Below are 56066 nucleotides of genomic sequence, written 5' to 3'. Positions count from 1 at the left end.
ACTGGTCGCAGCTGGATGCCGGCATAACGTGGTGCTTATGGATCGGCGCCAATGTGCAGCTTCATGGGAAAGCCAGGCGACCCGACCTCGTCTGGCTGGTCATGCCTACACGCTGCTACCGATCGGCGTGAGCGGCGCGTTTCACCCGAAGGTCTGTCTGTTGCTGGGGGCGAAGAAGGCATCGATTCTGGTCGGCAGCCACAATCTCACGCTATCGGGGCTCGGTTTCAACCGCGAAATCACTAACTGGATCGAAGTTGGCGGTGCCAAGGATGGTGAGGGTGCCGCCGTTCTCAAGGCTGTCTGGCTGATGCTCCGTGAGTGGATCGAGCTGGAACGCGGCAAGGCTCCTGAGCCTCTGTTGGAGTCGGCGCTGGCAATTGGTCGTTTCATCAGCCCTTTGATTGCCACGGCTGGAGACATGGGCTCGCCTGCCGTGCTGGCGCAAGGTCCGAGAGGGCAGGCGCTGATCGATCAACTTGCTGAGCGGATTACAGCCCCTGTCAGGAGGATTGCGGTGCTAGGGGCGTTCTTCGATCGGCAGCTGGCTCTGCTCAAGGAGCTGAAGGCCCGCTGGCCCGCCGCAGATATCGTGGTGGGTATCGATCCCGACTCGGTCCAGCACCCCGGCAGCTATGACGGTGAAATCGTTCGGTATGTGGATGCGCGTGAGGCTACTGATCGGACCGGCTATCTCCATGCCAAGGTTCTCTATTTTGAGACGCATGACCCAGCTGCCGATGTGTTTGTCAGTGGTAGTGCGAACCCCAGCCGTCCTGCATGGATAGATGGAGCGAATGGCAATGTTGAGGCCGTAGTGCTTCAGACAGGCAGTGCCGCCCGGCGTGCTGCAGAGGCTACTTCGATGCTCAGCCTGTTTGAGTTGCCCGAGCTGGAGCCAGATGCGTTCACTGCGATCCAGGCGCGCAACGAGGCCACCGAGATCGAACAGACGACTTCGTTGCCACTGCTTTCGGGCTTTTCAAATGGGGATAGTGGCCTGATACGCATCAGCTATCGGGGCGAACAGATGTCGGTAACTGCAGCCGTAGTGCTTGGCCCGAACCAGGAGAAGTTGGAGACGCTTGCACCACTGGACCTGCGTGACGACGAGGTCGTGTTCAGAGCCAAGGTTGAGGCGACAGAGATTCGCTCCTGTCTGTTGGAGCAGGACGGCAGGCCGATCGCCCGGGCGATGATTCTGCACCCTTCGATCATTGAGTCGAGCTCCCGGTCCTCTAAGCAGTACCAGATTCGTTCGGCACTCAGTGAGCTGGGCTCGAGTGATGCAGATATCTCCAAGGTAATTGCCAGTGTTGAGCGGGTGATCTTCGCAGAGCAGTCCGATCACGAAATCCAGATGGCGATCCGTGAGTGCCGAGATAAAAAGCATGCGCTTTCAGCTGAGGATGGACCGACATCGTTGGTGATCAGCGTAAGCGACATGGCTCGGATGAAGCGCAAGCAGCGCGTGTTGAAATCCGGTGATCTGGCCTACCTGATCGATGTGCTTATGCGTCGCCTGAGCGATGGTCTCGAGGTGCAGAGCATCGAGGTTGATCGGTCTGGCCGGAGTGAAGAGGAACAGGTTGGCCAGGAGGACGATGGCAGCGAACAGACGAGCGAGCCAGTCGAGAAGCCTCAGTTCTCCGACGCTGAAATTGCTCTGGCCGTTGCTAGGAAAGCTAGGGCATTGAGCAGAAAAATGGTCGAGCAGCTGAAGCTGGCTAGCCAGGACGAGTCAAGGAAAGTCAGTGCGTCGATCCAGCTGATTGCGGTGCTGGCTCTGATTCGTGAGCTGCGCCATCTGGACAAGCAGAAGCGCTGGCGAGCCACCGGGCAGGATCTCGTGGAAGAGCGGGATCGTCGCTATCTACTCGATGAAAGCATCAGGTATTTGCTCGGTTCGGAGTCGCGGCTGCTAGAAGTGATCGACAAGACGATCGACGACAATGCTGATGAGACGATGCAGCTGCGTACCTTGCTGATCTGGCTGGCTTGGGACCTGGGCGATGAGCTGACGGCCAAGGTCAGCCTAATGTGGGGCGCGGACGAGAGACTCCGCAGGTTACAGACGAATGCGGTGTTCCTGCGGCTGATGCCGTCGATCGCTGCAGACCAGGGTGCCAGTGCAGAGCTGCGCGAAAGCATTCAGCGAACACTCAAGACCACGCCGAGCGCCTCCATTCAGGCCGAGCAATGGCTAGGTCTGCATCTGGCTTATGGTTCCTCTTGGTCGCAGGGACAGAAGGACATCGAAGAGTTTGAGCTTGGCGGCTACTGCAGGGTTCCGAGCTTGGATGATGAACCGAGGGTCATCGTCGAGCTTGATCAGAATAACGTCGGCTTTTGGGATTTCGATGATGTACGGAAGTTTAAGCGTGACCGGGTAGTTGCGCTGATGCCGACACAGCCAGCTAGTTACGCCCCGAATTGAGCCTTGGCGGGACAAACAGTAGAAAGCGAGACTGAATACATGAGCCACATCCACCACGAATGCGAATTAGAACGCCACATCGTCGAGCAGCTGGAGGCTGCAGGGTGGCTGGTGGGTAAGTCCGCCGACTATGACCAGGGGCGGGCGCTGTTCCCCGAGGATGTGCTGGGTTGGCTGGAGGACAGTCAGCCCGCGGCCATGGACAAGCTCCGCGCCATGAATGGTGCTGGCACGCGCGATGTGGTGCTGGATCAGTTGGTCAAGCAGCTGGAGAACAAGGTCGATGGCGGCACGGTGAATGTGCTGCGCTACGGCTTTGCCGTGGCCGGTGGCGGCACTCTCGCCATGAGCCAGGCACTGCCCGAAGATGAGCGCAACGACACTGTCATTGCCCGCTATGCGGCCAACCGCTTGCGTGTGGTGCCGCAGCTGCGCTACTCGCTGGATAAGGCTGACGAGATCGACCTGGCCTTTTTTATCAACGGCATCCCGGTGGCTACGGTGGAGCTGAAGACCGACTTCACCCAGTCGGTGCAGGCCGCCATGCAGCAGTACCGCATGGACCGCCGGCCCGAGCGCAAGAGCGGCGGTCTGGAGCCGCTGCTGAGCTTCAAGCGCGGCGCGGTGGTGCACTTCGCCATGAGCGACAGCGACATCCGAATGACCACCAAGCTGGCGGGTGACTCGACCTTCTTCCTGCCCTTCAACCGGGGCAACGATGGCGCCGCCGGCAACCCCCCGGGCGAGAACGGTCATTATCCGGTGAGCTACTTGTGGGAGCGGGTGCTGCAGAAGGACAACTGGCTGCACATCTTCCATCGCTTCGTGCTGCAGGAGCGCAAGGAAGCCCAGGACGTCAACGGCAAGACCTATTTCAAGGAAGGTCTGATCTTCCCGCGTTTCCATCAGTGGGAAGGCGTGACCAAGATGATCGACGCGGTGCGAGTCGAAGGGGCAGGGCAACCGTACCTGATCCAGCACAGCGCCGGCTCCGGCAAGACCAATACCATTGCCTGGACGGCGCACTCGCTGATCCGCGTACGCCGCCCGGATGGTGAGCCGTACTTTCACAGCGTGATTGTGGTGACCGACCGCCAGGTGCTGGACCAGCAGCTGCAGGATGCCATCCAGCAGATCGAGCACCAGGCCGGCGTGGTTTGCGCCATCGACCGCCAGCAGTCGAGCATGCCCAAGAGTCAGCAGTTGGCCAAGGCCATGCTCGATGGCGTGCCAATCATCGTCTGTACCCTGCAGACCTTCCCCTATGCGCAGAAGGCCATCCTCGGCGAGCAGAGCCTGCGCAATCGCCGCTTCGCCATCATCATCGACGAGGCGCACAGCTCCACTGGCGGCAGTACGGCCGATGACCTGCGCTATGTGCTGACCGGGCAGAGCGAGGCGGAGTGGGAGAAGCTTTCCAAGGAGGAGCGGCTGTCTGTATGGCAGAGCTCGCGTTCGCGGCCGGGCAATGCCAGCTACCTCGCCTTCACCGCCACGCCCAAGCATTCGACGCTGAGCCTGTTCGGCCGCCCGCGCAATCCGGCGCAGCCCGTCAGCACAGACAATCCGCCGGCACCGTTTCACCTCTACACCATGCAGCAGGCCATCGATGAAGGCTTCATCCTCGATGTGCTAAAGAACTACACCAGCTACGAGGTCGCGTTCAAAATCGGCAGCGAGATGGTCGATGACAAGCGCGTGGACGAGAAGAGCGCCGGGCGCAAGCTGGCCAAGTGGCTGTCGCTCAACCCGGTGAATGTAGGGCAGAAGGTCGAGCTGGTCGTCGAGCACTTCCGCAAGAACGTGGCGCACCTGCTCGGTGGCCAGGCCAAGGCCATGGTGGTAACCAGCTCGCGTGCGGCGGCGGTGAAGTACCACCTGGCGCTGGAGGATTACTGCAAGCGCAAGGGCTACGACAACGTGCAGGCGATGGTGGCCTTCTCCGGTGAGGTGCCCAACACGGATGTGGAAGAGCCCAGTCTGCCCAAGGATCACCAGTTCAGTGAAACCAACCTGAACCCCGGCCTGCATGGCCGCGATATGCGCAAGGTGTTCGACACCCCGGATTACCGGGTGATGATCGTTGCCAACAAGTACCAGACTGGCTTCGACCAGCCCAAGCTGGTGGCCATGTACCTGGACAAGAAAATATCCGGCGTGGAGGCGGTGCAGACGCTGTCGCGCCTGAACCGCACCTTCCCCGGCAAGGACAAGACCTTCGTCATCGACTTCGCCAACAAAGCCGAAGAGATCCTGGCATCGTTCAAGACCTTCTACCGCGACGCACAGGTGGCGGACATCCAGGATCCGAACATCGTCTACGACATCAAGCAGCGTCTGGATGGCATGTTCATCTACGAGCAGGCCGAAGTGGAGGCCTTCGGCGATGCCATCGTCGATCCGAAGGTGACGCACCAGAAGCTGTTCTCGCTGACCCAGGCACCCACCGACCGCTTCAACGGAAAGCTGAAGACGCTCAACGACGCCATCGACCAGTGGGAAAAGGCCTGGGAGAAGGCCCACGACGAGGGCAACGACAAGGACATGGAGTACGCCGACGTCCAGCGCTCGGAGTACTGCAAGGCCCGCGACGAGCTGATGATCTTCAGCGAGAGCCTGACCAAGTTCGTGCGCAGCTACGAGTACATCGCCCAGCTCATCGATTTCGGCGACCCGAGCCTGGAGGCCTTCGCCAGCTATGCCCGCCTGCTGCGTAAGCGTCTCAAGAGCATTACGGCGGAGCAGGTGGATCTGAGCGACCTCAAGCTCAGTCACTACAAGTTCAAGAAGGGCAGCAACCTCAGTGGCGTTGGTGTGCAGGCGGAAACGCCTGGCCTCTACGGCATGACCGACAACGGTCTGCGCGACGCCCGTGACCGCGAGAAGAAGTACCTCACCGAGCTGATCGAGAAGCTCAACAACGCCTTCGGCAAGGACATCACCAACACCGATCAGGTGGCTTTCACCGTGCACGTTTCCGAGAAGCTACGCGCCGACAGCGTGGTGATGGCCCAGGTGCAGAACAACACCATGGAGCAGGCCATGAAGGCCGACCTCCCCTCAAAAGCCATCTCTGCCATCGCCGCCGCCATGAGCAGCCACACCAGCATGGCGACCAAGCTGCTCAGCGACGAGTCGACGCGGGATGTGTTCCTGACGGTGGTCTACGAGTTGCTGAAGAAGGATGCGGGAATGGACTTGCTGGGTGCTGCGCGAGATTGATTGAATCAACATGTTTGCCCTGCTGGCTGGGCCTGCTAAGGAAAGGCTGGCTCTTCGAGCTTAGAGATCAGCTCATCCATGACATCTGTGTCCGCAAGCCTGCTGTCACGCGCTGTGTGAATCAGTCTCTCGCGGCCTGTACTCGCCCAACCCTTAGCGTTGTCATCGATAGCTAAGTAGTACTCGGGGGATCAGCAGTCCTTCATGAATGAGGTGATGTACGGCGGGATTTCATAGTGTTACGGAGATTGCCTGCCAATCATTGCCATTTAATGGCAATGATTGGCAGGTTATGGCGCAATCGTGGATCTTCAGGAAGTAATTAGATGGCAATCATTGGCAATGATTGCCATCAATTCGGCTGCCAGCAGCTGTCTTGCTCGCGCCTGAGCGCGGCTCTTCGCTTACCAGGGATGCTCTGTCGATAAATGTCTTCGAGGCTTGCCGAATTGCCGTGTTTAGGCGGCATAAATGCCGCTGTATCACAGGCTGAACGCTGTTGGTGTATCACAGGCTGAACGCTGTTGGTGTATCACACGTTGCACGCGGTCCCTGTATCACACGCTGCACGCTCAAAAATCAGTGCGAGACTATTACGGGTCGACAAATAGGGTGATACACCGAGGCCTAAAAATGGCCGCTCAGCGTAGTAATGAGATCGGGTTTACGTGTCGATCCCGGCTGTAGAGTTGTGTTGCCGGCAGTGAGGCGAAATCCGCGCATCCATCGACCCAATGCCCGGCCACACGGACTACAAAACGAACCCCTCGGCCAGCTGTGTCAGCAGTTCCTCGACGAGCCAGGCACCTGCCGTAGATGTCAGCATCTGCATTGGTGAGTTGCCGGAGAACCTGTCTTGGGGCTTCGAGAGCCAGCGCTGCGCCTTATCACGAGAGCCAAAAAGGATCTCGGCCACCACGATGGTATGCACTACGCGAAAGAGCCTGTCGCTCTCATCTGCAGACAGTCGATTATCTGTTGAGGCGTCCGGAGCGATAATTCTGTCTGTTGGGCGTTGCTTTTTCCCAAGGGCTGGCGTGATTTGCTCGCACGCATGGGCATCGATTTCACCGTTCCTGATCAGCGTAGCCAAGTGAGCTACAGGGATGCCTTTGATGATGTGCGAATGCACGTCTACATCAGTTGCGTGCTCGGGTAGGCCTAGCAGCCTCGCCCTGCGTTGGCGGTAATCATCCGCATGGATCCCTACAAACATAGAGCACCTCAGATGGCAGAAATCACGCGTCCTACGTAAGCCAGCTCGTTGCGCTGGATATTAAGAGGCTCGTGCAAATCGGGCAGTAGCGGGTGCAGTAGCTGCTGAGACTCACCCACATGCTCGACCCTGCCTACATAGGCTGTGCCAGCCTTGTGGCTAAGGTAGCAATGGATCTGATCCCGCCGCTCGTAGAAGTCGTCGACGTTCATCGCGTACACATCGGTGCTGATCAAGAACAGCATCGCCGTGTGATGTACTCGATAACCAGGCCTCAGCCAGAATCCGCGCTTGCGTACGACCTTGCCAGGCGGCACCTCCAGATATTCCGCGCAGCTCGGGAAGGCCCCTTGATCCAGATAGGGCCCAATCTGTGTCGCCATCAGCACAGGGCATCCGCTATAGGTGCGCTCTCGGTTTCGCATGAGTCCCTCACTATCGGAGTTTTCGGTGAAAGGCTAAAGCGTTGCTATTCGCTCACAGCTAGGTGTTTTGGTCGCCCCCCAAACCCCCGTGAACAGTCTTATCACTGGGGACGAGAGACGTTGCTTTCATCCAGGCAATCACGCCACCGATGATGAGGCTGGCGATTGCCGCCAAAGGAAAAGGAATCATCCTGGTGAGCAGAACGAGGGCGAGCGCGCCGGCAGTGCCGCCCCCGGCAATTGCCCCAAGCAAAGGGGTTCTGCGAAACGCAGCGATGAGGCAACAAATGCAGTCAACCAAGAGCAGCAGCGCGCCAAGATAGAGCACCTCCAGTTCGGTTTCGATCACGCTTTGCTGGCCTGTTGGCGATACTTGTAGAGGGTGCTTCGGCTGATCTTCAGCGCCTTGCATATCTCGTCGGGCGTACGATTCTGATCACCTGCCAGGGCTTGTATCGCAGCAATCGTTTCTGGCGGCACACCAGGCCGCCCGCCTTGCCGCCCCCTGGCACGTGCCGCTTCGAGGCCGGCAAATGTGCGTTCTCGAATCAGGTTTCTCTCGAACTCCGCCATCGCAGCGAAAACATGGAAAACCAGGCGGCCGGCAGCGCTGGTGGTGTCGATCTGTTCCTTCAGGCTTTCAAGGCCCACGCCAGCGGATTCGAGGTTGGCAGTGAGGCGCAGCAACTCGGACATCGAGCGGCCGAGGCGGTCAAGCCGCCAGACAACCAGAACATCGCCAGGTCTTGCAAATGCCAGCGCTTCATCAAGACCGGGGCGCGATGCTTTGGCACCACTCATCTTGTCGCTGAAGATCCGCTCGCAACCGGCAGCGGTCAGCGCGTCATGCTGAAGATCGAGCTGCTGATCATCCCGTGATACTCGCGCGTACCCAATCTTCATTGTCCGAATTCTCGTCAGCATAGAAGGTTTACGTATTTTGATTTAAAGACGAGTTTAAATCAATCGTAAGTGCTGACTATTGGGCGCCGAGAGTGTCGCTTTCAGAAGGCGAATGCACAGTAGTTCAGGAGTGGAATTCACGGGACCAGATAAGAGTGCCCGGATGGGGCGGTGATGCGCTGGACGCTCCCTCTGCAGGTGACAGTTACCGATCGAAAGCTATCGAAACCGGCCAAAAGAGGACAGCCAACAACGTTCGCATTGAGGCGACATCCGACGACCGACGCTAGGAGTGGTTTGACGAATTGTGAATCAAGTGACGCTGGAATCAGCGCAAGACATCCGACAAAGCTCCATCACGCGCTTGGGAACTGCAACGAGAACTGGCTACCGCCCGCAGGGCTCTGCTTATGCAATACCGTCCAGCCTAGGTGATTGACAACCCGTTTGACGATGGACAGCCCAAGCCCCGAGCCATTCGAGGCATCCCCGCCTGAATGAACAAAGCGGTTGAAAAGACGTGCCTTCACCGCTTCGGGCAGACCGGGGCCGTTGTCCTCGATGCTGATCGCGTTAGCGTCCAGACGAACCGTGATGACCCCTTGCTCGGTATGCAAGCAGGCGTTGCGCAACAGATTGCCGACAGCAATGGCCACCAGGTCCGGGATGGCCGGAACGGTTATCTCTTCTGGCGCGACCACCTCAATGGTCATGGGCTTGTCTCGCAGCAACGGCTGGCAACGCTCCACCTCATGCTCAATCAGCTGCCGCAGGGGTACTGGAATGAGACTCCCGCGCTCAGGAGCCCTTGCCAGTTGCAGCAACGCAGCTACCTGCTGCGCAGTATCAGATGCATTGCGCCGTATGCGCTCGGTCATGAGCAACAGTTCCGGTTGATCCTTCAGGCGCCTGGCTAGTACTTCGGCGGCGCCAAGCATGATCGTCAGGGGGGTGCGCAGCTCATGACTGACATCAGCGGTGAACCAGCGCTCTCGTTGTAGGGCCAGGCTCAACTGGTTGGTACGGTCCTCGATGGCACGTGCCAGCACCCCAATTTCGTCTCGCGCGTCGAGCCCGGGAAGGGTCCCCTCATCTTGTCTAGCCTCCACCGCGCTAGCCAGATTGGTCAGGGGCAGAATCACACGACTCGCGCTCGCACGACCGATCAGAAGTGCCAAGGCAATGCCGCCGATAAAGGCGACACTCAAGGCGAGATAGGTCAAAGACTCGATGGCTTCGAAGTCGCTCTGGTCATCGATTACCGCGTAGTGTTGACCGTCCGCTTCACGGATAAGCACATGCAATGCGCGGCCGTTCAAGCGCAGCTCATGAGCCCCAGGACCAAGCTTTTGGAGAGCGGGTGGCAGTTGCGTGCCGGCGAGAAAGCCAAGGTCTGTTGGCTGCTGAGTGGACTGATATGCGCCCGCTTCCCAGGTATCGGCAGCGTGTGCCAGGCGCTGTTCGATCAGGTGGTTTTCAATCTCTGCGATCACAAAGAACGCAGAGCTGGCGAATACGCTGCCAATGATGAAGGCCAACAGCACGTAGGCCGCCACCATGCGTCCACGTAGTGAGTTACTGGTGCGCATTGGCATCTGCCAGGCGATAGCCAATGCCAGCCACGGTGATGAGCATCGGCGGTAAGGATGGAAACGATTTGTCGACCGCTTGCCGCAATGCATGAATATGGGTGCGTAATGCATCGCTGAGCGGCGGTTCATCCTGCCAAAGCTCATGCTCCAGCTCTTCCCGCGTCACCAGGCGAGGTGCCGTCCGCAACAGCGCCGCGAGCAGCTTGTACCCGCTGGGCGTCAGTTCAAGTCGCTGGCCATTGCGGGTTGCCTCGAACGTTCCAGGGTCGAATGCCAATTCCCCATAGCGCAACACCTGATCCGGGAACTGGACCCCCGCCCGTCTAAAGAGCGCCTCCAGTCTTGCCTCCAATTCGATCAATGAGAAGGGCTTGACCAGGTAATCATCGGCACCGGCACGCAGGCCGGTGACCTTGTCGTTGATCGTGTCGCGAGCGGTCAGCATCAGAATCGGTGTATCGCATTGATGCTCTTCCCGAAGGCGCCGGCATAACTCCAGGCCGTCCAGTCCTGGGAGCATGCCATCCAGCACGATGACGTCGAAACGCTGCGAAATCGCTTGAGCCAGCCCTGCATGGCCGCTGCGCGCGTTGTCGAGCTGATGCCCCAGCGGTTCGAAGTACTCGTACAGGTTGGCAACGATATCCGGGTTGTCTTCGATGATCAGAATACGCACGTCCTGGTTTCCTCTGCGATTCATGCCGGGAACGCGCTGCGCTATCCCGGCACGATTCAGCTTTGACTGCCTGTGAGCCTGATGGGCGTCATTCGCTCCCATCGCACTTGGGCTCAGTGGTGAAGGTACGGGAAACATCCACTGCCCCCAGGTGCTCCAGCGTGCGACGGCCGATCAGCACCGGATAGAGCATCTTGCCGCGATTTTTCAGGGAGAACTCTTCGTTGTAGACCTGATCACCGATGCACATCTTCAGCTTCACCACCGGGCGTCGCTCGGCTCCACCCGCGCCCCGGACCTTGACACTCCGCTCCACTCGGCGCTCGAAGGGAATGCTCACCATTTTGCCGGTGTCGCTGTCCTTCACCTCGACATTGAAGCGTACCCATTTCTCGCCGTCCTTCTCGAAATGCTCCAGATCCTTGGCATCCATGGAGGAAGTCAGCGCGCCGGTGTCCAACTTGATCTTCACCGACACCTTTTCGGGCAGGAGAATGCCCTCTTCCACCCAGCCGAATACCTTCGCCGGGTTCTGGGCAGCCGAGAATGCGGCGGGTGTCATCATCAAAGTCGCGAGCGTTACCAGCAGACGTACGGTTGTGCGGGTCATAACAGACTCCATCAGTGAGAATGGTCCCCACCCTGAACGGCGCTACGTCAAGATCGCGTTAAGAGGCAGCAGCGCTGATGCGCGGGCAAGCCCTGGGGGTGTTAACGCGTTCTTCACGCCACGCCACGCACAGTAATTCCATGTCCCCCCCAGAGGAACGGCTTCTACTGCTGTTCGATGGCGGGCGGGCTTCTCCAGCAGCTGAACCAACCAAGACGGCTGCACCACTTTGCATGGTCCTGCCCCGGAGTACCGCTCGATGATCAGCACAGCCAACCGTCCCTTCTCACTCGGTGGCCTGTCGGCGTTGAGTTGCACCACAAAGCTATGGCTGATGGTGGCCTTGTTAGGTACCGGTACTGCGCTGGCGATTTCTGAGCACGAACACTGGGATGAGCGACTGGTATTCAATATGACAAACAGCCTGAACGCCGCAGCTGCGTCAGGAAAGAACATCTCGCTACCTGACTACAGAGTCTACATCGACGCCAAACCGGTCAAGGGCATCGAGCAGAACCTGTCTTCCGTGGTGTACGACTACGACCAGGATCGCTTGCTCGCGGTGATAAATGGTGGCCCCACGGAACTCATCGCCCTCAGCAAGTCAGGCGATGTGATCGGGCGGTATCCGCTGGAGGGGTTCGGGGACATCGAGGGCGTGGCCTATATGGGCGGCGGCCTAGTGGTGGTCAGCGATGAGCGCTCGCAGCAACTGAACTTCTTTCAGCTGCCGGCAACGCCGCGGAGTATCTCGCTCGACGAAGCGCAGTCGCTGTCCCTGGGCATCAACCTGAACGGCAACAAAGGCTTTGAAGGGGTGACTTACGATGCCGAAAAAGACCGCCTGTATGTGGTGAAGGAGAAGAACCCGCGACAGCTCTATGAAATCTCAGGAGTCGGCTCCAGCCTGGGCCACCGCATGCACATACATATCCGCGACCGGACCGACTGGATTGGCGAAAACGTCTTTGCTACCGACCTGTCTGATATCTTTTTCGATCCCCAAACCCGGCACCTGGTGATCCTCAGTGATGAGTCGAAGCTGCTCTTTGAGATGACCGAGGACGGCAAGCTTGTCAGCACCCGAAATCTGGTTGGCTGGCTGACTGAGCTGAAGCGAACTGCTCCGCAACCGGAGGGCGTCACCCTGGACAAGGATGGCAATCTCTATGTCGTCAGCGAGCCCAATCTGTTCTACGCATTTCGCAAGAACGAAGGTGCTAGCCCCGAACCGAACCGTACCAAGGACTCCCAATGAAAGGCCAGCCATCGTCATTGCTCACCCGCCTCAAACAGTGGGCCCGGACGATAAAGCGAGACGTGCTTGCTCTGTGGCTGTCGGCTCGCGACCCGCGCACTCCCTGGTACGCTAAGGTGTTGGCCCTGGTTGTCGCTGCATATGCGCTGTCGCCCATTGATCTAATCCCGGACTTCATACCCGTCCTCGGCTATCTGGACGATCTGCTGATCGTTCCCCTGGGCATCTGGCTGGTGGTTCGATTGATCCCGATGGAGTTGATGGCAGAACACCGTGCAACCGCCGCCCAGGCGACTTCACGCCCAGTGAGCCGAACAGCGGCGGGCATAGTCGTGATGATCTGGTTGGTGGCTGCGTTCTGGTTCCTGGCCTGGATGACTCGGTAACACGTCAGTTGGGACGTGGCCCATCAGGTCAGCGATAGGCGCCCGCTTTTGGTCGTTCTGAGCCACTCGTCCTCTGGCCAAGATTATGTTTGCGACAGCAACTTCGCCCCATCCGGGCGCAATTCCCCCTTGGGTGAAATGTGCCTATATAGGGTCTGCCGCGTAATGCCGAGTTCCTGGCATAGATCACCGACCTTCGTTTCCGGCTGCCCCATCGCTGCCATCGCCAGCCGCAACTTGGCGGCGGTCATCTTGAACGGTCGCCCGCCCTTTCTGCCGCGCGCCCGCGCCGAGGCCAGCCCAGCTATGGTGCGCTCGGCGATCAGCTCGCGCTCGAACTCGGCCAGGGCCGCGAAGATGCCGAAGACCAGCTTGCCAGCGGCGGTCGTGGTATCGATGGCCGCGCCGTGGCCGGTCAGTACCTTGAGGCCTATACCGCGCCCGGTCAGTTCATGGACGGTATTGATCAGGTGACGCAGGTCTCGCCCGAGCCGGTCCAACTTCCACACGACCAACGTGTCGCCAGGCCGCAGTGCCTTCAGACAGCTCACTAAACCGGGCCGGTCTTCCCGCTTGCCCGATGCCTGGTCCTCGTAGAGATGCGCTGGATCGACGCCAGCCGCAGTCAGCGCATCATGCTGTAAGTCGGTGGCCTGGGAGCCGTCCGCCTTCGATACCCGCATGTAGCCAATCAGCATGTCGCACCTGTCACATATACGTTCGATTATGTGACATCTTGCGTCAGAATGGCTCAATCGTCAAAACTTGTCACTTAACCCGTCATTCTGTCTAAGACATGCAAAGGGTCAGTCATGCTCATAATGTGACAGAAATTCCGGTGGGATGCCTTCCTTCGCGAAGGTGGCGCGCAACTGCTCCAGGGAAGCGGGGTCGCGCCGACCATAGGAAGCCAACGCGAACAGCGAGCGTGCCGTCTCGGGGCTGTGCCGCGCTTCAATGATGGCCTCGTCGATGGCCTGGACTGCACGCTGCCAGTGATTGATGGGTTCGGGCTTCGGCGCTTTCGTCGGCAGGCCACTGGTGAACCCGGTTTGGGGCTCGCACCAGAATAGTGTTGCCTGCTCGCCTGGCGGGCTTATATCCCCCACCTCAATCAAGCTGATTGCCGTTGCCGCCGCCTCCAGCATCTGCAACCGTACTGCCGGGTTCAGGGTTTCATACGGTCGCCACAGACTTTGCCCAGCACGCAGCGGATGCCCGCAGCCTTCCCAGACTTGGCGGATATCCCCCGCGCAGGTTCCGCACGCCGAAAGCGGGGTGTTCAGCTCATCGAGCAGCGTGCGTAGCAGCCGAAACCACAATCCGGCGTGGATGCGTCGGCGCGGCAGTTCCACGTGACCGGTCGTCAGTGCCTGCCAGGTGCGCTGGTCCATCGCCGCAATCGCGTCGCTGGCGGTGCGCGGTTCGGCGTCGGCGTTCTCCCAGCCGAGAAACCGCCCTGGCACACCCCAATAGGATTCCAGCCAGCAGCCATGCAGCGGGCAGCTCAGCATCAGGGGCAGCTTCCACGCGAGCAGTACGGATTGGTTATCCGGATCGTTCAGGCAGAGCGGACAGGCGCGGTGTATCGGCTGGCTGGGCAGCCAGGCACGCCAGCTCGTGATGGATCGCGTCTTACGGCGGAGTCTTGGCAGCAGCACCGAGAGCTGGAACGCATAGGTTTCCAATGCGTCTGGAATCTGATCATCAAGGCTGTCCAGTAGCCAAGGCACCCAGCCGGCGAAACTCATGCAACTCAGCCGGTCCGGCTCGATGCCGCTCCGCTGGGAGAGCATCGCCAGCAGCGACAGTGGTGGCGCGGTGTCCAGGTCATCGACCTGACCGTGGCCAAGATCGTGCTCCACCAGCTCGGACAGTTCCATGTGATAGCAAAGGGCTACGCGGTTGAGCCACGAAGACAGGGCTTCGCCTTCCCTGGGAGCCGGATGCAATGGCCAGCGCAGCGTTGGCTTCACATTAGTTCCCGCTCGAATTGCCGACGCCGCTCGCTGGGGCCGGAGTAATCGGCCATGCTGAGCGTGCGGTGGTTGATCGCTTCCTCACCGCTCTCCACGGCGACGACGGCCGCCGCCATCAACAGGTGCGCCAACTCGCCGATGGTGCCCTCGCTGCGCGTGAGCAGGTAGCGAGCCATATCCAGCGTGGCAATCGACGAGGGTCGCCGCAGAGGGAGCGAAGCCGCGAAGCTGGCCAGCAGTGAGCAGCAATCGTCGTTGGCCTCCCACACCGGCAGCATCATCGGCTCGAACCGGTTCTCCAACTGGTCATCTGAGCGGATGGCTAGGTAGGCGTCGCGCGTGCCGACCCCGACCAGCGGGATGCGCAGTTCGTTGCCGAGGAAGCGCAGCAGGTTGAGGAATTCCCGGCGGTTGACGCTGTTGCCGGCCAGCACGTTGTGCAGCTCGTCGACCACCAGCATGCGCACGCCGACCTTGCGCAGCAGTGCCAGCGCCAGTTGCTCCATTTCCGGCAGCCGAGGGCGCGGTCGCAATGGTGCCCCCATCGCCGCGAGCAGCGCGACGTAGAAGCGGATCACCGACGGCTCGGACGGCATCTGCACGACCAATACGGGGATGTGCTCCTGATCCTCGTCGGAGCTGGCCGGGTGGGTACGGCGAAACTTCTCGATGATCATCGACTTGCCGTTGTTGGTTGGCCCGACCAACAGTAGGTTGGGCATGCGTTGTTTGTTCGGCCACGCATGCAGGGCTTCCAGTCGGTTCAGCGCCTCGACTGCGCGCGGATAGCCGATCCAACGGTCGGCGCGAAGGCGATGGATGCGTTCGTCCGCCGGGAGACGGGCCATGCCCTGGGCCGTCGGCAGCAGGTGGGACAGGTCGATGATGGGATATTCGTCCACGGCTACCACTCCTCAATCTGGTCGAACGGTTTGGCCGGTGGCTGCTTGTCTGCCTGCGGGTCAGCCATCTCTGCGTCCGGCGGTGGCATCGCTTTGACCGGCGGTGCCGTTGCCTTGAAGTGCTGGCGTCGATCCGCGTCGCGCCGCGCCTTGCGCGTAGCTTTCTGCGCGGTGGTCACGATTTCGCGCATCTGGCCGATCATGCGGAACAGCGCCGACTCATCCACCTGTTCGCGCCCTTGCTGCCGTAATTTCGCCAGCGCCTGCCGTTGTTCCCAGAGGGTGACAGCCGGGTGCGACAAGGTACGGTAGGGAATTCCCAGGTAGTGCTGACCATCCGGCTCCAGCACCCAAATGCGGCTGATGTCGCGCGGGTCGCGCCGGATCAGGAACGCAGGCAAGCGGTCGCGCCGAGCCATCCACGGCTTGAGCGCATCGGCGTAGTAGTGGATGTGGTCGATGACGAAGCCGGTGCGGGTCAGCGTGCGGCGGATGATGGGCAGAAAATCGACCAGAAAAGCCGTGGGGCGGGTGATGACGGTTGGCACGCCGGTTCGTGCGATAGCTTCGTCCCAGCGCGCGGCCGGCGGTTGGAGCAAGCCGTTGTGCACGGAGCCGTGATAAGTGCCCACCGCCAATGCGAGCCAGCGCTCCAGCTCTCGCAGTGTCAGGGCGGACATCTTCTCGGAGGCGTATTCCCCGCGCTGGTCGGGGTTGGAGAAGGTCGTCCCTGGCAATTCGTCGTGGATCATTTGCATCGCCGTGCCGATGATTCGTTCCACGATGCCGCCGTAGTGCGGCTGCCCGAGCGGACGATAGTCCAACCGAATGCCATGCTGTTCGCAGCCACGGCGCAGGGCCTCGCTCTTGAACTCGGCGGCATTGTCCAAGTAAAGCAGCCTGGGCTTGCCGCTCATCGGCCAGTTCATCTCTACATCCAACCCCTCCAACCAAGGGCGCTTGTCGCAGCCGGCATGCGAAAGACACAGGCCGACCGAGACGGCGGACGGTGCTTCCAAGGTGACCACCATGCCAACCACGCAGCGGGTGAACACGTCGATGGCGAGGGTCAGGTGCGGACGGCCAATCGGTTGCCGGTCGCGTACGTCCACCACGATCAGGTCGATAAATGTGTGGTCGATCTGTACCTGCTCCAGCGGCGCGGAGACTGGCGGCGGAACGCCGCCGGCACTTTGCAGGGTGCGGGACGCATCTTGACCTTCCCGAAGGCGAGTGCTCTTTAGCGGGTCGAGACCGGCGATCCGCGAGGCCACGGTATTGCGTGCAGGCACCCGCAGCTTTTGCAGCTTGCACGCCCGCGCAACTTCGCGGTGGAACGCCGCCAGGCTGCGCTTCTGCTTGGTCAGGAAGCTCTTTTGCAGTAGCTCGCGAATGATGCGTTCGACCGATTCCGGCAAGCGGCCCTTACCTTTGCCGCCGCTCGACTGCCCAAGAGCTAGGTCAGTGACCAGCCCCGAGCCTTGCCGGGCACGGCGGATCAGGACGTAGACCTGCCGCCGGGACAGACCAAGTGCTTGGGCTGCCGCGTCGGCCGCTTCATGCCCTACCGTCTCCGACTGTGCCAGCGGCCCGATGATCTCCGCGCGACGGCGCGCACGCTCCCATGCCTGATCTGGCAGGGTGGCTACGCCATGCTCGGCAATCGGTGCGGTATCGGTCGCCATGCTCACCTCGCTTTGGTGCACACGAGTATTGGGCATAGACGAGTTTCGTGCAGAGGTGTCCTGATATCGGGCTGTCAGGAGCCGTATGCATAACAGGCTTCAAACCGCGCTGATTGGTGCAGTCGTCTTCTGAAAGTGACAAGACGGCGGCCTCACGGCAGCTGAAGTGGTCTAGTGTGGTAGAGAGGAAAAAGATGGAGGGGGCGAAGCCCCCTCCGATAGGGTTGAGGCGCTGTGAAGTGCTCGGTGTGATTAGTGGAGTTGGGGCGTGCCCGGCTCCTCAAGTTCATCGAGCTCCAGCTGAACCTCAAGGGGGCCTTGTGGTTTTGCTGGCTTCACTTCATCAACCTCAAAGCAGAAGGCAGTTTTACCTACCTCATGGGCGTACAGGCGACGACCATTGCGAAGGGTGATGAATGGCCTGCAGATCATAGTACTCATACGAAGTTCTCCATTAGAGATACCTCGGAGGCACCTTGGGTCGAATGACCGCCGGTCAAGCAGGCTTGTCAGGGATAATTGATATCCGTAGAATGTGATCCCGCGATTGAAAAAACCTGACCTCCAAGGTTGGTTTAGTTAAATGTGCTCTCTGGTTCTGCAAAACCTTTGATGCACGGCTCTTAGCTCACTTCCCTTAGAATCAAGGGTTGTGGGCTTTTTGCTGTCTAAGACGCTAGTCCAGCAAATTTCATATTCTCATACGTTATGTCTACCGTCAATAGGCGTATGAGCGGAATTTCAATTTTTTCAGGCGCTTACGGGTTGGGTGCCTTCCTTCCTGTCTCGGTTACTGCATTTAAATTTCAAAAATTGGCTGCTCTGGCTCGGTGCGCAGGCTGATGTGGTCGGCTTGCCATTTCTTGAGTAGTTGCGATTGGGCGTATGACAGGGCTTCGTCTGAAATAACCTCGATATCGACTAGCTCGATCCAGGTCCAGATGTCGTTGCCGTCTTTCTTGATTCTGCAGCGCGCCTCAAAAATCGACTGGATGGCCTCTGCTGTCTTGGTGGCTGCGATCTGGGCGGCGGCGGGGTCGGTATCTGTTGCATAAAGCAGCGTAACTACGAGTTCGTAGGGGTCGTTGGCACCGTTCCGCGCATTCTCGGTGCCGCCGTCGACATCAAAGAACACTGCGGCGATATGGTTGCCAGTGTCTTTGAATGCCTTGGCCAGCTTCTCGGCGATCTTGGTTTCTTCCTTAAGGCGCCGATCAAACTCGTCTGGGAAGGCCGCTCTCCGATACCTGGCTGCTAGCCATCTCTGAAGCACGCTGTGCTCTTTGGGTGTCATCTTGTGCGAGGCGTTGGGTAAGTGCTCGCTTAGTCCGTGCCTGGGATTGTCGGCTGCATCCTTGGGGATGAGGGCTCGCCTATTGGTGTCGATTTCGACGTAGGCCTCTTCGCCGGTTGCGGAGAATCCTACGTGAAGGCGGCGGAGGTTCTTGCAATTGGTGTAGTTGCCGTTGGGTGCTCCATCCAGAAACGTGCCGAGCACCACCTCTACAAAGGGCTCGCCATCGGGTAGCTGGGCGAGGTCGCAATCGTGAGAGGCGATGACTGCGGCAACCTTCTCCGGTGGGAGGTCTGGGGCGAGCTCCAGCTCTCTAATCGTTTCCGGTCGAAGAAGGTGCCCTTGTCGCCAGGGTGTATCTCTGCTCCAGCTACCCATTCGGCTACTTCATCCTCTATGCCTGCTCGTTAAGGTGGGGAGTGCCTGCGTCGCTCGGGTCGATGGGGGTGATGGCTGATCTCCCTCTGAGGCGGTGGGCTACTCTTGAGTGTTGTTGGTTTTCTGTTTGGAACATTGCTATGAGTGCCTTGGCGACAGATTCGCCTGGTTCCCCACCTTGCATCTGCTCAAGGAGTGTTTTTCCGCCGGGCAGCCGCCTTTTGATCAGGCTGGAGCTTCCGGTAAGGTTCTCTCGGTGCAGTAGGGTGGTGGCATCTGCGAGTTGCTGTAGTAGGGCTTCGTTATGCGCGGAAATTGGTTCTCCGGCCTGCCAGTTGTAGATGGCCTGGCGCGAAACGCCGAAGAAGGACGCCAGTTCGGTGACTGGAGGCTTAAGTGTGTTGCGCACAAAGGCAAGGTTTTCAGCGGAGGTGCGTGGCTTGGCGCGCTGGGTATCTGTGTCTTTTCGCTCGGAGTACTTGATATCAAGCAGGCGATATCCCTTGTCCTCCCTTGCGGCGACGTAATTCGGGGTGGCCACTCCGCCGGTGCCGACCAGTAGGGCAAGCGCTACGCTGCCGCAGCCTCGAATGAAGCGAGAGGCTGTTCCTTTGGTGCGCTCTTCTTGATGGGGGAGTGCTGTGGCGGTCGTTACTCCGCGCTTTTCGTGCGTTACGCGGTACTCAAGGCGCTGAGATGTCAGAAAGCTATTTGCTAGCTGGGGGGTTGCTCGGTTTGAGTGTGCGATATGCATGAATTTGAGACTCCCTTCAGGTATCCCAGGCTGTGCGTGCGAAATCGGTGGTCGTTGCGCGGAAGCACCTGCCGATGAGTTCGTGTAGCTCGTCCATCCTGGTTAGTACTTCAGCTTTGTTGTAGGGGCGCCGCTCGACAGAGAAGCCGTCGGTGTCGATGAGGGCGTGTATGCCGGAGATCGACTCGAAGCGCTCTTGTATCTTCAGGCGTTCGGGGTCGATGTCTGGGGGGAAGGCCAGTCGACCATTTTGGATAACGGTGCGGGCTACAACCTGGCCGATCCCGTCGGCAAGTAGAACGGCTTCAGAGAAGGAGTGGCTGAATGCTGACTCCTTCATTTGAGCGGGCAGTCCTAGTACCTGGGGGATGAGGTATTGGCTGAGATCCTCCCCTTCTTGTGGTGCTACGGCGTCGAGGTAGCGTAACCCCAAGCGCTCAACAAAGCTGAGTCCGCCAATTGCCTCGTCAAGAATGCTCAGTCCTAGCTCCAGCTGCTCGTAAAACTCCTTGAAGTCGACGTAGGTCGTGGTTTCAAAGGTGATTGAGTTTGGCTGTAGGAGAAAGGCGTTGGTGTCATTGAGGTTGGAGAAAACAAAACGATCCAGTTTCTGGATTGTGGGGGTGGGTGCTTTGTCGTCCGCTCCATCTGATGCGCTTTGGAGGGAGAGCTGCATCTGGGTCGATTTTGTGAAGCCAGGGTAGCCGGCTTTTCGCATGCGCTCCTGGATCTGCGGGATATAGGAGTCCAGCGAGAGCACGGGGTTGTGCTGCACTTGGCCTATCGTGAAGAAGACCGGTGGGTTCTTAAGTTTATTGCCCATTGCACTCGTCCATGCTTGAAACTTTGATTGACAGTTTACACATTGCTTTACAGGTTCGCAATTTGAGGCGTGGCTTCGCCAAATGGCCTCTCGGCTTCAAGGCTGGGGCGGGTGGGTCAATGCCTGCTGGTGGTCGCGGAATCAGGGGGGGCTAGGTGCCCGCTGGAGGTCGAGGGAGCCCAATGTCTGCCGTGTTTCGAGATGCGAGGTGGTTAGGGGCATTTCGCATTGCGAAATGGGGGGCGTGGGGCGGGTAAATTAAGGCTAGCGCTGGTAGCAAGTTTGTCGGTTTTGGTGGTTGCGATGGCTTATCGTGCTATTGGGGCGGATAAAGGGGTGAGTACCTATTTGAGTTCCCTTTGAGATTGTGCGATGCGCTTAGGCTTATATTTTTTCTGGCTTTGGATGGCTAGATTCGACTCCTGTCTCCGCACCAGTGATTCAAAGAGGCTCGCAGCGATGCGGGCCTTTTTCGTTTTTGCCGTGGCGTCGGCTCGGTTGAATTAATCGGCTAGCCGGGCAGCAGACTTGTTAATCATGATCAATAGTTGAATGGTGTGGCGAACTGGCCTATCGAGTGCCGGTTATTCGTTGCTGTGCGGTGGGCTTAATTATGTCTGCTTTCGGTCGAAATAATATTGTCGTTCGGCTTGATGTTTGAATAAGCCAATAAAAAACGGGAGCCCAAGGCTCCCGTTTTTTATTGCGCTGCTAGTGCTTACTTGCGGCCGCCGCCGTGGCTGTTTTCGCCACCCTTGCGCCCGGCTTCGGAGGCCTTTTCGCGGTCATTGGCGAAATTGCCGCCGCTGCTCTGGCCGCCCTTGCGTCCGGCCTCGGAGGCCTTCTCGCGGTCATTGGCGAAGTTGCCGCCGCTGTTCTGGCCACCCTTGCGGCCCGCCTCGGCTGCGCGTTCCGGGTCGTTGGCGAAATTGCCACCGCTGTGCTTGCCGCCTTCGCTGCCGATTTCCTGGTAGAACTCCTTGCCGTGGCTTTCGGAGGTGGCTTCGCCGCCCTTCTTGCCGATCTCCTGGTAGAACTCCTTGCCGTGGGTCTGCGAAGTGGCGTCACCGCCTTTCTTGCCTGCTTCGTTTACCGACATATTGCCTTTATCAGCCATGGGAATGTCTCCTGCGCTGTTTGTACAAACGAGCGGTTGTTCTTGCTGGGCAAGAAAGCCGCCCCTCGAGATATACGAGGAAAGTTCTATCAGGGAGTTCGAGATATTTGCCGGGAACCGATGAGTGGGAGGGCCGCTCTAGTTATAGGATGGCTGGCGCTAAATGACTTCGCCTGGTTGTAGGCTTTGCTATCTTGAGGCTTGGGTAACGAGGCGAAGTTGGCAACTTGGCGAACTCCCGGCGTGCATTGCCGTCGGAGCTTCGACAGACCAATCGGGGGTGCGTAATGGCGATTTTCGACACGCGGGGCATTGGCGCGATGACGTTGCTGAAGAAGACCTTGAAGGAGTTCAGCAGCGACGACATGTCCACCTACGCCTCGGCGCTGGCCTATCGCGCCCTGTTCTCGCTGTTTCCCTTCCTGCTGTTCCTGCTGGCCCTGCTGGGCTTCCTCAACCTGTCCGACTTCTTCGACTGGATCCGCCAGCAGGCCATCCTGCTGCTGCCGCCGATGGCCATGGATCAGGTCAACCCGGTGATCGACCAGCTGCAGAGCCAGCAGGGCGGCTTGCTGTCGTTCGGCATCCTGGCGGCGCTGTGGACGGCCTCGGTGGGCTTCCGCTCGCTGATGAATGCGATGAACAAGGCCTACGACGTGGCCGAAGGACGACCGAGCTGGAAGCTGATGCTGCTCTCGGTGGTCTACACCATCGCCACCGCGGTGCTGCTGCTGGCCACCGCGATGCTGATGGTGCTGGGCCCGCAGGCGATGGAGTGGCTGGCCGACATGGTCGGCCTGCGCGATGTGGTGGTGGTGCTCTGGACCTGGGTGCGCTGGCCGCTGGTGGTGATCCTGCTGATGCTGCTGGTGGCGGTGCTGTACTACGTCACGCCGGATGTCGAGCAGGAGTTCCGCTTCATCACCCCGGGCTCGGTGCTGGCGGTGGTGGTGTGGATCGCCGCGTCGGTCGCCTTCGGCATCTACGTGCAGAACTTCGCCGACTACAACGCCACCTACGGCAGCATCGGCGCGATCATCGTGCTGCTGCTGTACTTCTATATCTCCGCCGCGGTGCTACTGCTGGGCGCCGAGCTGAACGCGGTGATCGAGCACCATTCGGTCGAAGGCAAGGACAAGGGCGACAAGCGGGTCGACGGCTGATCCGCCCGCCGGGGCGCGGCAAACGTGCCCGCTAATGAAACGATCATCCAGCCGGAACAGTCCTACGCTTATTACAAGTGCTTCAGTCGAGGCGATGGATGCCGGGGCGGTCGAAGCGACCTGTCGCTGTCCAGGGAGGGGCGTGAAGCGCAGAACGGACGGAGACGGTCACCTTGCATATCGCTGACATGACCATGTTCTACGCGCCGGCCAGTGGCGGCGTGCGTACCTATCTCGAGGCCAAGCATCGCCGGCTTCAGTTGTACTCGGGGGTTCGCCACAGCATCGTCGTGCCGGGCAGCTGTTATCGCCACAACGGTGGCATCTACGAAGTGCCGGCACCAGCGCTGCCGTTCGGCAAGGGCTATCGCTTCCCGGTGCGCCGCGGCCCGTGGCGCAACCTGCTGCGCTCGTTGCGCCCGGACCTGATCGAGGTGGGCGACCCCTACATGACCGCCTGGGCCGCGCTGGATGCCGGCCGCCGGCTGGACGTGCCGGTGCTCGGCTTCTACCACTCGGACCTGCCGCTGCTGGTGAGCAATCGCATCGGCAACTGGCTGGGCACCAACCTCAACGGCTACGTGACGCGCCTGTACAGCAGCTTCGACCGGGTCCTGGCGCCGAGCCAGGTGATGGCCGACAAGCTCGTCGCCCTCGGCGTGCAGAATGTCTTCGTCCAGCCGCTGGGCGTTGACCTGGACACCTTCCGCCCGGATCGTCGCGACCCGGGGCTGCGCCGCGAACTCGGCCTGCCCGAGGAGACGCGGCTGCTGATCTTCGCCGGCCGCGGCTCGCGGGAGAAGAACCTGCCGATCCTGCTGGAGACCGCTCGCCGGCTGGGGCAGGGCTACCACCTGCTGCTGGTGGGCTCGCACATGCCGCACCGGGTGCCGGACAACGTCTCGGTGATCGATCGCTTCTGCCCGGCCAGCGAAGTGGCGCGGCTGATGGCCAGCAGCGATGCCCTGTTGCACGCCGGCAACCAGGAAACCTTCGGCCTGGTGGTGCTCGAAGCGATGGCCAGCGGCATTCCGGTGGTCGCCGCGCGCGCCGGTGCGCTGCCCGAGCTGGTGCCCTTCCATGCCGGGCGCCTGTGCCGGCCACTGGATGCCCAGGCGATGGCCCAGGCGGTGCGCGAGCTGTTCGAGGAGCAGCCAAGCCTGCTCGGCGCCCAGGCCCGCCAGCATGTCGAGCTGCACCATGCCTGGGATGCGGTGGTCGCCGGGCTGCTGGCGCACTACCACGCGGTGCTGGGCACGGTGGAGCTGCCGGTGGCCGTCCATGGCTGAGCGCGCGCTGATGCTGGTGCTGCACGACGTGGCGCCGGAAACCTGGGAGGACTATCGCGACTTCGTCGCCGCGGTGGATGCTCTGGGCAGCGTGCCGATCACCTGGCTGGTGGTACCCGACTTCCATCATCGCAACGCGCTCGAGCGCCATCCCGGATTCTGCGCGCTGCTCGAGCGCCGGCTGGCCCGTGGCGACGAGCTGGTGCTGCACGGCTGCTACCACGCCGACGACGGCCCGGCGCCGCGCAGCCCGCAGGAGTGGTTCATGCGCCGGGTGTATACCCACGAGGGTGAGTTCTACGGCCTGGACGAGCCCGAGGCGCGCCGCCGCCTGGAGCAGGGCATCGGGCTGTTCCGGCGCCATGGCTGGCCGCTGCACGGCTTCGTCGCCCCGGCCTGGCTGATGAGCGAGGGCACTCGCCGTGCACTCGCCGACAGCGGCCTGGCCTATACCAGCGACCCGCGGCACTTCTTCCTGCTGCCCGACTTCACCCCGATCCGCGCGCCGGGGCTGGTGTGGAGCGCGCGCAGCGCCTGGCGCCGCGGTCTCTCGCGGCTGGTCTCCGAGCGCCAGCTGCGCCGGCAGCAGGATGCGCCGCTGCTGCGCCTGGGGCTGCATCCGGTGGACATGCGCCACTCGTTTTCCCGGCAGTACTGGCTCGACGTGCTGCAGCGGCTGCTGCGCGACGGCCGGCGCCCGCTGTGCAAGATCGACTGGCTGCGCGGGCGGCTGCCGGCGAGCGCCGTGGCATGAGCCGGCGCTGGTGGCTGCTGGGCGGCGCGTTGGTCGCCGCAGCGCTGATCCCGCTGCTGCTCGGCGGCAGCGGGCTGTTCGAGCGGCTGCTGCGTTTCCCGCCGGAACTGCTGCTGGGCATGCTCGGCATGGTGCTGCTGGGCTGGTACCTGAACGCCTTTCGCCTGCGGCTGCTGGTCGGCCGCCGCCGGCTCGGCCAGCGTCGCGCGTTCGGCATCGTGCTGGCCACCGAATTCGCCATCTGCGCGACGCCAGGCGGGGCCGGCGGGCCGATCACGCTGATGGCGCTGCTGATGCGCCAGGGCGTGGCGCCGGCCCGCGGCACCGCGACCTACGCTGTCGAGCAATTGAGCGATCTGCTGTTCTTCGCCTGTGCCCTGGTCGGCGTGCTGATCTACGCCATGACCCACGCGCTCAACGCGCAGATGGCCAGCCTGCTCGGCGTCAGCGCCGCGCTGCTGCTGGGGGTGATGGTGCTGCTCGGGCTGCTCGGGCGCTTCCATCGCCAGGTGTTTCGCCTCAACGGCTGGATCGTGCGACGCTGCGGCATGGGTGCGCAGCGGCGGCGCCACTGGGCACGCCGGGTGCTGCGCTTTCGCAACGCCTTGCTGGAATGCTTCGCCCTGCCGCGGCCGGTGCTGCTCAGCGTGTTCGGCCTGACCACGCTGCACTGGCTGCTGCGCTTCAGCGTGCTCTACCTGACCTTGCGCGGCCTGGGTAGCGACCTGGCCTGGGCCTGGACCTTCCTGGTGCAGATGCTGTCGCTGACCGCCGGCCAGCTGAGCCTGCTGCCCGGCGGGGCAGGCAGCGCGGAACTGGCGTCGGCGGCGCTGCTGACGCCGATGGTGGGCAAGTCGACCACCGCCGCGGCAATCCTGATCTGGCGCTTCGTCACCTATTACTTCTACCTGATCGCCGGCGCCCCGGTGTTCCTCCAGCTGGCCGGTCGTCCGCTGCTCGACCGTCTGGTGCGCTCGCGGCAGTACCAGGGCTGAACCATCCCGCGAGTTGGGCAGTCCACTGTTTACATTGACCAGTGGAGGAACTTCGCATGAGCAGCACCGAAGACAAGATGAAGGGCAACGCCAACGAAGCCATGGGCAAGATCAAGCAGGGCGTCGGCGGCGCGACCGGCAACGAGCGCCTGCGCCGTGAAGGCGAGAACCAGGAGATCAAGGGCGACGCCCAGCAGGTCAAGGGCGACGTCAAGGACACGCTCAAGAAGGGCATCGACCGGGCCTGATCGAGGCGCACAAAAAAGCCCGCATCGCGCGGGCTTTTTTTCGGCTGGAGATCAGCGCTCCAGGTACTGCAGCTTGTCCTTCACGCCATCCCATTCCTCGGCGTCGGCCAGCGCATCCTTCTTCTCGGTGATGTTCGGCCAGACTTCCGCCAGGTCGGCGTTCAGCTCGATGAATTCCTGCTGGTCTTCCGGCACCTCGTCCTCGGAGAAGATCGCCTGGGCAGGGCACTCCGGCTCGCAGAGCGCGCAGTCGATGCACTCGTCCGGGTGGATGACCAGGAAGTTGGGGCCTTCGTAGAAGCAGTCCACCGGGCAGACTTCCACGCAATCGGTGTATTTGCATTTGATGCAGTTGTCGGTGACGACGAAGGTCATGTCGTATCTCTCTCCTCAGGCGACGGCTGGGCTGGTCTATGCCAGGCTCCCGCTCGAAACAGGGACCGCCGCGGCTCAGGCAACCGGGCAAGCTCCAAACAAAAGCGCGCGGGATTCTAGCAGCTCCCAGGCGTGGCGGTTATATCCGAGTCTTCCACGCATATAACAAATCGAGCGCCTGACGGGGGCTCAGATCGTCGGGATCCAGCCGCCCAAGCTCGTCGATCACGGGGTGTGGCAGGCTGGCGAACAGGTCCGGCTGCTGGGGTGCGACCGATTGTCCCGGCCCGGGCCGCGGTGCCTCGTGCGGCAGGCTGGTGACCTCCAGGCGCGCCAGGTGCTCGCGGGCGCGATGGATCACCGGCCCCGGCACGCCGGCCAGTTGCGCCACCGCCAGGCCGTAGCTCTGGCTTGCCGGCCCCGGCAGCACGTGGTGGAGGAAGACGATGCGTTCGTTGTGCTCGGTGGCCGAGAGATGCACGTTGGCGACCACCGGCTCGCTTTCCGGCAGCACGGTCAGCTCGAAATAGTGGGTGGCGAACAGGGTGAAGGCGCGCAGCGCGGCCAGTTGCTCGGCCGCCGCCCAGGCCAGCGACAGGCCGTCGAAGGTGCTGGTGCCGCGGCCGACCTCGTCCATCAGTACCAGGCTCTTGTCGGTGGCGTTGTGCAGGATGTTGGCCGTCTCGCTCATCTCGACCATGAAGGTGGAGCGTCCACCGGCGAGGTCGTCCGAGGAGCCGATGCGGGTGAAGATGCGGTCCACCAGCGACAGCTCGCAGGCCGCCGCCGGGACGAAGCTGCCGATCTGCGCCAGCAGCACGATCAGCGCGGTCTGGCGCATGTAGGTGGACTTTCCGCCCATGTTCGGCCCGGTGATCACCAGCATGCGGGTGGCATCGTCCAGGTCGAGGTCGTTGGCGACGAAGGGCGTTTCCAGCACCTGCTCGACTACCGGGTGGCGGCCCTGCTCGATCTTCAGGCAGGGCTGTTCGACGAAGCGGGGGCGGTTCAGGTCCAGGGTCAGCGCGCGCTCGGCGAGGTTGGCCAGCACGTCCAGCTCGGCCAGGGCCGCGGCGCTTTCCTGCAGTGGCGCCAGGTGCTCGATGAGCAGCTCGATGAGCTGCTCGTAGAGCGCCTTCTCGCGAGCCAGGGCGCGGCTCTTGGCCGACAGCGCCTTGTCCTCGAACTCCTTGAGCTCGGGGGTGATGAAGCGTTCGGCACCCTTGAGCGTCTGCCGGCGGATGTAGTCGGCCGGCGCCGACTCGGCCTGCTTGCTCGGCAGCTCGATAAAGTAGCCGTGCACGCGGTTGTAGCCGACCTTGAGGTTGGCCAGGCCGGTGCGCTCGCGCTCGCGCAGCTCCAGGTCCATCAGGTACTGGCCGGCGTTCTCGCTGATCGACAGCAGTTCGTCGAGCTCGGCGTCGTAGCCGGTCTTCAGCACGCCGCCGTCGCGGATCACCGCCGGCGGGTTGTCGATGATCGCGCGTGCCAGCAGCTCGGCCAGCTGCGGATAGGTGCGGATGCTCGCCGCCAGCGCGTTGAGATGCGGTGCGACCAGGTCCTGCATGGCCTCCTGCAGCTGCGGCAGCGCGGCGAGGGCATCGCGCAGCCGCGCCAGGTCGCGCGGGCGGGCGTTGCGCAGGCCGATGCGGGCGAGGATGCGCTCCAGGTCGCCGATGTCCTTGAGCTGCGGTTGCAGCTGCTCGAAGCGGTAGTGCTCGAGCAGGCAGGTGATCGAGTCCTGGCGTGCTTCGAGGATTTCGCGGTCGCGCAGCGGGCGGTTCAGCCAGCGGGTCAACAGGCGCGAGCCCATGGCGGTCTGGCAGCGGTCGATGACCGACTGCAGGGTGTTGTCGCGGCCGCCTGCGAGGTTGGTGTCCAGCTCCAGGTTGCGCCGGCTGGCGCCGTCGAGGATGACCGTCTCGTCGAGGCGCTCGTGGCGCAGGCTGCGCAGATGCGGCAGGGTGGTGCGCTGGGTTTCCTTGGCGTAGGCGAGCAGGCAGCCGGCCGCGCCGATGGCCAGGCTCAGCTTCTCGCAGCCGAAGCCCTTGAGGTCCTGGGTAGCGAACTGCTGGCAGAGGCTCTTGAACGCCGAATCGCGATCGAAATCCCAGGGCGCGCGGCGGCGCACGCCGCGGCGTTTCTCCACCGGCAGGCCCTGCGGCCAGTCGTCGGGGATCAGCAGCTCGGCCGGGCTCAGGCGCTCCAGTTCGGCCAGCAGGTTCTCCCAGCCGCCGAGCTCCTGCACGCTGAAACGGCCGCTGGCGATGTCCAGCACCGCCAGGCCGAACAACCGCTCATCGCCCAGCACCGCGGCCAGCAGGTTGTCGCGGCGCTCATCGAGCAGCGCCTCGTCGCTCACCGTACCGGGCGTGATGATGCGCACCACCTTGCGCTCCACCGGGCCCTTGCTGGTCGCCGGGTCGCCGATCTGCTCGCAGATCACCACCGACTCGCCGAGCTTGACCAGCCGCGCCAGGTAGCCCTCGGCGGAATGGAAGGGAATGCCGGCCATGGGAATCGACTTGCCGGCCGACTGGCCACGCGCAGTGAGCGTGATGTCCAGCAGCTTGGCCGCCTTCTGCGCGTCCTCGTAGAACAGCTCGTAGAAGTCGCCCATGCGGTAGAACATCAGCTGGTCCGGATGCTCGCGCTTGAGCTTCCAGTACTGCTGCATCATCGGGGTGTGGGCGGAGAGATCAGTGTTCGGCTTGGTCATCGGTGGCTTCGGCTTGCGCGGTCAATTCGGTGGTCCGCATGGTGCGGCAGTGCAGTGGCCGCCCGATGATGGACGGCGCACGCAAAGCCGCAGAGGTTAGCACGGTGCGGCGCCGGCCGTGGTCGTGCCCTGCTGCGTAGCGAAGACCACCCCAGACGATGATCGGTGATGTCGGTGCCTGATTCGGCGGGCATCCTGCGGTAGGGTATGGCCCCTGCAAAGGCGGAGAGCGACCCATGGACATCACGCAACTGGCCGAGCGCCTCGGCCAGGCCCTGGCCTGCCGGGGCGAACAGGTCACCACGGCCGAATCCTGTACCGGCGGCGGCGTCGCCGAGGCGATCACGCGGATCGCCGGCAGCTCCGCCTGGTTCGAGGCGGGCTACATCACCTACTCGAACGCACAGAAGACGCGTCAGTTGGGGGTGCCCGAGGCGCTGTTCGACAGCGTCGGTGCGGTGAGCGACGAGGTGGTCCGGGCCATGGCTGCCGGTGCCCGTCGGCACAGCGGCGCGCGTTATGCGGTGGCGGTCAGCGGCGTGGCCGGGCCCGGTGGCGGCTCGCCGCACAAGCCGGTCGGCACTGTCTGGATCGCCTGGGCCGACGGCGCGCAGCTGTCCAGCCGGCGCTTCCTGTTCGCCGGCGATCGCCAGGCCGTGCGTACCCAGACGGTGATCGCTGCGCTGCAGGGGCTGATCGCGCTGGTCGTCGGAGAAAATACCCCGCAGGGCTAGGCGAGTAAAAATGCCTATGCTCTAATACTGTCTACTTATACAGTTGTTCGTGGCCTTTGGCCCTCTTGATCAAGCGAGGATTTGAATGGACGAGAACAAGAAGCGTGCCTTGGCTGCGGCGCTTGGCCAGATCGAAAAGCAGTTCGGCAAGGGCGCGGTCATGCGCATGGGCGATCATGACCGCCAGGCCATTCCGGCTATTTCGACCGGCTCGCTCGGCCTCGACATCGCGCTGGGCATCGGCGGCCTGCCCAAGGGGCGTATCGTCGAGATCTACGGCCCGGAATCGTCGGGCAAGACCACGCTGACCCTCTCCGTCATCGCCGAGGCGCAGAAGAAGGGCGCCACCTGCGCCTTCGTCGACGCCGAGCATGCGCTGGATCCCGACTATGCCGCCAAGCTGGGGGTGAACGTCGAGGACCTGCTGGTTTCGCAGCCGGATACCGGCGAGCAGGCACTGGAAATCACCGACATGCTGGTGCGCTCCAACGCGGTGGACGTGATCATCGTCGACTCGGTGGCGGCCCTGGTGCCCAAGGCCGAGATCGAAGGCGAGATGGGCGACTCCCACGTCGGCCTGCAGGCCCGCCTGATGTCCCAGGCGCTGCGCAAGATCACCGGCAATATCAAGAACGCCAACTGCCTGGTCATCTTCATCAACCAGATCCGCATGAAGATCGGCGTGATGTTCGGCAGTCCCGAGACCACCACCGGCGGTAACGCGCTGAAGTTCTACGCCTCGGTGCGCCTGGACATCCGCCGTACCGGCGCGGTCAAGGAAGGCGACGAAGTGGTCGGCAGCGAAACGCGCGTCAAGGTGGTGAAGAACAAGGTGGCCCCGCCGTTCCGCCAGGCCGAGTTCCAGATCCTCTACGGTAAGGGTATCTACCGCAGCGGCGAGGTCATCGACCTTGGCGTGCAGCAGGGCCTCGTCGAGAAGTCCGGTGCCTGGTACAGCTACCAGGGCAACAAGATCGGCCAGGGCAAGGCCAACGCTGCCAAGTACCTGGAAGACAATCCGGCGGTCGGCGAAGAGATCGAGCGGCAGATTCGCGAAAAGCTGCTGGTGGTTGCTGCCGGCAACAAGGCCGCTGCTGGCGCGGTAACCGAAGACGATCTGGTCGACGCCGACTTCTGAGTTGACCATGCCCGTCATCCTGGACAGTCCCGCCGCGGTGCGGCGGGCCGCCATGGACCTGCTGGCCCGACGCGAGCATGGCCGCATCGAGCTGGCTCGCAAGCTGCGCCAGCGCGGTGCAGACGTTGAGATGATCGAGGCGGCCCTCGACCGCCTGGCCGAAGAGGGGCTGCTGTCCGAGTCGCGCTACATCGAGAGCTTCATTCGCGGGCGAGCCGGCAGTGGTTACGGCCCGCTGCGCATCCGCGAGGAACTGGCGCAGCGAGGCTTGCCGCGGGCCGAGATCGAGGCAGCGTTGCAGGCCAGCGGCTACGACTGGAACGAGCAGTTGCAGCAACTTTGGCAGCGCCGTTTCGGCGAGCTGCCGGGCGATCCTCGCGAACGGGCGCGACAGATGCGCTTTCTCGTCTACCGAGGTTACCCCATGGAGCAGGTCGGGCGCCTGCTGCAGCGCGGCCGGCTCGACTGAACCGCGGCGTCGGGGCGGCGGGTCTCGCCGCATAGCCCCATCGCCATGCTGTCGCGGTGGTCTTTCGCCGTTCGACTGCCTGGGGCCATTCTCGGCCAGCGGGCAGGGAATCCGCTGAGCCAATCCGCATGGTGCGGGTGCCCCTCAATCCTCGGACGGTAGCGCCGGTGCCCAGCTTCCGGTGTCGTTGACGAAGTCGATCAGCTCGCGCAGGCGGCCGTAGTCGCGGCCATTGAAGACGAAGCTCAATCGCGGCAGGCGCTGCAGCTCCGGCTCGTCCAGTTCCATCGAGCAGCACGGCTGCTGTTCGAAGGCCCCGCTGAGGCAGAGGTCGGCGTAGGTTTCGTTGAGATGCTCCAGCGCCTCGCCGCTCAGCCCGTGGTTCATGCGGATCACGAAGCGATCCTGCAGCCAGCGGCTGGAGTGGAAGTTGCTGTAGAAGCGGGTGATCTCGTGGGTCGCTTGTTCCGCACTGTCGACCAGGCGTACCAGGCGCAGGTCGCTGGGCAGGATGTAGCGATTGCCCTCCAACTGGTTGCGCATGAACTGCAAGGCATCGCGCCAGTAACTGCCTCCCGGCATGTCCAGCAGGACGATGGGGACCAGCGGGCTCTTGCCGGTCTGTACCAGGGTGAGGACCTCGAGTGCCTCATCCAGGGTGCCGAAACCGCCGGGGCAGAGCACCAGGGCATCGGCCTCCTTGACGAAGAACAGCTTGCGTACGAAGAAGAAGTGGAACGACAGCAGGTTGTCGGTGCCGTCCACCGTCGCGTTGGCGCGCTGCTCGAACGGCAGGGTGATGTTCAGGCCCAGGCTGTTGTCGCGCCCGGCGCCTTCGTGGGCGGCAGCCATGATGCCGCCACCGGCGCCGGTGATGACCATCATGTCGCAGCGGGCCAGCCGTGCGCCGAGTTCGCGGGCCAGCCCGTACAGCGGATGTTCGGCCGGCGTGCGCGCCGAGCCGAACACCGTGACCTTGCGTCGCCGCTTGAACTGGTCCAGCCGGCTGAAGGCATGCTCCATCTCGCGCATGGTCTGCAGCATGATCTTGGCGTCCCAGCGGCTGCGGTCGGCCTGGGCCATGCGCATCACCGTGACCAGCATCTCGCGGTACAGCGCGAGATTGGGGCTGGTGTCGGCGACGACCAGTGCGACGAGCTCGTCGATCCTGCTCGCCAGGTCGGCGCCGCCGGTCTTGAAATGTCGCGCCAGGTAGTCATCCGGGTCGAAGGGCATCTGTTTCTCCATGTCGGGCCGTGAACCGTTCGGGCAGTGCACCTCCGCCGCCGGGTGCGCCTGCCGCGGTCTGATTCAGAGGGCGATTCGCTCGCCGGGTTCCGGAATGCGCGCCTCCCAGTTCAGGCGCTGGCGCAGCGCCTGCTGCAGCGCCTGCATCTTGTCCAGTTCGCCGTGCACCAGGTACAGCTCGGGGCGCTTCTCGAAATGGCTCACCCAGTCGATCAGTTGCGATTGCCCCGCATGGGCCGAGAAGCCGCCCAGCGTGTGCACCTGGGCGTTGACCGCGATGCGCTGGTGCAGAAGCCTGACGTTGGTGGCGCCGTCGACGATGACCCGTCCCAGCGTGCCGTTGGCCTGGAAGCCGGGGATCACCAGGTGGCATTCGCTGCGCCAGAGGTTGTGCTTGAAGTGATGCAGGATGCGCCCGCCGTTGCACATGCCGCTGCCGGCGATGATGATCGCGCCGCTCTTGACGCGGTTGATGGCCATCGATTCCTCCGGCGTCGGCGTGGCCCGCAGGATCGGCAGCCAGCGCTCGGCGTAACGCCCGGCGCTGTCGACCCCCAGCGCGCCGGCAATGCCGTTGATGTCCAGTTGGTCCTTGAAGTGGGAATAGATGGCGTTGGCGCTGATGGCCATGGGGCTGTCGAGGAAGACCGCCTGCTGCGGCAGTCGCCCTTCGCGGTAGAACTTGCCCAGGTAGTAGATCAAATCCTGGGTGCGGCCGACGGCGAAGGAGGGCATCAGCACGTTGCCGCCATCGCGATGGGCCTGTTGCAGGATGTCCGCCAGCTCGTCGAGGGTCGCGGCGTGGCTGCGGTGGTCGCGGTCGCCGTAGGTCGATTCCATCAGCACCACATCGGCCTCGCTGAGCACCTTGGGCGGGAACATCAGCGGCGAGCACATGTTGCCCAGGTCGCCGGAGAACACCAGCTTGCGCTTCTGGTCGAGGTCGTCGACATCGAGCTGGACGATGGCCGAGCCGAGGATGTGGCCGGCGTCATGGAAGGTCGCGCTCACCCCGGCAGCGACCTCGAACGTTTCGTCGTAGCCGTGCGGCTCGCGTCTGCCGAGCATGCGTTCGGCGTCTTCGCGGGTATAGAGCGGCTGTACCAGCGGCTTGCCGATGCGGGCGCGCCAGCGGTTCTCCCACTCGGCGTCCTTTTCCTGCAGCTGGGCGGCGTCGAGCAGCATCAGTTCCAGCAGTTCGGCGGTCGCTTCGGTGCAGTGCACGCGCCCGCGGAAGCCCTCGGCGACCAGGCGCGGCAGCAGCCCGGAGTGGTCGATATGGGCGTGCGACAGCACCACCGCGTCGATGCCGCTCGGGTCGAAGGCGAACGGCTTGCGGTTGTCGTCTTCGCCCTTGTCCTTGCGTCGCCCCTGGTGCATGCCGCATTCGAGCAGAACCTTCGCGCCGGCGTGTGTCTCAATCAGGTAGCACGAGCCGGTGACTTCCTGTATCGCACCGAGAAAGCTGAGCAGAGCCATGATTGCGTCCTGTTCTGTGAGGGGTGGCCAGCATGCCCGTCCCCGGCCGGAACGGCCTTGATACACGTCAGCGAGCATCCTGCCTGTACTGGCTAGACTAGCGCACAACCCCACGTGACGGAGTGACCCATGAGCCAGCTATTGCCCAGCCTTGCGGAACTGGATCAACACGCCCAGGCACAGCCGGAATTCGCCCAGTGGCGCCGCGGCTTCGGGCCGTTCGAGCATGAGCTGGAGACCCAGGCGGCGGTATTCCGTCTGGCCCACCAGTTGGTACAGGCCGGCCACCAGCCCGATCTGGCGGCGGTCTATCGGCTGCTCCAGGCGATCGACCGGATCGCCTGTGCCGGGCTCTGGCTGGTGGTGCACATGACCTATGCCAGTCGCGTGCGGCTGGATGGTTCGCCGCTTGCGGCCGAGGATTTCAAGGCCGTCCCGCAGGGCCATACCGGCGGCGCGCTGAATATGGTGCCGGCCTATGCCGGCTATCTCGGCCTGAACGCGCTGACCGGCCAGACCCGCGGGTGGCTAATGGGGCAGGGGCATTGCGTGGCGGCGGTCGACGCGCTCAACGTGCTGGTCGGCAACCTGCATCCCGAGCAGGCCCAGGCCTACGGCGGTGGCGAGGCGGGGCTCAATCGTCTGCTGCAGGACTTCTACGGCTACCGGCTGGCCAGCGATGGCAGCCCGCTGGCGCCGCTGGGCAGCCATGTCGGCCCGCACACCGCCGGTGGCATCGTCGAAGGTGGCTATCTCGGCTTCGCCGAGCTGAAGTACGCGCACATGCCGCTTCCCGGCGAGACGCTGGTGGCCTTCCTGTCCGATGGCGCCGCCGAGGAGCAACGGGGCAGCGACTGGATCCCGCGCTGGTGGCGTGCCGAGGACTGCGGCGCGGCGCTGCCGGTGATGATCGCCAACGGGCGGCGCATCGAGCAGCGGACCCAGCTCGGCACCCGCGAGGGGCTGGAGGGCTTCCGCCAGCACCTGACCCACTGCGGCTTCGACCCGATGCTGTTCGACGGCCGCGATCCGGCGGCCTTCGTCGCCACGCTGTGGGACATGGAGATGCGCCTGGGCCATCGCGTCGACGAGAAGCGGCGCGGCATCCTGCAGTACCCGCTGCCGATCCCCTACGCCATCGCGCAGACGGTGAAAGGCTTCGGTTTCCATGGCGCCGGCAGCAACGCGGCGCACAACCTGCCGCTACCGGCCTGCCCAAGCGAGGACGAGGCCTCGCGCGAACTGTTCAACCAGCATGCCGCGGCCCTGTTCGTGGCGCAGCCAGAACTTGAGGCCGCGCTGGAACTGCTCGCCCGGCATCGCCAGGGCCGCCCGCTGGAGCGGGACAACCCGCTGGCCGTGCGTCAGCCTGCGGCACCGGACATCCCGCCACTGGCCTACCGTGACGACGCCTGCTCGCCGATGGCCGCGGTGGATCGCTTCTTCGTCGAGCTGACCGCGGCCAATCCGCAGCTGCGCCCGCGCGTCGGCAACCCCGACGAGCTGGCCAGCAACCGCCTGGGCGGCGTGCTCAAGGCGCTGCGGCATCGCGTGACCGAGGCGGAAAGCGAGCTGGAGGCGGTGGATGGCAACATCATCACGGCGTTGAACGAGGAAGCGGTAGTCTCGGCCTGCCTGGCCAACCAGGGCGGCCTGAACCTGGTCGCCAGCTACGAGGCGTTCTGCGTGAAGATGCTCGGTGCGGTGCGCCAGACGCTGATCTTCGCCCGCCAGCAAAAGGAGGTCGGCCGTCCGGCAGGCTGGCTCGGCTGGCCGCTGATCGCCACCTCGCATACCTGGGAAAATGGCAAGAACCAGCAATCGCACCAGGACACCACCTTCTGCGAGGCGCTGCTGGGCGAGATGAGCGACATGGTCCGGGTGGTCTTCCCGGCCGACCACAACAGCACCCTGGCGCTGCTGCCGGGCATCTACCAGAGCCGCGGCACGCTGGCCTGCATGGTCGTGCCCAAGCGCGAGCAGCCCTGCTATTTCGACGCCGGCCAGGCCGAGCAGCTGGCCCGCGACGGCGCCATCGTGGTCGACGAGTTCGCCGGCGAGGAAGCGATCCTGCTGATCGCCAATGGCAGCTACCAGCTGGGCGAGACGCTGCGGGCGGCCAAGCGGCTGCAAGAGGCCGGCTGTGCCTATCGGCTGGTCTACCTGCAGGAACCGGGGCGCTTCCGCGCGCCGCGCGATCGTTGGGAGGTCGAGGCGCATGCCGACGAGCAGGTCGCCGAGCGGCTGTTCCCCGATGAGATGGAGATGCGCGTCATGCTCACGCACATGCGCCCGGAGGTCGCGCGCGGCCATCTCTGGCCGATCCTGCCGGATGCCCGCCGCAGCTCGGTGCTCGGCTACCGCAACCGCGGCGGCACGCTGGACGAGTTCGGCATGCAGTTCGCCAATCGTGCCTGCTGGGCCAACGTGCTGGCCGCCTGCGCACGCCTGCGCAACGTGCCGCGTACTGCGCTGCTGACCCGCGACGAGGCCGCCGCGCTGGCCGGCAAGGGTGATCCGCAGGTGCTGCGCTGAGAGAGGGCGGGGCGCCGAAAGGCTCCCCGCTCAGGGCTCAGAGGCCGCAATCCTTGGCGCTGTAGCGCTCGGTTGCGATCGGCCGGTCGCTCTTGTACTCGCTGAACTCGAAGCGCAGGGTCGCGCCGCGGCCGAGCAGCGTGCGCAGGCCGTCGTTGTTGCACACGCTGGCGTCGAGCTGCGTGCGCACCTGGCTCGGGTTGTCGCGCATCTGTGCGGCGTGGCGCGGCTGGACGCTGAGGTGGTTAACCAGCGCGTTGCCGTCGACCGAGTAGCCGCGGTCGAGAATGTCTTCGTTGATCGCCCGGGGCGTGCCGACGCTGCTCTTGCGCGCGACTTCCTCGAGCAGATCCCCCAGTTGCTGATCCTTTGGCGATGCTGCGCCGGCGACTACGGGTACCAGGCTGAGCATCAACACGGCGAAACGACGATACATGGCAATCTCCTCTTGCTTGCGCAAGTTCGACCGGCTGTGCTCGGCGCCGTTCAATGCCGGCCACTTCAGCTGCCGCGGGCTGGTAGACTGCCGCGCCCATTCGCCAGCCGAGCCTACCGATGCCCCACGCCGTTGCCCGCCTCCGAGAAGAGCGCCTGGCGCGCAGCCTCAAGCCGTTCGTGGCGCGCGGTTCGCGCACGTCGCGCTGCGAGCGCTGCCGGGTGGCGCTCAGCCATTGCCTGTGCGCGTGGCAGCCGCGGGTGGCCACCCGGGCCGGTTTCTGCCTGTTGATGCACGACATCGAGCCGCTCAAGCCGAGCAACACCGGCTGGCTGATCGCTGACGTGGTGCCCGACACCCATGCCTTCGGTTGGGATCGCACGGCGGCGGACCCGCGCCTGCTGGCGCTGCTGGCCGATCCGCAGTGGCAGCCGGTGGTGGTCTTCCCCGACGAGTACGCCGAGCCGGGGCGGGTCATCGAGACGCTTGCCGATCAGCCTGGGCGGCGGACCCTTTTCGTCATCCTCGACGCGACCTGGACCCAGGCGCGCAAGATGTTCCGCAAGAGCCCCTATCTCGACGGCCTGCCGGTGCTCGGCCTGCGCCCGGACGCGCTGTCGCGCTATCGCCTGCGCCGCTCCAGCCGCGGCGAGCACCTGTGCACCGCCGAGGTCGCGGCGCTGTGCTTGGACCTGGCGGGCGAGACGCAGGCGGCTGCCGCCCTCGATGGCTGGCTGGACCTGTTCAGCGAGCACTACCTGGCGGCCAAGCACCACCAGCGGCCGGATTGCAACGACGCCCGCCATCGCGCGCTTGCCGCACTGCGCTGACCGGCTTCAGGCCTTGCCGGCGGTCGCCAGCTGCTCGTCGTGCCGCTGTGGCCACAACTGCGCCACCAGCATGCCGGCGAACATCAGCACGCAGCCGAGATAGCCTCGCAGGCTCAGGCTCTCGTCCAGCAACAGTGCGCCGGCGATCGCCGCGAACACGGCTTCGAGCGAAAGGATGATCGCCGCGTGGGAGGCGATCGCATGCTTCTGTGCGACCACCTGCAGCGTGTAGCCGACCGCCACGGCGAACAGGCCGCCGTAGACCAGCGCCGGGGCGGCGAGCCAGATCGCGCCGAAGGTGGTCTGCTCGAATACCGCGGCGAGCAGCAAGCTGGCCACGGCGCAGGTGGCGAACTGCAGGAAGGCCAGGCGGATGGCGTCGTGCCGGCTGACGAAGAAGCCCACCAGCAGCACATGTACGCCCCAGACGAAGGCACCGGCCAGCTGGATCCAGTCGCCGGAGGCCACCTGGAAGCCCTCGCCGATGCTCAGCAGGGCCATTCCGACCACCGCCAGCAGCGCGCCCAGCCAGATGCCCAGGCCGGTGCGATTGCCCAGCGCCAGACCCAGCAGCGGCACCACGATCACATAGAGGCCGGTGATGAAGCCCGAGTTGGTGACGCTGGTGAACAGCAGGCCGACTTGCTGCAGGTTGATGCCGATGGTCAGTGCCAGGCCCATGGCCAGGCCGCCGAGCAACAGGCCGCGCTGCAGGAAGGGCTCGTGGCGCGCCTCGGTCCTGCCGCGCCAGATCAGCAGCGGCAGCAGGGCCAGCGCGCCGAGGGCGAAGCGCAGCCCGGTGAAGAGGAAGGGGCCGATGTTGTCCATGCCGATGCGCTGCGCGACGAAGGCCGTACCCCAGATCATCGCGGTGATCAGCATGAGGATATCGGCACGGAGGGCTTGGCTGCGCATGGTCGGCTCGCTGGCGGAAAAAAGCGCAGACTTTGCTACAAACGGCCGCGCTTGACCACTTATTCCCGGGCCGGCATGCTTGCGCGGCTAGATTGTTGTAGCGGGCAATCGAAGTCGATATGCCGACCCGCATCGCGCCATCGGTATATTCCCCGTTTCCTCGGGAGGGCGCCGTCACGGTCGGTATGCCGATCGGGTCGGTGATAAAGCGCCAAATAAAAATACAGGTCTGCCATGGCTGCTTATCAAATAATCATTGCCGATGATCATCCGCTGTTCCGCAGTGCTCTGCAGCAGGCCCTGACCATGGGGCTGGGCGAGAACGTCCGTCTCGTCGAGGCGGCCAGCATCGCCGAACTCGAAGCCTGTCTCACCCAGGGCAGCGACTGGGACCTGGTTCTCTTGGACCTGAACATGCCCGGTGCCTATGGCTTCTCCGGCCTGGTCTTGCTGCGCGGGCAGTACCCGCACCTGCCGGTGGTGATGATCTCCGCCCAGGAAGATGCCGCCGTGGTGGCCCGCTCGCGTGAATTCGGCGCCAGTGGCTTCATTCCCAAGTCCAGTTCGCTGGAGACCATCCAGGAAGCGGTGCGCGCCGTGCTCGACGGCGACGTCTGGTGGCCGGCCCATATCCAGGAAGAAGCTGGCGTCAGCGCCGAAGCCAAGGCCGCCAGCGCCGGGCTGGCCAGCCTCACCCCGCAGCAGTTCCGCGTGCTGACCATGGTCTGCGACGGCCTGCTGAACAAGCAGATCGCCTACGAGCTGAACGTCTCGGAGGCGACCATCAAGGCCCACGTCACCGCGATCTTCCGCAAGCTCGGCGTGCGCACCCGTACCCAGGCCGCGCTGCTGCTGCAGCAGATGGGCTCGATTCCTACCGCCTGACCCTCAGGCGATCGGCGGCAGGTCGATCTGGTCGCTGCGTTGCACCCCGAGGGTCAGTTGCCGGCACAGCTCGATGAACTCGCGCATGGCCGCCGTCTGATATTTCTGTGAATGCCAGATGAAGTTGAACTGGCGCCCCAGGTCCAGCCCTGGGGTCGCCACCGGCACCAGGCTGCCCCGGCGAAAGGCATCGCGCAGCGCCAGGCGCGAAATGCAGCCGATGCCCAGGCCTGATTCCACGGCGCGCTTGATCGCCTCGGTATGCTCCAGCTCCAGCCGTACGTTCAAGCGACCCGGTAGATGGCGCATGGCGTGGTCGAAGGTCAGGCGCGTGCCCGAGCCCTGTTCGCGCAGGATCCAGGCCTGCGCCGCCAGCGTCTCGAGGCTGGCTTCCCGGCGCCTGGCCAGCGGGTGCTGCGGGGCGCAGAAGACGGTCAGCTCGTCGGCGATCCAGGGTTCGACCACCAGCCCCGCTTCCTGGCAGCTGCCCTCGATCAGACCCAGGTCAAGTTCATGGTGCGCGATCTGCTGCACTATGCGCGCCGTGTTGTGGACCCGCAGCTTCACGTGGCATTCCGGGTGCCGCTGCATGAAGCGGCCGATCAGCAGGGTGGCCAGGTAGTTGCCGATCGTCAGGGTGGCGCCGACGGTCAGCGAGCCGAAGCCACTCTTGCCGTTGAGCAGGTTTTCGATCTCGCGCGCCTGGTCGAGCAGGGCCACGGCCTGGGGCAGCAGCTGGCGACCCAGGGCGTTGAGCGACAGCCGCTTGCCGGCGCGGTCGAACAGCTGGCAACCGGATTGCCGTTCCAGCTCGGCGAGCGAGGTGCTGGTGGCCGACTGTGACAGGGAAAGGCTCGCCGCCGCCCGGGAAACGCTTTCCTGGCGGGCCACGGCGGCGAAGACTTCCAGTTGCCTGAGGGTAAAATGCATATCGTTATAACCGATAATTTATATCTTGATTATTTAATTAACAGATAAGGTCGACATCTATACACTGCCGGCCAATATGGCGCCAGGGGACTGGAGCCAGTCGCAGAGGAATAGGCAGCATGAGCAACCTGAACGTCGAGCGCGTCTTGAGCGTCCACCACTGGAACGACACGCTGTTCAGCTTCAAGACCACCCGCAATCCCGGCCTGCGGTTCGAAAATGGCCAGTTCGTGATGATCGGCCTGGAAGTCGAAGGCCGCCCGCTGATGCGCGCCTACAGCATCGCCAGCCCGAACTATGAAGAGCATCTGGAATTCTTCAGCATCAAGGTGCCGGATGGCCCGCTGACCTCGCGCCTGCAGCACCTGCAGGAGGGCGACTCGCTGATGGTCAGCCGCAAGCCCACCGGTACGCTGATCCTCGGCGACCTGCTGCCGGGCAAGCACCTCTACCTGCTGAGCACCGGTACGGGCCTGGCGCCGTTCATGAGCGTCATCCAGGATCCGGAGACCTACGAGCGCTTCGAGAAGGTCGTACTGGTGCATGGCGTGCGCTATGTCAACGAGGTCGCCTACCGCGAGTTCATCACCGAGCTGCTGCCGCAGAACGAGTTCTTCGGCGATGCGGTGCGCGAGAAGCTGATCTACTACCCGACGGTGACCCGCGAGCCCTTCGAGAACCAGGGTCGCCTGACCGACCTGATGCGCAGCGGCAAGCTGTTCAGCGACATTGGCCTGCCGCCGATCAATCCGCAGGACGACCGCGCCATGATCTGCGGCAGCCCGGGCATGCTGGACGAAACCAGCGAGGTGCTCGACAGCTTCGGGCTGAAGGTCTCGCCGCGCATGGGCGAGCCGGGCGACTACCTGATCGAGCGCGCCTTCGTCGAGAAGTAAGGCGTCGAGGGCATCAACGCGAGCGGCTTCGGCCGCTCGTTTCGTTTCACAGGTAGGGTGCGCAGCACTTCTTGAACTTCTCCCCGCTGCCGCAGGGGCACGGGTCGTTGCGACCGACCTTGAGCGGCACGGTCGGATCGATGAAGTACCAGCGACCTTCGCGCTGGACGAAGGCCGAACGCTCGTGGTGCGCATGCTCGCCACCCTCGTCGTGCCAGCGCGCGGTGAAGCTCACCTGCGCATGCTCCGGCTTGCCGCCGAGCACGCTGCTCTGCTCGATCTCCAATCCCAGCCAGACACTGCTGGCGCTCCACTGGCGCATGCCTTCGAGGTCGAGCGCCAGCTGCTGGGCCGGCAGTGTCGTCTCCTTCAGGTAGTCGATCAGGCCGAGTACGTAGGCACTGTAGCGCGAGCGCATCAGCAACTCGGCGCTGGGGGCGGCGGCACCGGCATGGTAGCGGCCGCAGCATTGCGCCAGTTCGTCACCGCTGCCACAGGGGCACATCAGCGGCCTGCTGTCGCCGTTCGCCTGCATGTTCACCACCAGTACTTGCCGAAGTTCTGCGGATTGGCCCAGAACTTGGCGTTGAGCCAGTCCGGAGCCTGCTTGTATTCGAGCAGGTCGTAGCTCAGCAGCGTGAGGGTCTGGTCCTCGCGGCGGAAACGCTGGTTGACCTGCAGCGCCAGGGCATAGAAGTCGGTGAGCTGCCAGTCGGCGTCGGCCAGGTCCACCAGCACGGCCAGCCGGCTGCTGTTGAGGTTGCGCAGGCCGCCGAGCAGTTGCTGGCCACTGCTTCGCGGCAGGTGCTCGAGGCAGTCGGCGACGATGGCCAGGTCGTAGCGTTGCGTGGCCTGGGCCGGTGTCGGCGCGGCGCTGCAGCGTTCGACACGAGCGTCCGGATGGTTCTCGGCATAGGCGGTGATCGCAGGTTGGTCGCTGTGGCCGACATGCAGGATGCGGGTAGGGCGGTGGTGCTCCAGCAGGGCAGCGAGGGCCTGCTGCGGGGTAAGCGGTTGAAGTGCTGTCAATCAGGAATCCTCTCGCAGAAGCATGAGACTAGCGTGCTTTGGCATATGCACCTAGTCTGAAAACAACCGGGCCGCAAAGAGGTCTGAGGTGCGGCGCCAGGCAGCCCCCAAAAAAGCGGAGATTTGATCGATGAGTACTTTACGGACAGCTGTACCCTTGATTGTCATGACTAGCGTCCTGGCCGGTTGTGCAGGCGTGCAGAAGCAGGACTGGCCGACCTGCGCCGCCGTCGGCGGTGTCACCGGCGCCGCGCTCGGTGCAATCGAGAGCTCCACCTACGCCGGTTGGGGCGCGCTGATCGGTGGCGGTGTCGCGGCCGCCTACTGCTGGGCCAACGGTACCGAAGAGCAGACCGTCGCCGTGGTCGAGACCGTGGAGCCGATGCCCGTGGCAGAGCCGGAGCCTGCTGCAGAGCCGGTGCGTGTCGAGCTGGACGTCAAGTTCGACTTCGACCGTGCCGTGGTCAAGCCGGAAAGCTACGGCGACATCCAGAACCTCGCTGACTTCATGAAGCAGTACGGCCAGACCAGCACGGTGCTGGAGGGGCACACCGACTCCGTCGGTACCGACGCCTACAACCAGCGCCTGTCCGAGCGCCGCGCCAATGCCGTGCGTGAGGTGCTGGTCAACCAGTACGGTATCGAGGGTGGCCGGGTCGACTCGGTCGGTTATGGCGAATCGCGTCCGGTAGCCGACAACGCGACCGACGCCGGGCGGGCAATCAACCGCCGCGTGGAAGCCGAGGTCGAAGCGCGTCCCTGAGGTCGCCGCGAGGCACCCTGCAAGCCGGGCTCCATGCCCGGCTTTTTAGTGCCGCTCAGAAGATCGGGCGCAGGCTGGCGAGGGCGATGGTGGCCAGGCCCAGCAGCAGGTTGATGCCGACCAGGCGGCGAATGCGCCCCAGCACCTGGCCGCCGGCCGGCCAGTCCTGCGCCTCGACGGCCCGCACCAGGGCCGGCAGCTGCAGCAGCTGGATGCGCAGGAAGATGGCCAGCATCGCGAGGTAGGCGCCGGCCATCATGTGCACGTAGCGCGGCGCCGCCTCCAGCGCACCGAAACGCAGGTGCCAGATGCCGATCCCGCTGATCGCCAGGACCACCACCGCCAGCCAGACCCAGCGAAAGAAGCGCCGAAAGACGTCGGCCCACAGGCGCAGCCGCTCGGCCGGCTGCAACACGGCCACCGCGGCCGGGCGCAGCACCATCCAGGCGAAGAACATCCCGCCCACCCAGAGCACGGCGGCCAGGACATGCAGGGTGTAGGGCAAGGCGACGAGAGGCATGGGAAATCTCCACTGGCGATCGGGGCGACGCGCGCTATCATAGCCGCCCTGCGAAACACCTGAAAATATATACAGTCCAGCGCCCATGCTAAGCATCGAACTCAAGGCCCAGATCCAGGGCGCCTACAGCCGTTTCCTCGAGGCCAAGCAGCTCAAGCCGCGTTATGGCCAGCGGTTGATGATTGCCGAGGTGACCAAGGTCCTGGGCACCATCCAGGCCGACGAGGAGGGACGTCGCAGCGGCGATCCGGCGGTGGTTGCGGTGGAGGCCGGTACCGGTACCGGCAAGACGGTCGCCTACAGCATCTCGGCGATCCCCACGGCCAAGGCTGCCGGCAAGCGCCTGGTGATCGCGACGGCGACCGTGGCCCTGCAGGAGCAGATCGTGCACAAGGATCTGCCCGACCTGATGCGCAACAGCGGGCTCAGCTTCAGCTTCGCCCTGGCCAAGGGGCGTGGCCGCTACCTCTGCCTGTCGCGCCTCGACCTGCTGATGCAGGAAGGCCAGGCGCAGAACGCGACCGCGCAGCTGTTCCAGGAAGAGGGCTTTGTCATCGACGTGGACGAGCGCAGCCAGAAGCTCTACACGACGATGATCGAGCGGCTTGCCGGCAATCGCTGGGATGGCGACCGCGACAGCTGGCCCGAGGCCCTCGAGGACGCCGACTGGGCGCGCCTGACCACCGATCACAGCCAGTGCACCGGCCGGCACTGCCCGAATTTCCAGCAGTGCGCCTTCTATCGTGCGCGCGAGGGCATGACCAAGGTCGACGTGATCGTCACCAACCACGACATGGTGCTGGCCGACCTCGCCCTCGGCGGCGGCGCGGTCCTGCCGGACCCGCGCGATACGCTGTACGTGTTCGACGAAGGCCATCACCTGCCGGACAAGGCGATCGGCCACTTCGCCCATTTCACCCGACTGCGCTCGACCGCGGACTGGCTGGCGCAGATCGACAAGAACCTGACCAAGCTGCTTGCCCAGCATCCGCTGCCGGGTGAGCTCGGCCGCCTCATCGAGGGCGTGCCGGAGCTCGCCCGCGACCTGCGCGCCCAGCAGCAGTTCATGTTCAGTGCCTGCGAGCAGGTCGCCGACTTCCGGGCAGGGGAGGACATGGAAGGCCGCGAGCGGCCGCGGCATCGTTTCGTCGGTGGCGTCGTGCCCGGGCATCTGGTCGAACTCGGCATCGAGCTGAAGAAGGGCTTCGCCAAACTGGCCGACCTGTTCACGCGCATCGCCGAACTGCTCAAGCAGGCCATGGACGGCGAGGGTTCCAGCGGCATCGCCAGCCACCAGGCCGAGGAGTGGTATCCGCTGTTCGGCAGCCTGCTGACCCGGGCCCAGGGCAACTGGGACCTCTGGCTGGCCTTCACCGCCGAGGATGCCGAGGACAGCCCGCCGATGGCGCGCTGGCTGACGCTTGCCGAAAGCGGCGCCTTGTTCGACATCGAGGTCAATGCCAGCCCGATCCTGGCGGCCGAGACCCTGCGGCGCAATCTATGGAACGTCGCCTACGGTGCGCTGGTGACCTCCGCGACGCTCACCGCGCTGAACAGCTTCGATCGCTACCGCATGCGCGCCGGCCTGCCGAAGGCGACGGTCACCGCCGTGGTGCCGAGCCCCTTCCATCACGCCGACGCCGGCCTGCTTCGGGTGCCCGACCTGCGCGCCGACCCGCGTGACGCCGCGGCGCACACGGCGGCGATCGTTCGCGAGCTGCCGGCGCTGGTCGAGGGCTCGCGCGGCACGCTGGTGCTGTTTTCCTCGCGCCGGCAGATGCAGGACGTGTTCGACGGGCTGGAGCGCGACTGGCGCCGGCGCGTGCTGATCCAGGGCAACCTGTCCAAGCAGGAGACATTGAATAAGCACAAGGCGCGGGTCGACGAGGGCGAGCCGAGCGTGCTGTTCGGCCTGGCCAGCTTCGCCGAGGGCGTCGATCTTCCCGGCGCCTACTGCGAACACGTGGTGATCGCCAAGATCCCCTTCGCCGTGCCGGACGATCCGGTCGAGGCGGCGCTGGCCGAATGGATCGAGGCGCGCGGAGGCAATCCGTTCATGGAGATCGCCGTTCCCGACGCGTCGCTGCGGCTGGTGCAGGCCTGCGGGCGCCTGCTGCGTACCGAGCAGGATCGCGGCACCATTACCCTGCTGGACCGCCGCGTGGTGACGCAGCGCTATGGCAAGGCGATTCTCAATGCGCTGCCGCCTTTCCGCCGGGAAATCCAGTAGCGACGGGGCGATGCAGGCATTCGCCTGGCGAATGCGGTTCCCGTGCGCGCAAGCGGTTGGGACAATGCCGCCAGGCAGCAGCTAGAGGAGACGAGGGCGTGCAGATCCAGGGCTATTTCGATTTACGCTTCGAGCAGGTGCGCGATCGCTTCGCGGCGCTGTTCAGCGAGACGCCTACGCGCGGCGCGGCGGTGTGCATCCAGATCGGCGGCGAGACGGTGGTCGATCTCTGGGCCGGTGCGGCCGACAATGCCGGGGAACAACCCTGGCACGGCGACACGCTGGTCAACCTGTTCTCCTGTACCAAGGCCTTCACCGCGGTCGCTGCGCTGCAGCTGGTGGCCGAGGGCCGGCTCGAACTCGACGAGCCGGTCGCCCGGGTCTGGCCGGAGTTCGCCGCCCACGGCAAGGCCGCGATCACCTTGCGCCAGCTGCTCTGCCATCGCGCCGGGCTGCCGGCCATCCGTCGACCGCTGCCGCCCGAGGCGCTTTACGACTGGGCGGCCATGACCGCGGCGCTGGTCGAGCAGGAGCCCTGGTGGATACCCGGCGAGGGCCAGGGCTATGCCGCCATCACCTATGGCTGGCTGGTGGGCGAGCTGTTGCGGCGGCTCGACGGGCGTGGCCCGGGGGAAGCGATCGTCGCGCGGACCGCGGCGCCGCTGGGGCTGGATTTCCATATCGGCCTGGACGACGGTGATTTCGACCGGGTCGCCTACCTTGGCCGGATGAAGAACGAGTTCGGCGATGCCGCGGCCCAGCGCCTGCTGCGCGCCACCCTCAGCGAGCCGGAGTCGCTCAGCGCGCGCGCCTTCACCAATCCGCCATCGATCATGACCAGCGGCAACAAGCCCGAGTGGCGGCGCATGGCGCAACCGGCGGCCAACGGCCATGGCCATGCGCGCTCGCTGGCCGGCTTCTACGCCGGCTTGCTCGAAGGCCGCCTGCTCGACCCTGCGCTGCTGAGGGAAATGACCCGCGAGCAGAGTACCGGCGAGGACCGCACCCTGCTCGCGCAGACGCGCTTCGGCCTCGGCTGCTGGCTCGACCAGCCGCAGGTGGCCAATGCCACCTTCGGTGCCGGGCCCGCGGCTTTCGGCCATCCCGGCGCAGGTGGCAGCGTAGGTTTCGCCGACCCCGAGCGCGAGCTTGCCTTCGGTTTCGTGACCAACACGCTCGGCCCTTACGTGCTGATGGACCCGCGTGCCCAGGCGCTGGCGCGCAGTGCGGTCGCCTGCCTGGCATGAACCGCTCGTCAGAATCGGATTGCAAGACTTTGCAGATGAAGCACTTGCGGCCAGAATTTAACCACTCGTCTGAATCACGCACGCCGGCCTCGCTGGTCGTGCCCCTACCTGGCTGGATTGCCCCATGAATCTGCTGAAAAGCGCGTCCCTGCTCGTTTTCCTGGCCGTCGCCGGCTGCAGTTCGACCGAAGAGAAGCCCCAGCAGGCCGCGTTGGCACCGGCCGCCGCGAAGATCGACGCCGGCTGGCTGGACGACTACGAGCCGCGCCTGCGCGATGCCCTGAAGGACAGTCGCTTCGAGGTCGAGCGCAAGGACGGCCTGCTGGTGGTTACCGCGCCGGTGGACTCCTCGTTCAATCCGGACCGACCGGGCATGCTGCTGCCGATCACCCTGGGGCCGATCAGCCGGGTGGCCAAGCTGGTGGAAAAGGACGACAAGACCGCGGTCGTGGTGCTCGGACATGCCGACAGCTCCGGTGCGGAGGAAACCAATCGCGCCGTCAGCCGTGACCGTGCCAGCGCGGTCGCCGCGATCTTTCGCCTGAGCGGGCTCAAGCACGACCGCCTGCGGGTGCGCGGGCTGGGCGCGGACATGCCGCGCGCGGCCAACGACACCCTGGAAGGCCGGGCGCTGAACCGCCGCGTCGAGATGGTGCTGGCACCGCAGGTGAACATGCTGGCGCTCTTGGCGAGCTACGAGCCGGCTGCCGCGCCGGCCCCGGTGACGGTCGCCAAGGTGGACGAGAAGGCTGCCAAGAAGGACTGATTCCCGGCATCTCGACAACGGGCCGCTTGCGGCCCGTTTCGTTTTGCGTTGCGTCAAGCGCGAACACCCCAGGCGCGGATAAGCTAGCGGCCTGTTCGGTCGGTTCGTCTGCGCGCGGCAACGGCACCGATACGGCATTGCCGCCGTCGGCGTACCTGGCGCGATCGTCCGAACCGGCCTCAACTCACCAACCGCAAGGGCTGCCAGGCCGGCGCTGCGATGCAGCCCGGCGAGCGCATGGCGCCAGGCCAGCCCCATTGCCCAGTCCAAGGAGCAACCGATGAACAAGTCCCTGGCCGATATGCGTCGCGACTACACCCGTGATGGCCTGAGCGAGACGAGCGCGCCAGAGGAGCCATTCGCCCTGTTCCGCCAGTGGTTCCAAGAGGCCGTGCAGGCCGAGCAGGCGCCGGTCGAGCCCAACGCGATGACGCTCGCCACCGTCGACGAGCAGGGCCGGCCGCATTGCCGGGTGCTGCTGCTCAAGGCGCTGGACGAGCGGGGCTTCACCTTCTTCACCAACTATGACAGTGACAAGGGCGCCCAACTGGCGCACAGCCCCTTCGCCGCCATGACCTTCTTCTGGCCGGGACTGGAGCGCCAGGTGCGTATCGAGGGGCAGGTCGAGAAGGTCTCGGCCGAGGAGTCCGATGCCTATTTTCATGTGCGGCCGCTGGGCAGCCGGCTGGGAGCCTGGGCGTCGCCGCAGAGCCGGGTGATTCGTGACCGGGCGGAGCTCGAGCGCTTGCTGGCCGAAACCGAGCAGCGCTTCCTCGAGCAGGCACCGCACTGTCCGCCGCACTGGGGTGGCTATCGCCTGGTGCCCGAGCGCATGGAGTTCTGGCAGGGGCGGCCCAGCCGGCTGCACGATCGCCTCGACTATCGCCTCACCGCCGGCAGCTGGGTGCGCCAGCGCCTGGCGCCCTGATCCCTGGCGGCAACGGGCTCAGCTCCCGTTGCCGCGCTGTTGCGGGTATTCCTGCATCCGCTGCTCCAGCCAGCCCTGCAGCTGGCTGCGACGCACCTTCTGCACCTTCGCCTCGGCCAGCCGCGCCAGTATCCAGTCGCGCCGCGCGGGGTCACTGCCGGCGATGGACAGCGCCAGGTCACGGTCCGCCCAGCGGCGAAAGCGGACGAACAGCCAGGCGTGGAATGCCAGGCCGGCGAAGGTGGTGATGGCTATGATGAAATAATCCATGTTCAGGTCTTCAGCGGGCCCGCAGCAGCGGGGCCGACGTGCGTAGAGTAGGGGGCGTCGGCTCTCGGCTCGCCGCGCGAGCAAGGCCTTCAGCTGGTTTCGCTGCCCCTGGGGCGGCGGGTTCGAATCGTCCGTCAGGAGACAACCCATGCGCAATTCCATTCTGCTTGCCTCGTTCACCGCGGTGACCCTCGCCGTAAGCGGCTGTGCGTCCAGCCTCACTGGCGATACCTACTCGCGTGCCGAGGCGCGTACCGTCCAGACGGTGCGCTACGGGACCATTGAATCACTGCGCCCGGTGAAGATCGAAGGGACCAAGACGCCGATCGGCTCGGGCGCCGGCGCGATCGTGGGCGGGGTCGCCGGCAGCGGTGTCGGTGGCGGACGCGGCAGTGCCGTGGCGGCGGTGATCGGTGCCGTGGCCGGTGGCATGCTCGGCGCCGCGGCGGAGGAGGGCATCACCCGCACTCAGGGCGTGGAGATCACCGTGCGCGAGGACGACGGCACCACCCGCGCCTACGTCCAGGAGGTCGAGCCCAACCAGGTATTCAGGGTTGGCCAGCGGGTGCGCATCCTCACCGTCAGCGGCACCAGCCGGGTCGCGCCCTGACGAAAACAGGAGGGAAATAGGCATTGTGCGAGTGACTGGCTGGTCCCAATAGCTTTTCGAAATATATCCATGCGTGGCGCGGCGGTGCCCGATATGGATAATCGACGGCCCGTAGCTGCGAACCAACTGTCGGGTCGACTTATCCAGAACTGCATCGCCGCCCGCTTCGGGGAGGCTTAAGGGGACTTGCTCATGGCGCTTGCGCTGATCATTGCTCTGCCGTTTGCGGGGATCTTCATCCCGCTGCTGCTCGAGCGATTCGGCCGCTCGGCCTGCGCGTTCGGCGCGGGCCTGGCGCCGCTGGGCGCGCTGGTGCTGCTGCTGTCGCAGCGCGAGGCGGTGTTCGCCGGCGAGGTGACCGTCGCGCGGTACGGCTGGCTGCCGGATCTCGGCCTGGACCTGGCCCTGCGCCTCGACGGCCTGGGTTTCCTGTTCGCCCTGCTGATCCTCGGCATCGGCCTGCTGGTCATCCTCTACGCCCGCTACTACCTGTCGAAGAAGGACCCGATGGGTCGCTTCTTCGGCTTCTTCCTGCTGTTCATGGGCTCGATGCTGGGCGTCGTGCTGTCCGAGAACCTGCTGCTGATGCTGATGTTCTGGGAGCTGACGAGCCTGTCCTCGTTCCTCCTCATCGGCTACTGGAACCACCGTGCCGACGCCCGCCGCGGCGCGCGCATGGCGTTGACCATCACCGGGGGCGGCGGGCTGGCGCTGCTGGCCGGCATCCTGCTGATCGGCCATATCGTCGGCAGTTTCGAGCTCAGCACGGTGATCGCCTCGGGCGACCAGATTCGCGCGCATGCGCTCTATCCGCCGGCCCTGATCCTGGTCCTGCTCGGCGTCTTCACCAAGTCGGCGCAGTTCCCGTTCCATTTCTGGCTGCCCCAGGCGATGGCCGCGCCGACGCCGGTCTCGGCGTTCCTGCACTCGGCGACCATGGTCAAGGCCGGGGTGTTCCTCCTGGCGCGGCTGTACCCGGCGCTCGCCGATTCGGAGTGGTGGTTCTACCTGGTCAGCCTGACCGGCCTGGCCACGCTGCTGATCGGCGCGGTGATGGCGCTGTTCCAGCATGACCTCAAGGGCCTGCTGGCCTACTCGACCATCAGCCACCTGGGCCTGATCACCCTGCTGTTCGGCCTCGACTCGCAGCAGGCCGCGGTGGCCGCGGTGTTCCACATCATCAACCACGCGACCTTCAAGGCCTCGCTGTTCATGGCCGCCGGGATCATCGACCACGAGACCGGCACGCGCGACATGCGCCGCATCAACGGCATGTGGAAGTACATGCCGCACACCGCGACGCTGGCGATGGTGGCCTCCCTGGCGATGGCCGGCGTGCCGCTGCTCAATGGCTTCCTCAGCAAGGAAATGTTCTTCGCCGAGACCCTCGAGCAGCACCTGCTCGGCAGCTTCTACTGGACCATCCCGGTGCTGGCCACCGTCGCGGGCGCCTTCTCGGTCGCCTATTCGGTGCGCTTCATCCACGACGTGTTCTTCAACGGCGAGCCGATCGACCTGCCCAAGTACCCGCCGCACGAGCCGGCGCGCTACATGAAGATCCCGGTGGAGGTGCTGGTGCTGCTGTGCCTGGTGGTCGGCATGCTGCCCGGCTACACCGTGGCGTCGCTGCTGGCGACCGCGGTGAGCGCGACCCTCAATGGCGACGTGCCCGAGTACAGCCTGTCGATCTGGCATGGCTTCAACCTGCCGCTGCTGATGAGCTTCGTCGCGCTGGCCGGCGGGGTCGGCATCTATTCCATGCGCAAGTGGCTGTTCCTCTGGTACCAGGGCTTGCCGAACGTCGATTCGGTGCTGGTCTTCGAGCAGGCGATGAGGATGCTGGCCGACGCTGCGCGCCGGATCTCGCTGCTGCTCGACAACGGCTCGCTGCAGCGCTACCTGCTGCTGATGCTGGTAAGCGTGCTGGTGCTGGTGGTCTATGCGCTGACGCCGCTGGCACCGCTGGCCGGCCCGGTTGCGCTGACGCCGCTCGATACCGCCACGTTGGGCGGCATGGCGCTGCTGGCGGTTGCCTCGCTGCTCACGGTGATCTACCACCGCCGGCGCCTGGTTTCGCTGATGATGCTCAGCGTCGTCGGCCTCCTGGTTTCGCTCACCTTCGCCCGCTATTCGGCACCGGACCTGGCGCTGACCCAGCTTTCGGTGGAAGTGGTCTCGATCATCCTCCTGATCCTCGCGCTGTTCTTCATGCCTGAGCGCACGCCGGTCGAATCGAGCAGCCTGCGCGTGTTCCGGGATTTCCTGGTGGCTGGCGGATGTGGCGTGATGGTGGCGTTGCTCACCTTCGCCGTGCTCAGCCGGCCGTACGACAGCATCGCCTCGTTCTTCCTGGAGAACAGCGTGTCCGGCGGTGGCGGCACCAACGTGGTGAACGTGATCCTGGTGGACTTCCGTGGCTTCGATACCCTAGGCGAGATCTCCGTGCTGGCGATCGCTGCCATCGGCATCTACGGCCTGCTGCACGGCCTGCGCCTGCCGCACCCGACTCACGACTACGGCGGCCGCCGCTGGTCCGGCGACAGTCATCCGATGATCCTCTACGTGCTGGCCCGGGCGCTGTTGCCCATGGCCCTGCTGGTGTCGGTGTTCATCTTCCTGCGCGGGCACAACCTGCCCGGTGGCGGCTTCATTGCCGGCCTGATCACCGCGGTCGCGCTGATCCTGCAGTACGTCGCGCTCGGCGTCAGCTGGGCGCAGGCGCGCCAGCCGCTGAGCTACCACGCGGTGTGTGGTGCCGGGTTGTTGATCGCTGCCTGTACCGGCCTCGGCAGCCTGCTGTTCGATCATCCGTTCCTGACGTCCGCATTCGGCCATTTCGAGATCCCGCTGATCGGTGACATCGAGCTGGCGACGGCGATGCTGTTCGACCTCGGCGTCTACCTGGTGGTGGTCGGCGCCACCTTGCTGATGCTCTCCAACATCGGCCACGTCAGCCAGGAAGCCAGTTGCAAGGAGGTGTTGTGATGGAAGCGGTGCTGGCTGTCACGCTTGGAGTCATGGTCACCTGCGGGGTCTACCTGATCCTGCGCGCACGGGTGTTTCCGGTGGTCGTCGGGCTGACGCTGATTTCCTACGCGGTGAACCTGTTCATCTTCTCCATGGGCCGCCTGGCCACCGGCGCGCCGGCGGTGATCGGCAAGAGCGCGAGCCATGTGGATCCGCTGCCGCAGGCGCTGGTGCTGACCGCCATCGTCATCGGTTTCGCGATGACCGCCTTCGTCGTGGTGCTGGCACTGCGCGGTCTCGGTGAACTGAAGACCGATCACGTCGACGGGCAGGAGCCGCGCGAATGATGCATGCGTTGATCCTGCCACTCCTGTTCCCGCTGTTCGCCGGTGCCGCGCTGCTGCTGGGCCATCGCCTGCCGCTGCCGGCCAAGCGGGGCTTCTCGCTGCTGGCGACGCTGGCCCTGGTGCCGGTCGCGCTGTGGCTGCTGCTGCTCGCCGGCGATGGTCAGTTGCGGCTCTACGCTATGGGCGACTGGCAGCCGCCGTTCGGTATCGTCCTGCTGCTGGACCGCCTGAGCGCGCTGCTGCTGCTGCTCAATGCGGTGCTGGCCAGCTTCGCCATGCTCTATGCGTGCCGCGGCGATGACGAGCGTGGGCCGAACTTCCATGCGCTGTTCCAGTTCCAGTTGCTGGGGATCAACGGCGCCTTCCTCACCGGCGACCTGTTCAACCTGTTCGTGTTCTTCGAGATCCTGCTGATCTCGTCCTACACCCTGCTGCTGCACGGCCAGGGCCCGGCGCGGGTGCGTTCCGGCATTCACTACGTGGTGCTCAACCTGCTCGGCTCGGCGCTGTTCCTCGTTGGCGTCAGCCTGCTATACGGCCTGCTGGGCACGCTGAACATGGCCGACCTGGCAGTGCGTGTCGCCGAGATGGACGCCGGCTCCGCGCCGCTGGTCGCGGCGGCCGGCTACCTGCTGCTGATCGTCTTTGGCCTGAAGGCCGCCATCCTGCCGCTGCATTTCTGGTTGCCGCGTGCCTATGCCGCGGCCACCGCGCCGGTGGCCGCGCTGTTCGCGATCATGACCAAGGTCGGGCTGTACGCGATCCTGCGTGTGTTCACGCTGATCTACGGCAGCGAGGCGGGGCCGCTGGCCAACATGGTCTCCGACTGGCTCTGGCCGCTGGCGCTGGTCACCCTGGCGGTCGGCGTGTTCGGTGCGCTGGCCAGCCGTGGCCTGCAGACGACCATCGGCCATCTGGTGGTGGTCTCGGTCGGTACGCTGCTGGCCGGGCTCGCCCTGGGCAGCCAGGCCGGACTGGCCGCGGCGCTCTACTACCTGCTGCATACCACCCTGGTCAGCGGCGGGCTGTTCCTCCTGGCCGACCTCATCGCCCGCCAGCGGGGCGCGCTGGGGGCGCTGCTGGTCAGTGCGCCGGCGCTCCGCCAGCCGCTGCTGCTGGGGCTGGTCTTCTTCGCCGGGGCCATCTCCGTGGTCGGCCTGCCGCCATTCTCCGGCTTCTTCGGCAAGCTGATGCTCCTGCAGGCGGTGCCACCGGGTCCCGACGCGCTGCTGTTCTGGCCGGTGTTGCTGGTCGGCGGGCTGGGCATGCTGATTGCGCTCAGCCGCACCGGCAGCCTGATCTTCTGGCGCGCCGAAGGCGAGCCGGTGGCCGAACGTGCCGACGGCCTGCGCCTGCTGGCGGCCGTCGGCTTGCTGCTGGGCAGTGTGCTGCTGGTGCTGCTGGCGCGGCCGATCATCGCCTACCTGCAGGCGACCGCTGCGCAGTTGCTCGACCTGCAGCCGTACCTGGCGATCATCCGGGGAGGTGAGGCATGAACCGCTGGTTGCCCAGGCCGGCCCTGACCCTGCTGCTGGCAGTGGTCTGGCTGCTGCTGGCCAACAGCCTGTCGCTGGGCCAGGCGCTGCTCGGCCTGTTTCTCGGCTGGGCCATTCCCTTGCTGGTCCCGGGCTTCCTGATCCCGGTGCCGGCGATCCGCCGCCCGCTGCGTTTGCTGGCCTTCGTCGGTCGCGTCATCGCCGACATCGTGGTGGCCAACCTGCATGTGGCCAAGCTGGTGCTCGGCCCGCGGGGTAGCCTGCGGCCGGCCTTCGTCGAGGTGCCGGTGGAGATCGGCGACGAATTCGTCCTCGCGGTGCTGACCAGCATCGTCTCGCTGACCCCCGGCACGGTGTCGGCCGGGCTCAGCCCCGATCGTCGCGTGCTGTTGCTGCACGTGCTGGATGCGCCCGATCCGGACGAGGTGGTGGCACAGGTCAAGGCGCGTTACGAGGCACCGCTGCTGGAGATATTCGCATGCTCGCGTTCGTGATTCCGTTGTGCTTCGCCATGCTCGGCGTCGCGGTGCTGCTCAACATGCTGCGCCTGATCCAGGGGCCGGACATGCCCGATCGCATCCTGGCGCTCGACACGCTGTACATCAACGGCCTGGCCCTGATCATCCTGTTCGGCATCTGGCTGGCCTCGGACCTGTTCTTCGAAGCCGCGCTGCTGATCGCGGTAATGGGCTTCGTCAGCACCGTGGCGGTGGCCAAGCACCTGCTGCACGGCGACATCATCGACTGAGGTAACGCGCATGCCGTTCTGGTTGGAACTGACCATCAGCCTGTTTCTCGTCGGCGGCAGCCTGTTCGCGCTGATCGGCGCCATCGGCCTCTACCGGCTGCCCGACTTCTACACCCGCCTGCACGGGCCGACCAAGGCGACCACCCTGGGCGTCGGCGGCATCATCATCGCGTCGGCGATCTTCTTCGGCGCCCAGCGTGGCAGCCTGAGCCTGCACGAACTGCTGATCATGCTATTCCTGCTGCTCACCGCGCCGGTCAGTGCGCACATGCTGGCCAAGGCCGCGATGCAGCAGAAGCTACGCTGCATCGAGCGGACCCGCGGCAAACCCTGGGACTGAACCGCCGCGCCCGGCGCTGGCGCCGGGGCTAGATGTGTAAACCCACTACGTTGTTCAGTGGAAGCGGAGCGCGGCTGATGGGAGGCCGGTAGCCGAGGCTGGCATGAGGC

At 64.3% G+C, this 56066-nt stretch carries 53 protein-coding genes and 2 pseudogenes (1 of these 55 running past the window's edge); 28 read left to right on the top strand and 27 right to left on the bottom strand.

The features are described from left to right. Both L3N39_RS13425 and L3N39_RS13420 read left to right on the top strand, forming a co-directional pair. Positions 1-2437, top strand: the 3' portion of a protein-coding gene (locus L3N39_RS13425) for a phospholipase D-like domain-containing protein (protein ID WP_237257924.1). 11 nt of this gene lie to the left of the window's left edge; the window shows 2437 of its 2448 coding nt (coding positions 12-2448); the start codon falls outside the window, past its left edge; its stop codon occupies positions 2435-2437. Positions 2438-2476: 39 nt separating this feature from the next. Next, the gene (locus tag L3N39_RS13420) at positions 2477-5659 is read left to right on the top strand and encodes a type I restriction endonuclease subunit R (protein ID WP_237257922.1); all 3183 of its coding nucleotides are present in this window, start codon (positions 2477-2479) and stop codon (positions 5657-5659) included. Positions 5660-6410: 751 nt separating this feature from the next. Here the strand turns inward: L3N39_RS13420 and L3N39_RS13415 are convergent. The 7 genes from L3N39_RS13415 to L3N39_RS13385 form a co-directional block, all read right to left on the bottom strand. Continuing rightward, entirely contained in the window at positions 6411-6791 is a 381-nt protein-coding gene (locus L3N39_RS13415) for an antitoxin Xre/MbcA/ParS toxin-binding domain-containing protein (protein ID WP_237257921.1), read from the bottom strand. 92 nt (positions 6792-6883) lie between these two features. Beyond that, positions 6884-7258 carry a hypothetical protein gene (locus L3N39_RS13410; protein ID WP_237257919.1) on the bottom strand — a complete coding sequence of 125 codons (375 nt, stop codon included), beginning with the start codon at positions 7256-7258 and terminating at the stop codon, positions 6884-6886. Positions 7259-7358: 100 nt separating this feature from the next. Beyond that, positions 7359-7649, bottom strand: a complete 291-nt coding sequence (locus tag L3N39_RS13405; protein WP_212739530.1) for a hypothetical protein — start codon at positions 7647-7649, stop codon at positions 7359-7361. Beyond that, a complete protein-coding gene (locus L3N39_RS13400; RefSeq protein WP_212739529.1) occupies positions 7646-8203 on the bottom strand; it encodes a recombinase family protein in 558 nt (185 codons plus the stop codon). The genes L3N39_RS13405 and L3N39_RS13400 overlap by 4 nt, the downstream gene beginning before the upstream one ends. Positions 8204-8559: 356 nt before the next feature. Continuing rightward, positions 8560-9816: a sensor histidine kinase gene (locus L3N39_RS13395; protein WP_237257918.1), complete on the bottom strand. Its 1257-nt coding sequence runs from the start codon at positions 9814-9816 to the stop codon at positions 8560-8562. Next, on the bottom strand, positions 9779-10471 hold the full coding sequence (locus tag L3N39_RS13390) for a response regulator transcription factor (RefSeq protein ID WP_237257916.1): 693 nt from the start codon (positions 10469-10471) through the stop codon (positions 9779-9781). Before L3N39_RS13390 ends, L3N39_RS13395 begins: the two co-directional genes overlap by 38 nt. A gap of 88 nt (positions 10472-10559) precedes the next feature. Continuing rightward, positions 10560-11081, bottom strand: a complete 522-nt coding sequence (locus tag L3N39_RS13385) for a retropepsin-like aspartic peptidase RloA3 (protein ID WP_431978029.1) — start codon at positions 11079-11081, stop codon at positions 10560-10562. A gap of 259 nt (positions 11082-11340) precedes the next feature. Here L3N39_RS13385 and L3N39_RS13380 point away from each other — a divergent pair, with 259 nt between their 5' ends. Beyond that, a complete protein-coding gene (locus L3N39_RS13380) occupies positions 11341-12339 on the top strand; it encodes an SdiA-regulated domain-containing protein (RefSeq protein WP_237257914.1) in 999 nt (332 codons plus the stop codon). Next, positions 12336-12725 (top strand): YkvA family protein, encoded by a 390-nt coding sequence (locus L3N39_RS13375; protein WP_237257913.1) that lies wholly within the window; start codon positions 12336-12338, stop codon positions 12723-12725. The genes L3N39_RS13380 and L3N39_RS13375 overlap by 4 nt, the downstream gene beginning before the upstream one ends. Positions 12726-12808: 83 nt before the next feature. On the opposite strand, the gene L3N39_RS13370 is transcribed toward L3N39_RS13375, so the two are convergent. From L3N39_RS13370 to L3N39_RS13330, 9 genes and pseudogenes are all read right to left on the bottom strand, one after another. Further along, positions 12809-13423, bottom strand: a complete 615-nt coding sequence (locus tag L3N39_RS13370) for a recombinase family protein (RefSeq protein WP_237257911.1) — start codon at positions 13421-13423, stop codon at positions 12809-12811. A 108-nt stretch (positions 13424-13531) separates the two neighbouring features. Further along, the gene (locus L3N39_RS13365; RefSeq protein WP_237257910.1) at positions 13532-14701 is read right to left on the bottom strand and encodes a TniQ family protein; all 1170 of its coding nucleotides are present in this window, start codon (positions 14699-14701) and stop codon (positions 13532-13534) included. Then, complete coding sequence (locus L3N39_RS13360) at positions 14698-15615, bottom strand: TniB family NTP-binding protein (protein ID WP_431978028.1); 918 nt, start codon at positions 15613-15615, stop codon at positions 14698-14700. The genes L3N39_RS13365 and L3N39_RS13360 overlap by 4 nt, the downstream gene beginning before the upstream one ends. Next, a complete protein-coding gene (locus tag L3N39_RS13355) occupies positions 15609-17291 on the bottom strand; it encodes a transposase family protein (RefSeq protein ID WP_237257909.1) in 1683 nt (560 codons plus the stop codon). The genes L3N39_RS13360 and L3N39_RS13355 overlap by 7 nt, the downstream gene beginning before the upstream one ends. A gap of 252 nt (positions 17292-17543) precedes the next feature. Beyond that, positions 17544-17732 (bottom strand): hypothetical protein, encoded by a 189-nt coding sequence (locus L3N39_RS13350; protein WP_185745884.1) that lies wholly within the window; start codon positions 17730-17732, stop codon positions 17544-17546. Between the two features lie 358 nt (positions 17733-18090). Next, a complete protein-coding gene (locus L3N39_RS13345; RefSeq protein ID WP_125871465.1) occupies positions 18091-18963 on the bottom strand; it encodes a hypothetical protein in 873 nt (290 codons plus the stop codon). 16 nt (positions 18964-18979) lie between these two features. After that, positions 18980-19717 (bottom strand): Cro/Cl family transcriptional regulator, encoded by a 738-nt coding sequence (locus L3N39_RS13340; RefSeq protein ID WP_125871466.1) that lies wholly within the window; start codon positions 19715-19717, stop codon positions 18980-18982. A 16-nt stretch (positions 19718-19733) separates the two neighbouring features. After that, entirely contained in the window at positions 19734-20540 is an 807-nt protein-coding gene (locus tag L3N39_RS13335) for a TIGR04255 family protein (protein ID WP_212739880.1), read from the bottom strand. A 718-nt stretch (positions 20541-21258) separates the two neighbouring features. Then, positions 21259-21598: pseudogene (locus L3N39_RS13330) on the bottom strand (general stress protein); the annotation flags it as partial. Positions 21599-21944: 346 nt separating this feature from the next. On the opposite strand from L3N39_RS13330, the gene L3N39_RS13325 reads away from it, so the two are divergent. The 5 genes from L3N39_RS13325 to L3N39_RS13305 all read left to right on the top strand — a co-directional run bounded on the left by L3N39_RS13325 (position 21945) and on the right by L3N39_RS13305 (position 26106). Then, positions 21945-22820: a YihY/virulence factor BrkB family protein gene (locus tag L3N39_RS13325; protein ID WP_237257905.1), complete on the top strand. Its 876-nt coding sequence runs from the start codon at positions 21945-21947 to the stop codon at positions 22818-22820. Positions 22821-22993: 173 nt separating this feature from the next. Continuing rightward, positions 22994-24109: an N-acetylglucosaminyl phosphatidylglycerol synthase gene (locus L3N39_RS13320; protein WP_237257904.1), complete on the top strand. Its 1116-nt coding sequence runs from the start codon at positions 22994-22996 to the stop codon at positions 24107-24109. Beyond that, complete coding sequence (locus L3N39_RS13315) at positions 24102-24863, top strand: N-acetylglucosaminyl phosphatidylglycerol deacetylase (protein WP_237257896.1); 762 nt, start codon at positions 24102-24104, stop codon at positions 24861-24863. Before L3N39_RS13320 ends, L3N39_RS13315 begins: the two co-directional genes overlap by 8 nt. Then, positions 24860-25858, top strand: a complete 999-nt coding sequence (locus tag L3N39_RS13310) for a glucosaminyl phosphatidylglycerol flippase (RefSeq protein ID WP_237257894.1) — start codon at positions 24860-24862, stop codon at positions 25856-25858. The genes L3N39_RS13315 and L3N39_RS13310 overlap by 4 nt, the downstream gene beginning before the upstream one ends. A 56-nt stretch (positions 25859-25914) precedes the next feature. Further along, positions 25915-26106 (top strand): CsbD family protein, encoded by a 192-nt coding sequence (locus L3N39_RS13305; RefSeq protein WP_237257892.1) that lies wholly within the window; start codon positions 25915-25917, stop codon positions 26104-26106. 51 nt (positions 26107-26157) lie between these two features. On the opposite strand, the gene fdxA is transcribed toward L3N39_RS13305, so the two are convergent. Beyond that, positions 26158-26481 (bottom strand): ferredoxin FdxA, encoded by a 324-nt coding sequence (fdxA, locus tag L3N39_RS13300; protein WP_003285709.1) that lies wholly within the window; start codon positions 26479-26481, stop codon positions 26158-26160. 139 nt (positions 26482-26620) lie between these two features. Beyond that, positions 26621-29200: a DNA mismatch repair protein MutS gene (gene mutS, locus L3N39_RS13295; protein ID WP_237257890.1), complete on the bottom strand. Its 2580-nt coding sequence runs from the start codon at positions 29198-29200 to the stop codon at positions 26621-26623. Positions 29201-29436: 236 nt separating this feature from the next. On the opposite strand from mutS, the gene L3N39_RS13290 reads away from it, so the two are divergent. The 3 genes from L3N39_RS13290 to recX all read left to right on the top strand — a co-directional run bounded on the left by L3N39_RS13290 (position 29437) and on the right by recX (position 31541). Next, positions 29437-29934 carry a CinA family protein gene (locus tag L3N39_RS13290; protein ID WP_237257889.1) on the top strand — a complete coding sequence of 166 codons (498 nt, stop codon included), beginning with the start codon at positions 29437-29439 and terminating at the stop codon, positions 29932-29934. 85 nt (positions 29935-30019) lie between these two features. Further along, positions 30020-31072 (top strand): recombinase RecA, encoded by a 1053-nt coding sequence (gene recA, locus L3N39_RS13285; protein ID WP_237257887.1) that lies wholly within the window; start codon positions 30020-30022, stop codon positions 31070-31072. A 7-nt stretch (positions 31073-31079) separates the two neighbouring features. After that, positions 31080-31541 carry a recombination regulator RecX gene (gene recX, locus L3N39_RS13280; RefSeq protein WP_237257885.1) on the top strand — a complete coding sequence of 154 codons (462 nt, stop codon included), beginning with the start codon at positions 31080-31082 and terminating at the stop codon, positions 31539-31541. A 144-nt stretch (positions 31542-31685) separates the two neighbouring features. Here recX and L3N39_RS13275 read toward each other — a convergent pair whose 3' ends face one another. Both L3N39_RS13275 and L3N39_RS13270 read right to left on the bottom strand, forming a co-directional pair. Next, the gene (locus L3N39_RS13275) at positions 31686-32777 is read right to left on the bottom strand and encodes an LOG family protein (protein ID WP_237257883.1); all 1092 of its coding nucleotides are present in this window, start codon (positions 32775-32777) and stop codon (positions 31686-31688) included. A 75-nt stretch (positions 32778-32852) separates the two neighbouring features. Next, on the bottom strand, positions 32853-34268 hold the full coding sequence (locus tag L3N39_RS13270) for an MBL fold metallo-hydrolase RNA specificity domain-containing protein (protein WP_237257882.1): 1416 nt from the start codon (positions 34266-34268) through the stop codon (positions 32853-32855). 129 nt (positions 34269-34397) lie between these two features. Between L3N39_RS13270 and L3N39_RS13265 the strand changes: the two genes are divergently transcribed. Beyond that, a complete protein-coding gene (locus tag L3N39_RS13265; protein WP_237257880.1) occupies positions 34398-36803 on the top strand; it encodes a phosphoketolase family protein in 2406 nt (801 codons plus the stop codon). 37 nt (positions 36804-36840) lie between these two features. Here the strand turns inward: L3N39_RS13265 and L3N39_RS13260 are convergent, their stop codons facing one another. After that, positions 36841-37239: a PA3611 family quorum-sensing-regulated virulence factor gene (locus L3N39_RS13260; protein ID WP_237257878.1), complete on the bottom strand. Its 399-nt coding sequence runs from the start codon at positions 37237-37239 to the stop codon at positions 36841-36843. Between the two features lie 119 nt (positions 37240-37358). Between L3N39_RS13260 and L3N39_RS13255 the strand changes: the two genes are divergently transcribed. Next, positions 37359-38069 carry a tRNA-uridine aminocarboxypropyltransferase gene (locus tag L3N39_RS13255; RefSeq protein ID WP_237257876.1) on the top strand — a complete coding sequence of 237 codons (711 nt, stop codon included), beginning with the start codon at positions 37359-37361 and terminating at the stop codon, positions 38067-38069. 6 nt (positions 38070-38075) lie between these two features. Here L3N39_RS13255 and L3N39_RS13250 read toward each other — a convergent pair whose 3' ends face one another. Beyond that, positions 38076-38984, bottom strand: coding sequence for a DMT family transporter (locus L3N39_RS13250; RefSeq protein WP_237257874.1), 909 nt, complete (start codon positions 38982-38984; stop codon positions 38076-38078). A gap of 234 nt (positions 38985-39218) precedes the next feature. Here L3N39_RS13250 and erdR point away from each other — a divergent pair, with 234 nt between their 5' ends. Next, positions 39219-39869 carry a response regulator transcription factor ErdR gene (gene erdR / locus L3N39_RS13245; protein ID WP_237257873.1) on the top strand — a complete coding sequence of 217 codons (651 nt, stop codon included), beginning with the start codon at positions 39219-39221 and terminating at the stop codon, positions 39867-39869. 3 nt (positions 39870-39872) lie between these two features. On the opposite strand, the gene L3N39_RS13240 is transcribed toward erdR, so the two are convergent. Beyond that, positions 39873-40799 carry a LysR family transcriptional regulator gene (locus tag L3N39_RS13240; RefSeq protein WP_237257872.1) on the bottom strand — a complete coding sequence of 309 codons (927 nt, stop codon included), beginning with the start codon at positions 40797-40799 and terminating at the stop codon, positions 39873-39875. Between the two features lie 119 nt (positions 40800-40918). Between L3N39_RS13240 and fpr the strand changes: the two genes are divergently transcribed. After that, a complete protein-coding gene (gene fpr, locus L3N39_RS13235) occupies positions 40919-41695 on the top strand; it encodes a ferredoxin-NADP reductase (protein WP_237257870.1) in 777 nt (258 codons plus the stop codon). Between the two features lie 46 nt (positions 41696-41741). On the opposite strand, the gene L3N39_RS13230 is transcribed toward fpr, so the two are convergent. Together L3N39_RS13230 and L3N39_RS13225 are read right to left on the bottom strand one after the other, a co-directional pair. Beyond that, entirely contained in the window at positions 41742-42230 is a 489-nt protein-coding gene (locus tag L3N39_RS13230) for a YchJ family protein (RefSeq protein WP_237257869.1), read from the bottom strand. Between the two features lie 2 nt (positions 42231-42232). Beyond that, on the bottom strand, positions 42233-42724 hold the full coding sequence (locus L3N39_RS13225; RefSeq protein ID WP_237257867.1) for a DUF6231 family protein: 492 nt from the start codon (positions 42722-42724) through the stop codon (positions 42233-42235). A gap of 409 nt (positions 42725-43133) precedes the next feature. Between L3N39_RS13225 and L3N39_RS13220 the strand changes: the two are divergent. Beyond that, a pseudogene (locus tag L3N39_RS13220) lies at positions 43134-43487 on the top strand (OmpA family protein); the annotation flags it as partial. A 55-nt stretch (positions 43488-43542) separates the two neighbouring features. On the opposite strand, the gene L3N39_RS13215 reads toward L3N39_RS13220, so the two are convergent. Next, positions 43543-44007, bottom strand: coding sequence for a CopD family protein (locus tag L3N39_RS13215; protein ID WP_237257866.1), 465 nt, complete (start codon positions 44005-44007; stop codon positions 43543-43545). A gap of 85 nt (positions 44008-44092) precedes the next feature. Here L3N39_RS13215 and dinG point away from each other — a divergent pair, with 85 nt between their 5' ends. From dinG to pdxH, 4 genes are all read left to right on the top strand, one after another. Beyond that, positions 44093-46237: an ATP-dependent DNA helicase DinG gene (gene dinG / locus L3N39_RS13210; protein WP_237257864.1), complete on the top strand. Its 2145-nt coding sequence runs from the start codon at positions 44093-44095 to the stop codon at positions 46235-46237. A 98-nt stretch (positions 46238-46335) separates the two neighbouring features. Beyond that, complete coding sequence (locus L3N39_RS13205) at positions 46336-47484, top strand: serine hydrolase domain-containing protein (protein ID WP_237257861.1); 1149 nt, start codon at positions 46336-46338, stop codon at positions 47482-47484. Positions 47485-47608: 124 nt separating this feature from the next. After that, positions 47609-48250, top strand: a complete 642-nt coding sequence (locus L3N39_RS13200; RefSeq protein ID WP_237257860.1) for an OmpA family protein — start codon at positions 47609-47611, stop codon at positions 48248-48250. A 280-nt stretch (positions 48251-48530) separates the two neighbouring features. Beyond that, positions 48531-49178, top strand: coding sequence for a pyridoxamine 5'-phosphate oxidase (gene pdxH, locus L3N39_RS13195; protein ID WP_237257858.1), 648 nt, complete (start codon positions 48531-48533; stop codon positions 49176-49178). 18 nt (positions 49179-49196) lie between these two features. Here pdxH and L3N39_RS13190 read toward each other — a convergent pair whose 3' ends face one another. Then, positions 49197-49448 (bottom strand): hypothetical protein, encoded by a 252-nt coding sequence (locus tag L3N39_RS13190; RefSeq protein WP_237257857.1) that lies wholly within the window; start codon positions 49446-49448, stop codon positions 49197-49199. Positions 49449-49596: 148 nt separating this feature from the next. Here L3N39_RS13190 and L3N39_RS13185 point away from each other — a divergent pair, with 148 nt between their 5' ends. From L3N39_RS13185 to L3N39_RS13155, 7 genes are all read left to right on the top strand, one after another. Continuing rightward, positions 49597-50058 carry an outer membrane lipoprotein gene (locus L3N39_RS13185; RefSeq protein WP_237257855.1) on the top strand — a complete coding sequence of 154 codons (462 nt, stop codon included), beginning with the start codon at positions 49597-49599 and terminating at the stop codon, positions 50056-50058. 192 nt (positions 50059-50250) lie between these two features. Beyond that, entirely contained in the window at positions 50251-53043 is a 2793-nt protein-coding gene (locus L3N39_RS13180) for a monovalent cation/H+ antiporter subunit A (RefSeq protein WP_237257854.1), read from the top strand. After that, positions 53043-53372, top strand: coding sequence for a Na+/H+ antiporter subunit C (locus tag L3N39_RS13175; protein WP_237257852.1), 330 nt, complete (start codon positions 53043-53045; stop codon positions 53370-53372). Before L3N39_RS13180 ends, L3N39_RS13175 begins: the two co-directional genes overlap by 1 nt. Continuing rightward, positions 53369-54868 carry a monovalent cation/H+ antiporter subunit D gene (locus L3N39_RS13170; RefSeq protein ID WP_237257850.1) on the top strand — a complete coding sequence of 500 codons (1500 nt, stop codon included), beginning with the start codon at positions 53369-53371 and terminating at the stop codon, positions 54866-54868. The genes L3N39_RS13175 and L3N39_RS13170 overlap by 4 nt, the downstream gene beginning before the upstream one ends. Continuing rightward, positions 54865-55362, top strand: coding sequence for a Na+/H+ antiporter subunit E (locus L3N39_RS13165; RefSeq protein ID WP_237257849.1), 498 nt, complete (start codon positions 54865-54867; stop codon positions 55360-55362). The genes L3N39_RS13170 and L3N39_RS13165 overlap by 4 nt, the downstream gene beginning before the upstream one ends. Beyond that, on the top strand, positions 55347-55616 hold the full coding sequence (locus L3N39_RS13160) for a K+/H+ antiporter subunit F (protein WP_237257848.1): 270 nt from the start codon (positions 55347-55349) through the stop codon (positions 55614-55616). The genes L3N39_RS13165 and L3N39_RS13160 overlap by 16 nt, the downstream gene beginning before the upstream one ends. Before the next feature lie 10 nt (positions 55617-55626). After that, complete coding sequence (locus L3N39_RS13155) at positions 55627-55956, top strand: Na+/H+ antiporter subunit G (RefSeq protein ID WP_237257846.1); 330 nt, start codon at positions 55627-55629, stop codon at positions 55954-55956. Positions 55957-56066 lie beyond the last annotated feature (110 nt).

The sequence above is a fragment of the Pseudomonas oligotrophica genome, from assembly GCF_021726475.1.
In the GTDB taxonomy this organism is placed as follows: domain Bacteria; phylum Pseudomonadota; class Gammaproteobacteria; order Pseudomonadales; family Pseudomonadaceae; genus Stutzerimonas; species Stutzerimonas oligotrophica.
The sequence above is the reverse complement of the archived record's forward strand: the minus strand, read 5'-3'. Positions and strand labels throughout refer to the sequence as shown.

Bases quoted from the DNA above. Each gene is read 5' to 3' on its own strand.
- mutS (WP_237257890.1), bottom strand. From the start codon at position 29,200: ATGACCAAGCCGAACACTGATCTCTCCGCCCACACCCCGATGATGCAG.
- L3N39_RS13260 (WP_237257878.1), bottom strand. From the start codon at position 37,239: ATGTATCGTCGTTTCGCCGTGTTGATGCTCAGCCTGGTACCCGTAGTC.
- L3N39_RS13325 (WP_237257905.1), top strand. From the start codon at position 21,945: ATGGCGATTTTCGACACGCGGGGCATTGGCGCGATGACGTTGCTGAAG.
- L3N39_RS13380 (WP_237257914.1), top strand. From the start codon at position 11,341: ATGATCAGCACAGCCAACCGTCCCTTCTCACTCGGTGGCCTGTCGGCG.
- L3N39_RS13310 (WP_237257894.1), top strand. From the start codon at position 24,860: ATGAGCCGGCGCTGGTGGCTGCTGGGCGGCGCGTTGGTCGCCGCAGCG.
- L3N39_RS13290 (WP_237257889.1), top strand. From the start codon at position 29,437: ATGGACATCACGCAACTGGCCGAGCGCCTCGGCCAGGCCCTGGCCTGC.
- L3N39_RS13375 (WP_237257913.1), top strand. From the start codon at position 12,336: ATGAAAGGCCAGCCATCGTCATTGCTCACCCGCCTCAAACAGTGGGCC.
- L3N39_RS13175 (WP_237257852.1), top strand. From the start codon at position 53,043: ATGGAAGCGGTGCTGGCTGTCACGCTTGGAGTCATGGTCACCTGCGGG.
- fpr (WP_237257870.1), top strand. From the start codon at position 40,919: ATGAGCAACCTGAACGTCGAGCGCGTCTTGAGCGTCCACCACTGGAAC.
- L3N39_RS13230 (WP_237257869.1), bottom strand. From the start codon at position 42,230: ATGCAGGCGAACGGCGACAGCAGGCCGCTGATGTGCCCCTGTGGCAGC.
- fdxA (WP_003285709.1), bottom strand. From the start codon at position 26,481: ATGACCTTCGTCGTCACCGACAACTGCATCAAATGCAAATACACCGAT.
- L3N39_RS13160 (WP_237257848.1), top strand. From the start codon at position 55,347: ATGCTCGCGTTCGTGATTCCGTTGTGCTTCGCCATGCTCGGCGTCGCG.
- L3N39_RS13370 (WP_237257911.1), bottom strand. From the start codon at position 13,423: ATGCTGATTGGCTACATGCGGGTATCGAAGGCGGACGGCTCCCAGGCC.
- L3N39_RS13165 (WP_237257849.1), top strand. From the start codon at position 54,865: ATGAACCGCTGGTTGCCCAGGCCGGCCCTGACCCTGCTGCTGGCAGTG.
- L3N39_RS13255 (WP_237257876.1), top strand. From the start codon at position 37,359: ATGCCCCACGCCGTTGCCCGCCTCCGAGAAGAGCGCCTGGCGCGCAGC.
- L3N39_RS13400 (WP_212739529.1), bottom strand. From the start codon at position 8,203: ATGAAGATTGGGTACGCGCGAGTATCACGGGATGATCAGCAGCTCGAT.
- L3N39_RS13315 (WP_237257896.1), top strand. From the start codon at position 24,102: ATGGCTGAGCGCGCGCTGATGCTGGTGCTGCACGACGTGGCGCCGGAA.
- L3N39_RS13155 (WP_237257846.1), top strand. From the start codon at position 55,627: ATGCCGTTCTGGTTGGAACTGACCATCAGCCTGTTTCTCGTCGGCGGC.
- L3N39_RS13250 (WP_237257874.1), bottom strand. From the start codon at position 38,984: ATGCGCAGCCAAGCCCTCCGTGCCGATATCCTCATGCTGATCACCGCG.
- L3N39_RS13275 (WP_237257883.1), bottom strand. From the start codon at position 32,777: ATGCCCTTCGACCCGGATGACTACCTGGCGCGACATTTCAAGACCGGC.
- L3N39_RS13215 (WP_237257866.1), bottom strand. From the start codon at position 44,007: ATGCCTCTCGTCGCCTTGCCCTACACCCTGCATGTCCTGGCCGCCGTG.
- L3N39_RS13420 (WP_237257922.1), top strand. From the start codon at position 2,477: ATGAGCCACATCCACCACGAATGCGAATTAGAACGCCACATCGTCGAG.
- L3N39_RS13170 (WP_237257850.1), top strand. From the start codon at position 53,369: ATGATGCATGCGTTGATCCTGCCACTCCTGTTCCCGCTGTTCGCCGGT.
- L3N39_RS13350 (WP_185745884.1), bottom strand. From the start codon at position 17,732: ATGAGTACTATGATCTGCAGGCCATTCATCACCCTTCGCAATGGTCGT.
- L3N39_RS13180 (WP_237257854.1), top strand. From the start codon at position 50,251: ATGGCGCTTGCGCTGATCATTGCTCTGCCGTTTGCGGGGATCTTCATC.
- L3N39_RS13355 (WP_237257909.1), bottom strand. From the start codon at position 17,291: ATGGCGACCGATACCGCACCGATTGCCGAGCATGGCGTAGCCACCCTG.
- recA (WP_237257887.1), top strand. From the start codon at position 30,020: ATGGACGAGAACAAGAAGCGTGCCTTGGCTGCGGCGCTTGGCCAGATC.
- dinG (WP_237257864.1), top strand. From the start codon at position 44,093: ATGCTAAGCATCGAACTCAAGGCCCAGATCCAGGGCGCCTACAGCCGT.
- L3N39_RS13385 (WP_431978029.1), bottom strand. From the start codon at position 11,081: ATGACCCGCACAACCGTACGTCTGCTGGTAACGCTCGCGACTTTGATG.
- L3N39_RS13190 (WP_237257857.1), bottom strand. From the start codon at position 49,448: ATGGATTATTTCATCATAGCCATCACCACCTTCGCCGGCCTGGCATTC.
- recX (WP_237257885.1), top strand. From the start codon at position 31,080: ATGCCCGTCATCCTGGACAGTCCCGCCGCGGTGCGGCGGGCCGCCATG.
- erdR (WP_237257873.1), top strand. From the start codon at position 39,219: ATGGCTGCTTATCAAATAATCATTGCCGATGATCATCCGCTGTTCCGC.
- L3N39_RS13185 (WP_237257855.1), top strand. From the start codon at position 49,597: ATGCGCAATTCCATTCTGCTTGCCTCGTTCACCGCGGTGACCCTCGCC.
- pdxH (WP_237257858.1), top strand. From the start codon at position 48,531: ATGAACAAGTCCCTGGCCGATATGCGTCGCGACTACACCCGTGATGGC.
- L3N39_RS13270 (WP_237257882.1), bottom strand. From the start codon at position 34,268: ATGGCTCTGCTCAGCTTTCTCGGTGCGATACAGGAAGTCACCGGCTCG.
- L3N39_RS13240 (WP_237257872.1), bottom strand. From the start codon at position 40,799: ATGCATTTTACCCTCAGGCAACTGGAAGTCTTCGCCGCCGTGGCCCGC.
- L3N39_RS13340 (WP_125871466.1), bottom strand. From the start codon at position 19,717: ATGCATATCGCACACTCAAACCGAGCAACCCCCCAGCTAGCAAATAGC.
- L3N39_RS13410 (WP_237257919.1), bottom strand. From the start codon at position 7,258: ATGGCGACACAGATTGGGCCCTATCTGGATCAAGGGGCCTTCCCGAGC.
- L3N39_RS13305 (WP_237257892.1), top strand. From the start codon at position 25,915: ATGAGCAGCACCGAAGACAAGATGAAGGGCAACGCCAACGAAGCCATG.
- L3N39_RS13345 (WP_125871465.1), bottom strand. From the start codon at position 18,963: ATGGGTAGCTGGAGCAGAGATACACCCTGGCGACAAGGGCACCTTCTT.
- L3N39_RS13200 (WP_237257860.1), top strand. From the start codon at position 47,609: ATGAATCTGCTGAAAAGCGCGTCCCTGCTCGTTTTCCTGGCCGTCGCC.
- L3N39_RS13265 (WP_237257880.1), top strand. From the start codon at position 34,398: ATGAGCCAGCTATTGCCCAGCCTTGCGGAACTGGATCAACACGCCCAG.
- L3N39_RS13335 (WP_212739880.1), bottom strand. From the start codon at position 20,540: ATGGGCAATAAACTTAAGAACCCACCGGTCTTCTTCACGATAGGCCAA.